General features: G+C 34.1%; 51 protein-coding genes (1 of these 51 running past the window's edge). 31 read left to right on the top strand and 20 right to left on the bottom strand.

Going from position 1 to position 49,997, the window contains the following annotated elements:
• The 5 genes from ACFFLS_RS22610 to ACFFLS_RS22590 all read left to right on the top strand — a co-directional run.
• Window positions 1–3,244 (top strand): Ig-like domain-containing protein (locus ACFFLS_RS22610; RefSeq protein WP_379689655.1); only part of this gene is annotated, 3,244 nt, incomplete at its 5' end.
• Window positions 3,245–3,291: 47 nt separating this feature from the next.
• Window positions 3,292–4,224 (top strand): PorP/SprF family type IX secretion system membrane protein, encoded by a 933-nt coding sequence (locus ACFFLS_RS22605; RefSeq protein WP_379687678.1) that lies wholly within the window; start codon window positions 3,292–3,294, stop codon window positions 4,222–4,224.
• An 11-nt stretch (window positions 4,225–4,235) separates the two neighbouring features.
• On the top strand, window positions 4,236–6,173 hold the full coding sequence (locus ACFFLS_RS22600; protein ID WP_379687676.1) for an OmpA family protein: 1,938 nt from the start codon (window positions 4,236–4,238) through the stop codon (window positions 6,171–6,173).
• Between the two features lie 237 nt (window positions 6,174–6,410).
• Window positions 6,411–8,417, top strand: a complete 2,007-nt coding sequence (ligA, locus tag ACFFLS_RS22595; protein WP_379687674.1) for an NAD-dependent DNA ligase LigA — start codon at window positions 6,411–6,413, stop codon at window positions 8,415–8,417.
• Window positions 8,404–9,105, top strand: coding sequence for a lysoplasmalogenase (locus ACFFLS_RS22590; protein WP_379687672.1), 702 nt, complete (start codon window positions 8,404–8,406; stop codon window positions 9,103–9,105). The genes ligA and ACFFLS_RS22590 overlap by 14 nt, the downstream gene beginning before the upstream one ends.
• On the opposite strand, the gene ACFFLS_RS22585 is transcribed toward ACFFLS_RS22590, so the two are convergent.
• Entirely contained in the window at window positions 9,092–10,003 is a 912-nt protein-coding gene (locus ACFFLS_RS22585; protein WP_379687671.1) for a bifunctional metallophosphatase/5'-nucleotidase, read from the bottom strand. The genes ACFFLS_RS22590 and ACFFLS_RS22585 overlap by 14 nt on opposite strands.
• A gap of 42 nt (window positions 10,004–10,045) precedes the next feature.
• Window positions 10,046–10,825: a 5'-nucleotidase C-terminal domain-containing protein gene (locus ACFFLS_RS22580; RefSeq protein ID WP_379687669.1), complete on the bottom strand. Its 780-nt coding sequence runs from the start codon at window positions 10,823–10,825 to the stop codon at window positions 10,046–10,048.
• A 47-nt stretch (window positions 10,826–10,872) separates the two neighbouring features.
• Between ACFFLS_RS22580 and ACFFLS_RS22575 the strand changes: the two genes are divergently transcribed.
• The 18 genes from ACFFLS_RS22575 to ACFFLS_RS22490 all read left to right on the top strand — a co-directional run bounded on the left by ACFFLS_RS22575 (window position 10,873) and on the right by ACFFLS_RS22490 (window position 27,963).
• On the top strand, window positions 10,873–11,385 hold the full coding sequence (locus ACFFLS_RS22575) for a DUF6913 domain-containing protein (RefSeq protein WP_379687667.1): 513 nt from the start codon (window positions 10,873–10,875) through the stop codon (window positions 11,383–11,385).
• 15 nt (window positions 11,386–11,400) lie between these two features.
• Entirely contained in the window at window positions 11,401–12,282 is an 882-nt protein-coding gene (dapA, locus tag ACFFLS_RS22570; protein WP_379687665.1) for a 4-hydroxy-tetrahydrodipicolinate synthase, read from the top strand.
• A 138-nt stretch (window positions 12,283–12,420) separates the two neighbouring features.
• Window positions 12,421–13,215: an outer membrane protein assembly factor BamD gene (locus ACFFLS_RS22565; protein WP_379687663.1), complete on the top strand. Its 795-nt coding sequence runs from the start codon at window positions 12,421–12,423 to the stop codon at window positions 13,213–13,215.
• Window positions 13,216–13,223: 8 nt separating this feature from the next.
• Complete coding sequence (locus tag ACFFLS_RS22560) at window positions 13,224–13,541, top strand: DNA-directed RNA polymerase subunit omega (protein ID WP_012025451.1); 318 nt, start codon at window positions 13,224–13,226, stop codon at window positions 13,539–13,541.
• 9 nt (window positions 13,542–13,550) lie between these two features.
• Window positions 13,551–14,768, top strand: coding sequence for a bifunctional phosphopantothenoylcysteine decarboxylase/phosphopantothenate--cysteine ligase CoaBC (gene coaBC / locus ACFFLS_RS22555; RefSeq protein WP_379687661.1), 1,218 nt, complete (start codon window positions 13,551–13,553; stop codon window positions 14,766–14,768).
• A gap of 57 nt (window positions 14,769–14,825) precedes the next feature.
• Window positions 14,826–15,710: a type IX secretion system protein PorD gene (gene porD, locus ACFFLS_RS22550; RefSeq protein WP_379687660.1), complete on the top strand. Its 885-nt coding sequence runs from the start codon at window positions 14,826–14,828 to the stop codon at window positions 15,708–15,710.
• 54 nt (window positions 15,711–15,764) lie between these two features.
• Complete coding sequence (gene recN, locus ACFFLS_RS22545) at window positions 15,765–17,417, top strand: DNA repair protein RecN (protein WP_379687658.1); 1,653 nt, start codon at window positions 15,765–15,767, stop codon at window positions 17,415–17,417.
• A 52-nt stretch (window positions 17,418–17,469) separates the two neighbouring features.
• Window positions 17,470–18,174 carry a hypothetical protein gene (locus tag ACFFLS_RS22540; protein ID WP_379687656.1) on the top strand — a complete coding sequence of 235 codons (705 nt, stop codon included), beginning with the start codon at window positions 17,470–17,472 and terminating at the stop codon, window positions 18,172–18,174.
• Window positions 18,175–18,232: 58 nt separating this feature from the next.
• Complete coding sequence (fabV, locus tag ACFFLS_RS22535) at window positions 18,233–19,423, top strand: enoyl-ACP reductase FabV (RefSeq protein ID WP_379687655.1); 1,191 nt, start codon at window positions 18,233–18,235, stop codon at window positions 19,421–19,423.
• Between the two features lie 124 nt (window positions 19,424–19,547).
• Window positions 19,548–20,546 (top strand): glycosyltransferase family 2 protein, encoded by a 999-nt coding sequence (locus ACFFLS_RS22530; protein WP_379687654.1) that lies wholly within the window; start codon window positions 19,548–19,550, stop codon window positions 20,544–20,546.
• 1 nt (window position 20,547) lies between these two features.
• Window positions 20,548–21,144, top strand: a complete 597-nt coding sequence (coaE, locus tag ACFFLS_RS22525; RefSeq protein WP_379687653.1) for a dephospho-CoA kinase — start codon at window positions 20,548–20,550, stop codon at window positions 21,142–21,144.
• Between the two features lie 59 nt (window positions 21,145–21,203).
• Entirely contained in the window at window positions 21,204–22,790 is a 1,587-nt protein-coding gene (locus ACFFLS_RS22520; protein WP_379687651.1) for a sensor histidine kinase, read from the top strand.
• A gap of 3 nt (window positions 22,791–22,793) precedes the next feature.
• Entirely contained in the window at window positions 22,794–23,507 is a 714-nt protein-coding gene (locus tag ACFFLS_RS22515; protein WP_135220387.1) for a response regulator transcription factor, read from the top strand.
• A 489-nt stretch (window positions 23,508–23,996) separates the two neighbouring features.
• Window positions 23,997–24,758 carry a hypothetical protein gene (locus ACFFLS_RS22510; protein ID WP_379687649.1) on the top strand — a complete coding sequence of 254 codons (762 nt, stop codon included), beginning with the start codon at window positions 23,997–23,999 and terminating at the stop codon, window positions 24,756–24,758.
• Window positions 24,748–26,139, top strand: coding sequence for an RtcB family protein (locus ACFFLS_RS22505; RefSeq protein WP_379687648.1), 1,392 nt, complete (start codon window positions 24,748–24,750; stop codon window positions 26,137–26,139). Before ACFFLS_RS22510 ends, ACFFLS_RS22505 begins: the two co-directional genes overlap by 11 nt.
• Before the next feature lie 12 nt (window positions 26,140–26,151).
• Window positions 26,152–26,757, top strand: a complete 606-nt coding sequence (locus ACFFLS_RS22500) for a hypothetical protein (protein WP_379687647.1) — start codon at window positions 26,152–26,154, stop codon at window positions 26,755–26,757.
• A complete protein-coding gene (prfH, locus tag ACFFLS_RS22495; protein WP_379687645.1) occupies window positions 26,745–27,434 on the top strand; it encodes a peptide chain release factor H in 690 nt (229 codons plus the stop codon). The genes ACFFLS_RS22500 and prfH overlap by 13 nt, the downstream gene beginning before the upstream one ends.
• Entirely contained in the window at window positions 27,421–27,963 is a 543-nt protein-coding gene (locus ACFFLS_RS22490) for a hypothetical protein (protein ID WP_379687644.1), read from the top strand. The genes prfH and ACFFLS_RS22490 overlap by 14 nt, the downstream gene beginning before the upstream one ends.
• Window positions 27,964–28,191: 228 nt before the next feature.
• Here ACFFLS_RS22490 and ACFFLS_RS22485 read toward each other — a convergent pair whose 3' ends face one another.
• From ACFFLS_RS22485 to ACFFLS_RS22435, 11 genes are all read right to left on the bottom strand, one after another.
• Window positions 28,192–28,938: an acyl-[acyl-carrier-protein] thioesterase gene (locus tag ACFFLS_RS22485; protein ID WP_379687643.1), complete on the bottom strand. Its 747-nt coding sequence runs from the start codon at window positions 28,936–28,938 to the stop codon at window positions 28,192–28,194.
• Between the two features lie 33 nt (window positions 28,939–28,971).
• Window positions 28,972–29,565, bottom strand: a complete 594-nt coding sequence (locus tag ACFFLS_RS22480; protein ID WP_379687641.1) for a hypothetical protein — start codon at window positions 29,563–29,565, stop codon at window positions 28,972–28,974.
• Between the two features lie 2 nt (window positions 29,566–29,567).
• Window positions 29,568–30,248, bottom strand: coding sequence for a hypothetical protein (locus ACFFLS_RS22475; protein WP_379687640.1), 681 nt, complete (start codon window positions 30,246–30,248; stop codon window positions 29,568–29,570).
• Between the two features lie 48 nt (window positions 30,249–30,296).
• Window positions 30,297–31,220, bottom strand: coding sequence for a tRNA (adenosine(37)-N6)-dimethylallyltransferase MiaA (miaA, locus tag ACFFLS_RS22470; protein WP_379687639.1), 924 nt, complete (start codon window positions 31,218–31,220; stop codon window positions 30,297–30,299).
• 152 nt (window positions 31,221–31,372) lie between these two features.
• Window positions 31,373–32,212 carry an ion transporter gene (locus tag ACFFLS_RS22465; RefSeq protein WP_379687637.1) on the bottom strand — a complete coding sequence of 280 codons (840 nt, stop codon included), beginning with the start codon at window positions 32,210–32,212 and terminating at the stop codon, window positions 31,373–31,375.
• A gap of 57 nt (window positions 32,213–32,269) precedes the next feature.
• Window positions 32,270–32,806 (bottom strand): hypothetical protein, encoded by a 537-nt coding sequence (locus ACFFLS_RS22460; RefSeq protein ID WP_379687635.1) that lies wholly within the window; start codon window positions 32,804–32,806, stop codon window positions 32,270–32,272.
• Window positions 32,807–32,860: 54 nt separating this feature from the next.
• Window positions 32,861–34,222 carry an exonuclease domain-containing protein gene (locus tag ACFFLS_RS22455; protein ID WP_379687633.1) on the bottom strand — a complete coding sequence of 454 codons (1,362 nt, stop codon included), beginning with the start codon at window positions 34,220–34,222 and terminating at the stop codon, window positions 32,861–32,863.
• Between the two features lie 73 nt (window positions 34,223–34,295).
• Window positions 34,296–34,958: a YggS family pyridoxal phosphate-dependent enzyme gene (locus ACFFLS_RS22450; RefSeq protein WP_379687632.1), complete on the bottom strand. Its 663-nt coding sequence runs from the start codon at window positions 34,956–34,958 to the stop codon at window positions 34,296–34,298.
• Entirely contained in the window at window positions 34,955–35,551 is a 597-nt protein-coding gene (locus tag ACFFLS_RS22445; RefSeq protein WP_379687630.1) for a hypothetical protein, read from the bottom strand. Before ACFFLS_RS22445 ends, ACFFLS_RS22450 begins: the two co-directional genes overlap by 4 nt.
• Before the next feature lie 54 nt (window positions 35,552–35,605).
• Window positions 35,606–36,493, bottom strand: a complete 888-nt coding sequence (locus ACFFLS_RS22440) for a 3-hydroxyacyl-CoA dehydrogenase family protein (protein ID WP_379687628.1) — start codon at window positions 36,491–36,493, stop codon at window positions 35,606–35,608.
• An 87-nt stretch (window positions 36,494–36,580) separates the two neighbouring features.
• Window positions 36,581–37,546, bottom strand: coding sequence for a Gfo/Idh/MocA family protein (locus ACFFLS_RS22435; RefSeq protein WP_379687626.1), 966 nt, complete (start codon window positions 37,544–37,546; stop codon window positions 36,581–36,583).
• Between the two features lie 218 nt (window positions 37,547–37,764).
• On the opposite strand from ACFFLS_RS22435, the gene ACFFLS_RS22430 reads away from it, so the two are divergent.
• A complete protein-coding gene (locus ACFFLS_RS22430) occupies window positions 37,765–38,406 on the top strand; it encodes a protein-L-isoaspartate(D-aspartate) O-methyltransferase (protein ID WP_379687625.1) in 642 nt (213 codons plus the stop codon).
• A gap of 27 nt (window positions 38,407–38,433) precedes the next feature.
• On the opposite strand, the gene ACFFLS_RS22425 is transcribed toward ACFFLS_RS22430, so the two are convergent.
• The 3 genes from ACFFLS_RS22425 to smpB all read right to left on the bottom strand — a co-directional run bounded on the left by ACFFLS_RS22425 (window position 38,434) and on the right by smpB (window position 40,738).
• A complete protein-coding gene (locus tag ACFFLS_RS22425) occupies window positions 38,434–39,483 on the bottom strand; it encodes a Fic family protein (RefSeq protein WP_379687624.1) in 1,050 nt (349 codons plus the stop codon).
• Between the two features lie 92 nt (window positions 39,484–39,575).
• Window positions 39,576–40,217 (bottom strand): DUF4136 domain-containing protein, encoded by a 642-nt coding sequence (locus ACFFLS_RS22420; protein WP_379687622.1) that lies wholly within the window; start codon window positions 40,215–40,217, stop codon window positions 39,576–39,578.
• A 65-nt stretch (window positions 40,218–40,282) separates the two neighbouring features.
• Entirely contained in the window at window positions 40,283–40,738 is a 456-nt protein-coding gene (smpB, locus tag ACFFLS_RS22415) for an SsrA-binding protein SmpB (protein WP_135220403.1), read from the bottom strand.
• A gap of 134 nt (window positions 40,739–40,872) precedes the next feature.
• Between smpB and ACFFLS_RS22410 the strand changes: the two genes are divergently transcribed.
• Together ACFFLS_RS22410 and ACFFLS_RS22405 are read left to right on the top strand one after the other, a co-directional pair.
• Window positions 40,873–41,511, top strand: coding sequence for an outer membrane beta-barrel protein (locus ACFFLS_RS22410; protein ID WP_379687620.1), 639 nt, complete (start codon window positions 40,873–40,875; stop codon window positions 41,509–41,511).
• Window positions 41,512–41,606: 95 nt separating this feature from the next.
• Entirely contained in the window at window positions 41,607–41,831 is a 225-nt protein-coding gene (locus tag ACFFLS_RS22405; RefSeq protein WP_379687618.1) for a VF530 family protein, read from the top strand.
• Here the strand turns inward: ACFFLS_RS22405 and ACFFLS_RS22400 are convergent, their stop codons facing one another.
• The 3 genes from ACFFLS_RS22400 to ACFFLS_RS22390 form a co-directional block, all read right to left on the bottom strand.
• Window positions 41,832–42,389: a DUF3575 domain-containing protein gene (locus tag ACFFLS_RS22400; protein ID WP_379687617.1), complete on the bottom strand. Its 558-nt coding sequence runs from the start codon at window positions 42,387–42,389 to the stop codon at window positions 41,832–41,834. It abuts the gene before it with no gap.
• 113 nt (window positions 42,390–42,502) lie between these two features.
• Window positions 42,503–43,051: a GNAT family N-acetyltransferase gene (locus tag ACFFLS_RS22395; RefSeq protein ID WP_379687615.1), complete on the bottom strand. Its 549-nt coding sequence runs from the start codon at window positions 43,049–43,051 to the stop codon at window positions 42,503–42,505.
• A 7-nt stretch (window positions 43,052–43,058) separates the two neighbouring features.
• Entirely contained in the window at window positions 43,059–43,910 is an 852-nt protein-coding gene (locus ACFFLS_RS22390; RefSeq protein ID WP_379687614.1) for an aldose 1-epimerase family protein, read from the bottom strand.
• Between the two features lie 186 nt (window positions 43,911–44,096).
• Between ACFFLS_RS22390 and ACFFLS_RS22385 the strand changes: the two genes are divergently transcribed.
• Complete coding sequence (locus ACFFLS_RS22385) at window positions 44,097–46,367, top strand: M1 family metallopeptidase (RefSeq protein WP_379687612.1); 2,271 nt, start codon at window positions 44,097–44,099, stop codon at window positions 46,365–46,367.
• Between the two features lie 189 nt (window positions 46,368–46,556).
• On the opposite strand, the gene ACFFLS_RS22380 is transcribed toward ACFFLS_RS22385, so the two are convergent.
• Window positions 46,557–46,724: a hypothetical protein gene (locus ACFFLS_RS22380; protein ID WP_379687611.1), complete on the bottom strand. Its 168-nt coding sequence runs from the start codon at window positions 46,722–46,724 to the stop codon at window positions 46,557–46,559.
• Window positions 46,725–46,926: 202 nt separating this feature from the next.
• Between ACFFLS_RS22380 and ACFFLS_RS22375 the strand changes: the two genes are divergently transcribed.
• From ACFFLS_RS22375 to ACFFLS_RS22360, 4 genes are all read left to right on the top strand, one after another.
• Entirely contained in the window at window positions 46,927–47,574 is a 648-nt protein-coding gene (locus ACFFLS_RS22375; protein WP_379687609.1) for a GNAT family N-acetyltransferase, read from the top strand.
• Between the two features lie 55 nt (window positions 47,575–47,629).
• Complete coding sequence (locus ACFFLS_RS22370) at window positions 47,630–48,823, top strand: argininosuccinate synthase (protein ID WP_379687607.1); 1,194 nt, start codon at window positions 47,630–47,632, stop codon at window positions 48,821–48,823.
• Window positions 48,816–49,793, top strand: a complete 978-nt coding sequence (argC, locus tag ACFFLS_RS22365) for an N-acetyl-gamma-glutamyl-phosphate reductase (RefSeq protein WP_177209978.1) — start codon at window positions 48,816–48,818, stop codon at window positions 49,791–49,793. Before ACFFLS_RS22370 ends, argC begins: the two co-directional genes overlap by 8 nt.
• An 85-nt stretch (window positions 49,794–49,878) precedes the next feature.
• Window positions 49,879–49,997, top strand: partial view of an aspartate aminotransferase family protein gene (locus ACFFLS_RS22360; protein ID WP_379687605.1) — the beginning only. Its footprint extends 1,021 nt past the window's final position; only the first 119 of its 1,140 coding nucleotides appear in the window; it begins with the start codon at window positions 49,879–49,881; its stop codon lies beyond the right edge, outside the window.

Raw genomic sequence — 49,997 nt, 5'->3', positions numbered from 1 at the left:
TACAACACAGGATTTCTGTCAGGAAGATGCACCGACATTTGCGAGCATCCAGACCAACGAGACTAATGTTGTCTGGTACAGCGCATCTACAGGCGGAACAGCAATTCCGGCAACGACTGCTTTGACAAGCGGTACATATTATGCATCATTATTGGATGCTGCAACAGGCTGTGAGAGTTCAGTAAGATTATTGGTAACCGTAACGGTAACTGATCCTGCAACACCAACAACAACAGATACGACACAGGATTTATGTCTGGTAAACGCGCCTACATTTGCGAGCATCCAGACCAACGAGCTTAATGTTGTCTGGTACAGCGTAGCTACAGGCGGAACAGCAATTCCGGCAACGACTGCTTTGACGAGCGGCACTTATTACGCATCATTATTGGATGCTGGAACAGGATGCGAAAGCTCAGTGCGATTACTGGTTACAGTAACGGTAACTGATCCTGCGACACCGACGACTACAGATACAACACAGGATTTCTGTTTAGTTAATGCTCCAACATTTGCGAGTATCCAAACAAACGAAACAAATGTAGTTTGGTACAGCGCAGCTACAGGCGGAACAGCAATTCCTGCAACGACTGCTTTGACAAGCGGCACTTATTATGCTTCATTGTTGGATGCTGGAACAGGATGCGAAAGCTCAGTAAGATTGGCGGTTGCAGTAACCGTAACTGACCCTGCGACTCCTACAACCACAGATACAACACAGGATTTCTGCCAGGAAGATGCACCGACATTTGCGAGCATCCAGACCAACGAGACTAATGTTGTCTGGTACAGCGCATCTACAGGCGGAACAGCAATTCCGGCAACGACTGCTTTGACAAGCGGTACATATTATGCATCATTATTGGATGCGGTAACAGGATGTGAAAGCTCAGTGAGACTAGCAGTTGCAGTCAGTGTTACAGACCCTGCTACTCCAACAACTACAGATACGACACAGGATTTCTGTCTGGTAAACGCGCCTACATTTGCGAGCATCCAGACCAACGAGACCAATGTTGTTTGGTACAATGTTGCGACAGGCGGAACAGCAATTCCTGCAACGACTGCCTTGACGAGCGGCACTTATTATGCATCATTGTTGAATGCAGGAACAGGATGCGAAAGCTCAGTACGATTACTGGTTACAGTTACCGTAACAAATCCTGCTACTCCGACTACAACAGATACGACACAGGATTTCTGTCTGGTAAACGCACCAACATTTGCGAGCATCCAGACCAACGAGACCAATGTTGTCTGGTACAGCGCAGCTACAGGCGGAACAGCAATTCCAGCAATGACTGCCTTGACAAGCGGCACTTATTATGCATCATTATTGGATGTGGCAACAGGATGTGAAAGTTCAGTACGATTAATGGTTACAATAACTGTTACTGACCCTGCAACGCCGACTACAACAGATGCAACACAGGTATTTTGTTCTGGTACTAATCCAACAATTGCAAATATTCAGGTAAATGAAAGCAATGTGGTTTGGTATAGTACAGCTACAGGCGGAACAGCGATTCCAACGGGAACTGCTTTAACTACAGGTAATTATTATGGAGCGATTCTTGATCCAACGACAGGTTGTACAAGCAGTGTAAGATTATTAGTAGCAGTTACAGTTGGTAATACTGTAAATCCAACAACTAATAATACTACTCAAACTTTCTGTTCTACAGCGGCGCCTACTTTCGCTAGTATTCAGGTGAATCAATCAAATGTTATTTGGTACACCAGTGCTACAGGCGGAACAGCAATTGTATCTACTACACCATTAACAACAGGTGTATATTATGGAAATATCATAGATCCTTTAACTAATTGTGAGAGTACAACACGTTTACAGGTTACTGTTACAGTGGTTAATCCGACTGCGACACCAACAACAAATAATGCGACACAGAATTTCTGTACTTTAAATTCTCCGACAGTGGCTAATATTCAAGTCAATGAGGCCAATGTGGTTTGGTACAGTACAGCGACAGGCGGAACTGCAATTTCTGCGACTACAGCATTAGTAACTGGCACATATTATGGAGCAATTTCCAGTGTGGCAGGTTGTGAAAATCCAGTAAGATTAGCGGTTGCGGTAAATGTTAATGCTCCGAGAGTAGTAACGACATCAAATACTTCACAAGTTTTCTGTCTATCCGCAGCTCCAACATTAGCTAATATTCAAGTTAATGAAGCCAATGTATTATTTTATGCTACAGCGACAGGAGGAACACCATTAGCAGCAAACACACCGCTTACTGCAACAACTTATTACGCAGGGGCATTAAGCAATACCACAAATGGTTGTGATAACGCACCAAGATTGGCAATTACAGTTTCATTTGAAAATGACGCTGCGGTTCAGATTGCTACTACAGATGATACACCTTGTGTTTTCAAAGGAGTTACTTACTCTATTGCAAACGGTAAATCTAGTTATGTTTGGACAATCACAGGTGGAACAATTATTTCCGGAGGTAGTTCAGCAGATGGTTCTGTAACGGTTTCATGGTCTGATATTGGTCCGGGTAGGGTTGAGGTTGCTTATATTAATAATTGTGACGAAAGAACAGTAAAATCTCTTAACGTTACTGTAGCTAGTTGTTCAGACTTAACGATTACTCATACAGTAGATAATCCGACTCCAAATTTTGGCGATAAAGTAACATTTACGATAACAGTTAATAATGTTGGAGAAGGTGATTTCATAAACACTCTTGTTAGTGATTTACTTCCTAGTGGTTTACAGTTTGTAAGTTCGTCTTCAACTTCAGGAACATACGATCCGAATACACAACTTTGGACAATTCCAAGATTAAATGCTGGCCAAAGTGTAGTGTTAACAATTGTTGCAGAAGTATTGCCTAGCGGAAATTACACCGTTGTTGCAACTGTCGAAACTTCAACTCCTTTAGATGTTGATCCATCAAATAATTCAGCTTCAGTTACTTTAGAACCAATTTGTTTGACTGTTTACAATGAGTTTACACCAAACAATGACGGAGCAAATGATCTGTTCAGAATTGACTGTATCGAATCTTATCCAAATAATGAGCTGAAAGTTTACAACAGATACGGAGCATTAGTGTACAGTAAAGCACACTATGAAAATGATTGGAACGGAACAGCAAATGTTTCCGGAGTTGTTAATAGAGGAGATATGTTGCCAACAGGTACTTATTTTTATGTGATAACCATTGGAGATGGAACGGTTAAAAAAGGATGGTTGTCTATTATGAGATAAGCCGGCTTCTATTAATCATCAATTAATTAAACTAAATAAGTATCGTTATGAAACTATATATAAAATCATTAGAAACGTATTTCATTTTAATATGTTCTTTTATCACGGTTTGTGCCACCGCACAACAGGATCCTCAATATACCCAGTATATGTATAATACTATGGCGGTAAATCCAGCTTATGCTGGATCTGCCGGAACCATAGAAGTTGCACTTTTGTATCGTTCTCAATGGATTGGAATTTCCGGTGCACCAGAAACACAGTCTTTCTCTATTCATTCTCCTCTTATAAATGAAAATGTAGGTTTAGGTTTGAGTGTGGTTAATGATAAAATTGGTCCTTCAGATGAATTGTACCTTGACGGAAACTTCGCTTATTCAATTCCGTTGGGATATGAAAAAAGATTGGCTTTTGGTCTTAAAGCGGGTATGAGAATGTTGAATATCGACTGGTCCAAAGGAAGATATTACGACAATAATGATGTTTTACTTAATCAAAATATTAATAATCAAATGAAACTTGCTGTAGGAGCAGGGATTTACTACTACACAGATAAATGGTATGTAGGGCTGTCCGTTCCGAGTTTTATGCGAAATAATTATTATGATGATGTGCAAGAATCTATAGATTACGATCGCATGCATTATTTTCTGATGGGAGGTTATGTATTTGATCTTAGTCCAAGTTTGAAATTTAAACCGGCATTTTTAGTAAAAGCAGTAAGCGGGGCGCCAATTACTGCTGATGTTTCGGCAAACTTTATGATTCAGGAAAAATTTGTTATTGGAGCCTCTTACAGAACCGACGATTCTGTGAGTATATTGGCTGGGTTTCAGATTTCAAGAAGTTTTTATCTCGGATATGCTTTTGATTATACTGTAAGCGATTTGAACAAATACAACGATGGTTCTCACGAAATCATCCTAAAATATCAATTCGTTAAAAATCAAAGTAAAATCAAATCTCCTCGATTCTTCTAAATATAAAACCTATGAGAAAACTATATATCCTGAGTTTATTTTTGAGCATTACCTTTGGTTTTGCTCAAAAAACCAATTTGAAGAAAGCCGATGCTTTGTTCAGAAATTATGCTTATACTGATGCTTCTAAAGCCTATGAAGAATGTCTGGCGAACATAAAAGATCCGTCGGCACAAACCTTAAAAAATGCTGCTGATTCCTATTATTTCATATCAGATTCGAGAAATGCCTTAAAATGGTACCGAAAACTTTATGAAGTGCAAGGAAATAACCTGACCGATATCTATTACCTGCGTTACATTCAATCTATGAAAGCCGTAATGGATTATGATGAAGCAGATAAGATTACGAAGGAATATCTGGAAAAAAAAGGAGATAAAAAGGAAATTAGCCGTTATGTTGCCCAAAAAAAATACATGGACAGCGTTGCGAAGGCAAAACCTCTTTACGAAATCAAAAATTTAGCAATTAATACCAGTAAATCTGATTTTGGGGCTACTTTTTTTCAAGAGAAAGTGGTATTTACCTCCGCAAGAGATACCACTAAGTTTAGTGAAAAACTATACACTTGGAACAACCAGCCTTTTCTTAATCTGTATGTATCAGAACGCAATCCAGCTGATGGAAGCTTGTTTAACGAAACTGTTTTTCTGCCAAATGTAATGACTAAATATCATGAGGCTACGGCCAGTTTTGACAGTCAGGGAAAAACAATCTATTATTCTACCAATATTGTAAAGAAGAACAAACTGGTTGTAGATGAAGAGAAAGTCAATAATTTCCAAATAGTAAAAGGATCAATTGTCAATAATAAACTCGAAAATGTTCAGAAGGTATTTTTTGACAGCGATGAATATTCTGTTGGGCATCCTTCTTTAAGTGAAGACGGAAAATGGCTGTTCTTTGCTTCTGATATGCCAGGCGGTTTTGGAGAAACAGATCTTTATTATGTTAAAATTGCTGCCGATGGTACTATGAGTTCACCACAAAATTTAGGTCCGACTATCAATACTATTGGTAATGATCTTTTCCCTTTCTTCAGTAATGGAGTGCTTTATTTTTCTTCTGATGGACATTACGGCTGGGGAGATTTAGATATTTACGAAAGTAAACTCCTAGCAGACGGTACTTTTTCTGTACCTAAAAATTTAGGAGAACCCATTAACAGTAACAAAGATGATTTTACATTTATAATTGACAAATCAAACACTTACGGTTATTTCTCTTCAAACAGGGCAGGAGGAAAAGGAGATGATGATATTTATTCGTTTACGAAGTCAAAACCGGTCTGCAGACAGAGCATTTCTGGAATTGCTTTTGACAGAAAATCAAAATTACCTCTTTCAGATGTGGTTGTAATGGCTTATAACTCTTTTAGTGAAGTTCTCGGCGAGACCAGAACAAATTACGAAGGAAAATACGCAATCGAAGTTCCGTGTAACAAAGTGGTCAAAATGATGGCCGCCAAACCAAATTACAGTAGTGACGACAAGACTGTTGAAACTACGGGTGAAAATGCAGGCGAAATTAAAGATGTAAATTTCGAACTAAGTAATTACGATGATTTGGTGGTAAAAAGAAAAGGGGTCGAAAAAGTTGACGTAAACCCGATTTATTTTGATTACGATAAATATGACATCACTCCTAAAGCAATTGAAGAGTTGTCTAAGGTGGTTTTTATCATGCAGAAGTTTCCAAATATCAAAATCAAAATCGAATCTCATACCGATTCGCGAGGAAAAGATGCCTACAATCTGAAACTTTCAGATAATAGAGCTAAAGCTACTCGAGATTATATCGTTTCACAAAACATCGATGCTTCTCGAATTGAAAGCGCAATTGGTTATGGCGAAAGCCGACTGATTAATAAATGTAAAAATGGAGTAAAATGTTCAGAAGAAGAGCATCTTTTAAACAGACGTTCCGATTTTATCATTATTCAAAAATAGTTTTATGTTTGTCTGTTAATCAATTGTTTTTCAGTTTGTAATGTAAAACGTCAGAAACCATTTGGAAGTTGGTTTTATTAATTCTTTTTTAAGAATAATGGACAAGGAGAAAATCAAGCTGTGGTATTCACAGCTTGATTTTTGATTTTATAAAACTTTCATTTTTTAATACTTTCAAATAAAAATAAATCCTAATTTTGAAGTTCAGTTTTCACATTATACATTCTTCAATATTTTATGAGCATTCAAGAGACTATTCAAACATTACGAGATGAACTTAATCAACACAACTACAGTTATTATGTGTTAGACAATGCCACAATTTCTGATTATGATTTTGATATTAAACTGAAAGAGCTTCAGGATTTAGAAAACAATAATCCTGAATTTTTTGATGAAAATTCTCCTACACAACGTGTTGGAGGTTCGGTTACCAAAAACTTCAAAACTATCGCACACCAATATAGAATGTATTCTTTGGATAATTCATATTCGAAAGAAGATCTTTTGGATTGGGAAAATCGTATCCAGAGAGTTTTAGGAAATGTTGATTTGCAATACACATGCGAATTAAAATACGATGGAGCTTCTATAAGCATCTCGTACGAAAATGGAAAATTATTGCAAGCGCTAACTCGTGGAGATGGTTTTCAAGGAGATGAGGTAACGAATAACATAAAAACAATCAAATCAATTCCGCTTCGTCTAAAAGGAAGTTATCCCGATAAATTTGATATCAGAGGCGAAATTATTCTTCCGTTGGCAGGTTTTGAAAAAATGAATCAGGAGCTAATAGAAATTGGAGAAACGCCTTATTCAAATCCTAGAAATACAGCTTCGGGAAGTTTAAAACTTCAAGATAGTGCTGAGGTTGCAAAACGCCCGCTCGAATGTCTTCTTTATTTTGTAACCGGAAATAATCTGCCATTTAAATCACAGTATGAAGGTCTTGAAGCTGCAAGAAACTGGGGATTTAAAGTTCCAAGCGAAGCAAAATTGGTCAATAATATGCAGGAGGTTTTTGATTTTATTGATTATTGGGATACGCAGCGCCACAAGCTTCCGTATGAAACAGACGGAGTTGTTATAAAAGTAAACAGCATTCATTCTCAGGAAGAATTAGGTTATACAGCAAAATCGCCTCGATGGGCTATCGCATATAAATTCAAATCAGAGCAAGTTTCTACAACGCTAAAATCAATCTCGTATCAGGTTGGTCGTACAGGTGCAATTACTCCTGTTGCCAATCTTGAGCCGGTACAGCTTGCAGGAACAATTGTAAAAAGAGCTTCTTTGCACAATGCAGATCAGATCGAAAAATTAGATATTCGAATCAACGATACTGTTTTTGTTGAAAAAGGAGGAGAGATCATTCCTAAAATCATTGCCGTAGATTTAGAAAAGCGTCCTGAAAATTCAGAAGTTACGCATTATATCACACATTGTCCGGAATGCCAGACAGAGTTGGTTAGAAATGCAGGCGAAGCAAATCATTACTGCCCGAATTTTTATGGTTGCCCTCCGCAGATTATTGGTAGAGTACAGCATTATATTTCAAGAAAAGCAATGGATATTGAAGGTCTTGGAGGTGAAACTGTAGCATTGCTTTTTAAGAATGGACTCGTTCATAATTATGCCGATTTATACGAATTAAAAGTTGAAGACATTCTGCATTTAGAAAGAATGGCGCAGAAATCTGCTGAAAATCTAGTAAATGGGGTTTTAAAATCTAAGGAAATTCCTTTTGAGAATGTATTATTTGCACTCGGAATTCGTTTTGTCGGTGAAACTGTAGCCAAAAAACTAGCAAAACATTACAAAAATATTGATGCGTTAAGTCAAGCTTCTTTAATGGATTTGATTTTAGTTGATGAAATCGGAGAAAGAATAGCAAAAAGCGTAATTGAGTTCTTTGAAAATGAAGAGAACAAAATCATAATCGACCGCTTAAAAAGCTACGGAATACAGTTTGAAATTGTTGAAAAAAACAATCCAAATGCTACTGATAAATTTATAGGTAAAACTTTTGTTGTATCAGGTGTTTTCAGTCAGTTTTCGAGAGATGAGCTCAAAAAAGCAATCGAAGATAATGGCGGAAAAGTAGGAAGTTCGATTTCAGCCAAAACAGATTTTGTTGTAGCAGGAGATAATATGGGGCCTGCAAAATTAGAAAAAGCCACCAAACTAAACATTCCGATATTATCGGAGGAAGATTTTGTAAAAAAACTCAATGAAAGCGAATAAACCGTCATTAATTCTGTTTTTCTTAGCATTGTTCTTTACCATTATCTTTGATTGGACTGAACAAGATTTTTTAGCAACTTATGCTAAATCAATTGTGCTGCCTTCTATATTCATTTATTTTTTTATAAGTAATGAATTGAAAATCGGAAAAACAGAAGGGCTTATATTCTTTTTTTGCTTTGTTGGACAGGTATATGATCTAATGGCAATTGAAACCTCAGAAATAGGTGCAGTCTTGAGTTTTCTGGTTGTTTATATTTTGATTGTTGTCTTATTTATTCGGGAACACGAAAGAATAAAACTCACAAAACGAGATGTATTGCCTATTTCGATTGTAGTAGTTTTTATTGTATATCTGCTGATTTCTGTTTTGAGCCTTCAGCTGGAAAACATGCAGAAGTTTAAATTTATTTATATCGCTTACGGAATTGTATTAAGCTTTTTGAGTTATTTCTGTTTTGTTAGTTATATAACAAAAGGAACATTTATAACTCTGCTGATGTCCTTAATGGCTGTTAGCTATATTTTCTCAGATATATTCTATATTTTTAATGAATATTTCTCATATTCTGTGGTTCTTGTTTTAATAAGGGATATAACTCAAATTCTAGCTTATTTCTTTATGGTTGAATATTTCCTCGAAAAAGCTAGAATTCAAAAAAGACAAAAAAAGATTATACAACAATAGTTGTCCCTTGGTTTGTGTGTGCTTTATCTTTATCAAAATAAAAGTCAATTCGGCCTAAATTGATTCCGTAGCAACCAACTTGATTTACCAAAACTTCTTTTCCAACTTTGTTTTTTACAATCGTCGGTTTGTCTAAGAAAGTGTGTGTATGACCACCAATAATCAAATCAATATCCTGAGTTTGTTCAGCAAATTTTAAATCACTGATTTTGCTAGGGTCATCCTTGTATTTGTAGCCTAAATGCGAAAGACAAATCACTAGATCACATTTTTGCTCTTTTTTCAAAAGCTGTGTCATGTCTTGCGCAATTTCAACAGGATTATTGTAAACTGTTTCCAGGTATAATTTTTTATCCACCAAACCTTGCAGTTCGATTCCAACACCAAAAACACCAATTTTGATTCCGTTTTTGTTGAAAATTTTATAAGGCTTCACATGTCCGTCCATGACGGTATTTTTGAAATCATAGTTAGAGTTGATAAAATCAAAAGTTGCGTGAGGAAGTTGTGCATACAATCCGTCAAGGCCATTGTCAAAATCATGATTTCCAATGGTCGAAGCATCATATTTCATCATGCTCATCAATTTAAATTCCAGTTCACCACCATAATAGTTAAAATAAGGAGTTCCCTGAAAAATATCACCCGCATCTAATAAAAGCACATTTGGATTTTCTTTTCGAATACTTTCTATCAATGCAGCACGACGAGAAACACCGCCCTTGTTAGGATTACGCGGGTCATCTGCAGGAAAAGGATCGATATGACTGTGCACGTCGTTGGTATGCAGAATGGTTAAATGTTTGATATCGTTAGTTTCAAAACTGCTTAAAGATAATCCTAAACTTAGTAGGGCAGTACTTGCAGCGGTTTTTTCGATAAATTCTCTTCTTTTCATTTTATATTGTTTTGCAGGAACGCTGGTATATTTTTGTAAATTTTATTCTTCAGTAATTCTGACATCTTTTGGAGCGACAACAGTGTCTACATCTTTAAAGTAATCAATCAGAACGTTTCTTAACTTATAATTCAGGTCGAATTTTTGAGTGCTTTTCGCGAAAAAAGTCATGCTGTCACCGCCATTTGCTAAATAATCATTGGTTGCAACATAATAAGTCTTATTTATATCAAGCGGTTTTCCTTGAATCAATATGTTTTTCGCCGTATTGTCTTTTGCAATCGTAAAAGTCATTCCTGATAAAGGTTGTGGTTTTTTCTCTCTAATGATATAAGCGGCGATTTCCAAAATTTGTTCACCTTTTAAAGCTAGCACGACAAGATTATTTTCAAAAGGCATAATTTCAAAAGCCGTTCGTGTCGTTACATTTCCTTTAGGAAGAATAGCGCGAATACCGCCATGATTAAGCAAGCATAAATCGATATTTTTATTTTCGCGCGATTTAAAAACTGTATTTCCTCGCTGTAAACAAACATCAGCCATTAAGCTTCCAATGCTGGTTTGCCATTTTCCTGTGTTTTTATCTAGTGTTTCAGGTGCGTAGGCTAAAACATTATCTAAATCCTGATTAATATGGTCGCGATAAGGTTTTATGTATTTTTCAATTTCTGGAGTTTCCGCAGTTTTTTCAGTGACAGGAAGTTGTTTTCCCTCTATTTTTGTCAAATTGTAGTTTTTTTGACTACAAGAAAGAATGAAAAAAAGTGTTAAGAATATAACAAAAAGTTTTAAAAATCCGTTATACTTTTTTAGTTTTACCATTTTAAATGCAACTTAAATAATTAATTTTGTAATCTGGTAAAAGTACTATGTTTTTAAATTATACGAAGGAATTTTTTGTAAAAAAATCATTAAAAAATAACCTCAATAATAAAAAAAATGAAGTCTTTTCAAAAGATGTGCAAACAATTGGTTTGTTGATAGATGAAAGTGATTTTGGCTATTCTGAAGAATTGATTACAGAGTTTACCTTGTACGGAATTAGTCCTGAAAACATTAAAACGGTCTCCTATGTTGGAAAATTCGATAAGAAAAAAACATATGAAAGGCCGACTTTTGGGAACACACACATTGATTGGAAAGGAGACATTAAAGAGGTATTTCTAAATGAATTTACAGATTCAGAATTTGATCTTTTAATTAGTTTTTATGATGTTGAAAAGCCATTTTTAATGTTGCTGACACAAAAATCAAAAGCTAAATTTAAAGTCGGTTTTGCCACTGTTGATTGCAGTCTGAATCGCTGGATGATTAACACGGAGAAAAAGAACTATAAACTTTTTGTTTCGGAGTTGTTTAAGTATTTAAAAAATATAAAATAAATTATAATAAAAAATATGCAATCATTAATAGGAACTGGTGTTGCGCTTGTAACTCCATTTAAAAAAGATTTTTCAGTAGATATTGAAGCTTTACACAGAATTGTAAATTTTTCTATCGACGGAGGAGTCGAATATCTTGTAGTAATGGGTACAACCGCTGAAAATGCTACCCTTAGTACAACAGAAAAAGAATTGGTTATAAACACAATTGTTGAAGTTAATAAAGGAAGGCTTCCTTTGGTTCTTGGAGTTGGAGGCAATAATACGATGCAGGTTGTAGAAGAATTAAAGACGAGAGATTTTAGCGCTTTCGATGCAATTTTATCAGTTTCTCCATATTATAATAAGCCAACTCAAGAAGGAATTTACCAGCATTTTAAAGCAATTGCCGAGGCTTCTCCTGTTCCAGTGATTTTGTATAATGTTCCAGGAAGAACTTCGAGCAACATGCTTCCGTCTACCGTGGTTCGATTAGCCAATGATTTTGAGAATGTTGTAGCTATTAAGGAAGCGGCGGGAGACATGGCACAAGCTATGCAGATAATCAAAAATGCTCCAAAAGATTTTCTAGTAATTTCGGGAGATGATATGTTGGCATTGCCAATCGTACTTGCAGGTGGAGCGGGAGTGATTTCTGTAATTGGACAAGGTTTTCCGAAAGAATTTTCAGAAATGATTCGTTTGGGACTCAATAAAAAAGTTTCAGACGCGTTTAAAACACATTATTTCTTGTCTGACAGTATTGACATGATTTTTGAACAAGGCAATCCAGCTGGAATCAAACAAATTTTTCAAGCACTCGGAATTGCTGACAATACTGTTCGTTTACCATTAGTGAGTGTTGATGATTCATTGGCAGCAAGATTGAATGAATTTGTAAAAAACAGTATAAAATAAGCTTATATTTGAAGGTATTTTACGATACCAAAAAAATATTTTGCAATAGCTAAATTAATAACTAAATTTGCCACCGAAACTTCGGTGTGATTTTGCTTTGGCATAATTGTCTGAGAGATCATAATATAAAGTATGAAAATGAAAAAACTAATTTCGCTGTTGCTTATAACAGCCCTTTTCTGTTCTTGTAGTGACTATCAAAAAGCACTGAAAAATGATGACGTTGCAGCAAAATTTGAAATTGCAACAAAGATGTACGAAGCTGGAAAATACAATAAAGCGATACGTCTTTTTGAACAGTTGGCTCCTTCTTACAGAGGAAAACCACAGGCAGAAAAGCTTTTTTACATGTTTTCTCAATCTTACTATAAAACCAAACAGTACTATTTGGCTGGCTACCAGTTCGAAAGTTTTGTTTCGGGTTATCCTCGAAGCGAAAAGGTTCAGGAAGCAGCATTTTTAGGAGCTTACAGTTATTCTAAATTAGCACCAGTTTACAGCCTTGATCAGTCTGATACAGTAAAAGCTCTTGAAAAACTGCAGACTTTTATAGATAATTATCCAAATTCAGAATACATCGCACAGGCAAACCAGACTGTACAGGTTCTGAATGGGAAATTGGAGAAAAAAGCTTTTGAAAATGCCAAAGGTTATAACACAATATCAGATTTTAAATCGGCATTGGTTGCTTTTGATAATTTTATAGCAGATTTTCCAGGAACACCTTTTAAAGAAGACGCATTGTTTTACAAATACGATTCGGCTTATAAATTGGCGATAAACAGTGTTCCTTCTAAAATGGAAGAGCGTTTACATGTTGCAAAAACAGCTTATAATAACTTGATGAAGTTTAAAAGCGATACTAAATATAGAAAGCAGGCAGACGAAATGGATGCCAGAGTTGAAACGGATTTACAAAAATTTACTAAATAAATAAAGTCATGGATTTAAAAAAGACGAATGCTCCTGTTAACACAATAACTTACAACAAAACAGTTATTGAAGAGCCAACAGGAAATGTGTATGAAGCAATTACCATTATGGCTAAAAGAGCAAATCAGATTAATTCTGAAATTAAAAAAGAATTAACTGAAAAGTTAGAAGAGTTTGCTACTTATAATGACAGTCTTGAAGAAGTTTTTGAAAATAAAGAGCAGATTGAAGTTTCTAAATTTTACGAAAAATTGCCAAAACCACACGCTTTAGCTGTTCAAGAATGGTTAGACGGTAAAACTTACCACAGAAATTCAAACAAATAATATAGTATAATGTCAGTTTTAAACGGGAAAAAGATTTTACTGGGAGTCTCCGGTGGAATTGCAGCGTATAAAACAGCCTCATTAGTACGACTTTTTATCAAAGCAGGTGCACATGTCCAAGTGATCATGACACCTGCTTCTAAGGATTTTGTAACACCACTTACATTATCTACCTTATCTAAAAATCCAGTACACTCGAGTTTTTTTAACGAAGAAGATACAGATGCAGTTTGGAATAATCATGTAGAATTGGCATTGTGGGCCGATATTATGCTGATTGCTCCGGCTACGGCAAATACTTTGTCTAAAATGACAACAGGTAACTGTGATAATCTTTTAATTGCTGCTTATTTGTCAGCAAAATGTCCCGTTTATTTTGCCCCTGCAATGGATTTGGACATGTACAAACATCCTTCAACGTTATCTAGTTTTAAGGCACTTAAGCAGTTCGGTAACATTTTGATTCCGGCAGAAAGCGGCGAATTGGCAAGTGGTTTGTCTGGTGAAGGTCGTATGGCTGAGCCTGAAAATATTGTTGCATTTCTTGAAGCAGACTTAAGCAGTAAACTCCCTCTTAAAGGAAAAAAAATCCTTATTACGGCTGGCCCGACATACGAAGCGATAGATCCTGTACGTTTTATAGGAAATCATTCTTCGGGAAAAATGGGATTTGATATTGCAAATGAAGCCGCAAAATTAGGCGCTGATGTTGTTTTGGTTTCAGGGCCAACGCATTTAAAAGTAAAAACATCTTCGATTAAAGTAATTCAGGTTATTTCTGCACAAGAAATGTTTGATGCTTGTCATATGTATTTTAAAGATATGGATGTGGCAATTGCAGCAGCAGCAGTAGCAGATTACAGGCCAAAAACTGTTGCGACACAAAAGATTAAGAAAACAGCTTCAGAATTTTCTATAGAACTGGAAAAAACAAAAGATATTTTGTTTTCTCTGGGAACAATCAAGGAAAAACAGTTTTTAATTGGATTTGCTTTAGAAACTGACAATGAAATTGAAAATGCTAAGTTGAAAATTCAGAAAAAAAACTTAGATTTGATTGTTTTAAATTCCTTACAAGATGAAGGGGCAGGTTTTAAAAAAGAAACCAATAAAGTGACTTTTATTGATGGAAATTTTAAGATTGAACCAATGGAATTAAAGTCAAAAGAGTCTGTTGCGGCTGATATTTTAGGAAAAGTAGTTTTGCATTTCTCAGAAAACAGCTGAAACTTAAATCGGTACACAATTAAATGGTTGTGTGGCAGAATTTAAATATAAACCAGTATGAATAAAATCGCGGCACTTTTAGTTTTTTTTATCTTTGGCTTTGCGCAAGCACAGCAGCTAAATTGTACGGTTACGATTAATACAGAACGACTTCCAAATCCAAATCAACAAGTTTTTAAGACACTTCAGACTGCTTTATCGGAGTTTGTAAATAAAACAGATTGGACTGGAGCTACTTTGAAGCAAAATGAGCGTATTAACTGTTCCATGTATATTACTTTGTCTTCCAATAGTTCAGACCAGTTTACAGGAACAATTCAGGTTCAATCTTCGAGATTGATTTTTAATTCTACGTATTCTTCTCCAATCCTGAATTATAACGATAAAGACTTTAGTTTTAAGTACACCGAATATGAGCCGTTGCTTTTTAATCCGAGCGTTTACGAGTCAAATTTGGTGTCGGTAGTTTCATTTTACAGTTATTTGATTTTGGGCATGGATGCTGATTCTTTTCAGATGGGTGCAGGAAATCAGTATCTAGAAACGGCCCAAAATATTGCCAATGTCGCTCAACAAGGCGGTTTTAAAGGCTGGAACCAATCTGATGGATTGCAGAATCGTTATTATTTGATAAATGATATGGTTGCGCCAACTTACAGCGACTTGCGTCAGACAATGTTTATGTATCATACAGGTTTAGATACAATGAGCGCTGATTTAAAAGCTTCCAAAGAAAAGATAAAATCCTCGTTATTATTGATTTCAAGATTAAATTCGGTTAAGCCAAATGCTTTTTTGACCAGGATTTTTTTTGATGCAAAATCAGATGAAATTGTCTCTATATTTTCTGGAGGGCCAAGCGTTCCCATCAACGATTTAACCGATGTTTTAAATAAAGTTTCGCCTTTAAATGCTGGGAAATGGTCTCAGATAAAATTTTAAGAAACGTTTTATTTTCAAAATTCTCAATAACTTTTATACTACAAATTTGTTTCTATGATTACGTCATTGTCCATTAAAAACTATGCTCTAATTGAAAAACTTGCTATTGATTTTTCAAAAGGTTTCTCTATAATCACTGGTGAAACAGGAGCGGGTAAATCTATTATTTTGGGGGCAATAGGACTTGTTTTAGGAAAAAGAGCAGATTTGACTTCATTAAAAAATAAAGAAGAAAAATGTGTAATCGAGGCACAGTTTGATATTTCAAAATACGATCTAAAAGAATTCTTTACGGCAAATGATTTAGATTATGAGGACGAAACAATTATTAGACGCGAAATACTTCCTTCGGGAAAATCTCGTGCTTTTATTAATGACAGTCCGGTAAATCTTCAGGAGCTTCAAGATTTAAGTCTTTTTTTGATTGATATCCATTCTCAACAACAAACTCAGGAGTTGTCTGACGAAAATGTGCAATTCAAGATAATTGATGCAATTGCAGTTAATTTTGAGACAATTGCTAATTATCAGCAAGTTTTGAAAACGTACAGAAGTGCTAAATCGAAATTAAATGAGCTTCAGAAAAAGCAGGCAGATGCTGGAAAAGAACAAGAATACAATACATTTTTATTGAATGAATTGGTTTCGGCAAAATTGAAATCTGGAGAACAGCCGGAGCTTGAAACCGAATACGAAAAATTAAATAACGTTGAAATCATTAAAGAATCTCTAGACAAGTCTTTAGCGATTGCAAACGAAGAACAATACGGCGTTTTTCATAATCTAAATGAAATTAAGAACGCTTTGCAAAAGATTGCAACTTTTTCGCCTGATTATGAGAATGTTTTTCAGCGAATTTCAAGTATTACTATTGAATTTGATGATGTTTCAAAAGAACTTCAAAATATTTCCGAGAAACTTTTGAATGATCCAGAACAGTTACAGCTAGTAAGTCAGAAACTGCAACTTATTTATAATCTACAGAAAAAACATCAGGTTAATTCTGTTGATGAATTGATTCAAATACAGGCCGATTTAGGAAATGTTTTATTAGAATTGGATGGAATGGATGAAGAAATCGGCATTCTAGAGAAAGAAATAGAACAAAAAACGGATGAACTTGATAAGTTGGCAGCTGTTATTCATGAAAAGAGAATAAAAGCGATTCCAGTTCTTTCAGATCAATTAATTGCTATTTTGTCTACTTTAGGAATGCCTAATGTTCGTTTTAATATGGAGTTGCTTCCTTCAGAAACGTATTTTCAAAATGGAAAAGAAGAACTTCAGTTTTTGTTTTCAGCTAATAAAGGAACAGATTTCGGACTTTTGAAAAAAGTGGCATCTGGTGGAGAAATGTCTCGAATTATGTTGGCAGTAAAAGCAATTTTAGCAAAATACTCAAAACTTCCGACTTTGATATTTGATGAAATTGATACCGGAGTTTCTGGAGAAATTGCCATTAGAATGGGGGAGATTATGAAGGAAATGAGCAGTTCGATGCAGATATTTGCTATAACCCATTTACCGCAGATTGCGGCAAAAGGAGACTCGCATTTTAGAGTTTCTAAATCAAGTGTGGGCAACGATACAGTTTCAGAATTAAAGCTTTTGTCTCAGGATGAAAGAGTTACGGAAATTGCGCAAATGCTGTCTGGAGCAAACATTTCAGATTCGGCATTAAATCATGCAAAAGAATTATTAAATTAAATATTTGATTTATATTTGTTGGTATTAATGATAAACAAACTATTTAAAATCTATGCTTAGAAAAATTACTATTTTCTGTTTTTTAAGCTTTTTAGTTGCAACAACTAATGCGCAAGAAACTGCCGAAAATAAGAGTGCTTCTTCCGAGACTTCAGAAGGAGGTATAGATTTGTTTTTAGCTAAAGATATTCCAGAGGGCGTATATAAAACCTATGAAGATCTTGTGGCAAAAAATGGTGTTTACATGGGGGATGCCATAGTAAGAAAAAGTGTTATGCGTTATAAACCATTAGATAAGTCCGAGGTTATAGATCAGGTTTATTTTGCTTGGGCGAGAAATGATGTAAAACTTGATTTTTTTGCTATTTCTTATAATGGTGTTCTCTATATTCAGCAGAAATACTTTCACAAATATTCAGTAAAAGGACACAGAAGTGAGGATGGCAGTAATGCATTATCTTATCATAGAGTAATCAACGACGGTAGGTTTTTATACTTAGAAGGTTCTTTTGCTAATGCTTGGGCAAAAGGAGCGGCTTATGGCGTAGGCGGAGCTGCAGGAGCCGTAATGGGCGCTAATATGAACAGACTAAAAGGAGTCGTATTTGATATAAAGAAACAGGAAGTTAGTTTTATACGGGATTGCGAAGATTTAAATGTTTTAATCGAAAAATACAACGGAACTAAGATTGAATGCAAAGAAAAAAACTTTGATATTCTGACTGTGCGTGAAAATATAGATAAGATTATTAAATAACATTTTAGGTTTTTAATAATAGAAAAGCATCAAATTAAAATAGAAATAAAAACAGAATATGATTATAGAACCAAGAATGAGGGGATTTATTTGCTTGACAGCCCACCCAAAGGGAAGCGAGCAAAATGTTAAAAATCAGATAGGATATATAAAATCAAAAGGAGCAATTGATGGAGCTAAAAAGGTATTGGTTATTGGAGCTTCTACAGGCTTCGGACTGGCTTCAAGAATAACAAGCGCTTTTGGTTCTGACGCAGCAACAATTGGAGTGTTTTTTGAAAAACCACCAGTTGAAGGAAAAACAGCTTCTCCAGGCTGGTATAATTCTGCAGCTTTTGAGGCTGAAGCTCATAAAGCAGGTCTGTATGCAAAAAGTATCAATGGAGATGCTTTTTCTAACGAAATTAAAAGAGAAACTTTAGATTTAATCAAAGCTGATTTAGGACAGGTTGATCTTGTTATCTATAGTTTAGCTTCGCCAGTTCGTACAAACCCTAATACAGGAGTAACACACCGTTCGGTTTTAAAACCAATCGGACAGACTTTTACAAACAAAACAGTTGATTTCCATACAGGAAATGTTTCAGAAGTTTCTATTGCTCCTGCCAACGAAGAAGATATCGAAAATACAGTTGCTGTAATGGGCGGAGAAGACTGGTCAATGTGGATTGAAGCTCTAAAAGCTGAAAATTTATTGGCAGAAGGAGCTGTTACGGTTGCTTATTCTTATATAGGGCCATCATTGACTGAGGCTGTTTACCGTAAAGGAACAATCGGACGTGCAAAAGATCATTTAGAGTCTACTGCATTTACGATTTCTGAGAGTTTGAAAGAAATTGGAGGAAAAGCATATGTTTCTGTAAACAAAGCTTTGGTTACTCAGGCAAGTTCAGCAATTCCCGTAATTCCGTTATACATTTCTCTTTTGTATAAAATAATGAAAGAAGAAGGAATTCATGAAGGATGTATTGAACAAATGCAACGTTTGTTTAAAGATAGATTGTATAATGGTTCTGAAGTTCCGGTAGACGAAAAAGGAAGAATCAGAATTGATGACTGGGAAATGCGCGATGACGTTCAGGAAAAAGTGGCAAAACTTTGGTTAGAAGCTACAACTGAATCGTTGCCAGAAATTGGCGATCTTGCAGGTTACAGAAATGATTTCTTAAATTTATTCGGATTTGAATTTGCAGGCGTTGATTACAATGCAGATACAAATGAAGTGGTAAATATCGAAAGTATTAAGTAGTAAAATATTTTACAAAACTTTGAAAAAACCATCAATTAATGTTGATGGTTTTTTTTATGAATTAGATTATCTTTGTTAAAATTTTGAAATTTTAGAAATACACTTTAATAACGCATATTCTGCTATGATTTTCTCTTTAATTATACCCGTGTATAATCGTCCTGATGAAGTTGATGAACTCTTGGAAAGTTTAACGAAATCAGATTATAATGAAGCATTTGAAATTGTTCTTGTCGAAGACGGCTCAACAATACCGTGTCGTGATGTGGTGATGACTTATCAAGGGAAATTAAATATTTCGTATTATTTTAAAGAAAATTCAGGTCCGGGCGATTCCAGAAATTACGGAATGCAGAAAGCCAGAGGCGATTACTTCATCATATTTGATTCAGATTGTATTATTCCATCTGACTATTTATCGGAGGTTAGAAAGGCTTTGAATGAAGAATATGTTGATTGTTTCGGTGGTCCTGACAAAGCCTTGGACAGTTTCTCGAACATTCAGAAAGCTATCAATTTTGCCATGACATCTTTTCTCACTACAGGTGGAATTCGAGGAGGTTCTGAAAAAATAAATAAATTTCAGCCCCGCAGTTTTAATATGGGGATTTCCAAAAGAGCTTTTGAGGTTTCAAAAGGGTTTGGTAATATTCATCCAGGAGAAGATCCAGACTTGTCAATACGTTTGTGGAATTTAGGTTTTAAGACTCGTCTGTTTCCTAAGGCTTATGTTTATCATAAAAGAAGAATTGACTGGGAGAAATTCTCAATTCAGGTCAATAAATTTGGTAAAGCACGCCCAATATTAAACAGCTGGTATCCGGAGCACAATAAGCTTACTTTTTTCTTCCCTACATTTTTCATGCTCGGATTATTATTAGCTTTTTTATTGTTAATTTTTAATATTGATATTTTATTACAATTATATTTTGTATATTTCGTTATAGTTTTTCTTACGGCGAGTATTCAGAATAAAAGCATCAAAATAGGATATCTCTCTGTAATTGCAGTAGGAAAACAATTTTATGGTTACGGAACGGGATTTTTAGTATCGTTTGTAAAAATCATCATTCTGAAAAGAAAACCACAGGAGGCTTTTCCTAATATGTTTTTTAAAGTTTAGCATGACAAAAGTTATTGGCCTTACCGGCGGAATAGGAAGCGGAAAAACAACTATTGCGCATTATTTTGAGGAATTAGGCGTTCCTGTATATATTGCAGATGATGGCGCGAAAAGAGTTATGAAATCTGTTTCTGTTATTGAAAAGATAAAAATAGAATTCGGAGAAAGTATTTTTGAAGACAATGTCTTAAACCGTTCAAAACTAGCCGAAATCGTTTTTAATGATAAGGAAAGGCTTGCTGTTCTTAATTCGTTGGTGCACCCTGCAGTCAAAGAAGATTTTGAAATCTGGAGAAAGCAACATGAGAATTATGAGTATGTGATTTATGAAGCCGCGATTTTGTTTGAAAGCGGGAGATATAAAGAATGTGATCTTGTAATTACAGTAACAGCGCCCGAAGAAGTAAGAATAGAAAGGGTCATAAAAAGAGACAATACCACAAAGGAACAAGTTTTAAGCAGGATGAAAATGCAATGGAATGACGAAAAACGAATTTCTATGAGCAATTTCGTGATTAATAACAATAATCTTAAAATTGCTAGAGGAGAAGTTGTTAAAATTCTTAAAATTTTAAATATAAAACAAAATCAGTCTTAAATGTTAATATTTGGTTAATGTATTATTTAGTATATTGTTAAAATATTAATTTTGTTTCGATGAATAAATTATTTTTTAGAATACTTGTTTTATTGATGAGTTTATCCTTAATAGGGATTATTCTGGTACAAGTTTATTGGTTCAATTCATCGTTTAAAAACAACGATGAGCAATTTAAATACCACGTTACACAAGTTATTGGAAATGTTGCTGATAAGCTTGAAAAGCAAGAATTATATAGCTATGCCAATAAAGTTAATAGGCTTAAAGACAGTATAGGAAAAACACCAGCAAAGGAAGACCTTCTTGAAGTTTTATTTGTTCAAAGAAATAAAAGAACCAATAAAACTATTGTTTATTCTAATACATTAACTTCTGAAGATTATGATATAACAGGGGAGCTGTTTAACAAAAAATTCAGCAGTGAACGTTTTAAAAGTTTCAGCTCAAAACGAGTAACAGAAGTTTACAATAACAACAACAGAATTGATAATAGTCCATTGGGTCAAAGTATAATACCAGACCTTAGAAATGAGAAATCCGGAAGCCTTGATATTTTAAATAAAGCACAACAGGAGATAACTTACAGGGATATTGCAGGCTCACTGCCTCTCGATGAAAGAATTTCACCAGAGAAGCTGAATTCGCTTCTGAAAAAAGAACTGGAGGATTATGGTGTTAAAACGAAGTTCGAGTTTGGTGTTCTGAATCATGATCAGGCCACGAAAATACGATCTCAGGGTTTTCATTATGATAAAGATGCAAGCTATCAGGTTCCGATTTTTACGGATAACGAAGGAAATAGTAACTATGAATTGTATGTTACGTTTCCTCATAAAAAGAAATTTTTACTGTCAGAATTGTTGAGCATTACCATATTATCAATAATTTTTACATTAATTATAATAGTTGCCTACACAAGTGCGTTAAATCAATTGTTACGTCAGAAACATATTTCTGAAATAAAGACTGATTTTATAAACAATATGACGCATGAGTTTAAGACCCCAATCGCAACAATAAATTTAGCACTCGATGCTATTAGAAACCCCAAGATAATTGAAGATAAAGAAAAAGTTTATCGCTATCTTCAAATGATTAGAGACGAAAACAAAAGAATGCATGCTCAGGTCGAGAATGTTCTTAGAATTTCTAAACTAGAAAAAAGAGAACTTGATATTACAAAAGAACCTACTGTAATTCACGACATTATTGATGATGCGATAGAACATGTAAATTTAATCCTGGAAGACAGACAAGGAACTGTTGTAAAACATTTTAATGCAGCGAGAACAACTTCGTTGATAAATGAAGTGCATTTTACAAACGTTTTGGTTAATATTTTAGAAAATGCGATAAAATATTCGCCAGACGCTCCTAAAATTGAAATTTTTACAGAAAATGTAAAAGACATGATTCTGATTAAAGTTAGAGATCATGGACTAGGAATGAGTAAGGTGGCTCAAAAACGTGTTTTTGAGAAATTTTACAGAGAGCATACAGGAGATTTGCACAACGTAAAAGGCCACGGATTAGGACTTGCTTATGTAAAAAGAATAGTTGAAGACCACAACGGTCAAGTATATGTTGAAAGCGAAAAAGGAAAAGGTAGCACCTTTATAATAAAAATACCATTAATAAATTAAAATATGGAAAATAACAAAAGAATACTTTTAGTAGAAGATGACCTAAATTTTGGCGCTGTTCTTAAAGATTATCTAATGTTAAATGACTTTGAAGTTACTTTAGCTAAAAACGGTATGGAAGGTTTCGAGAAGTTCAAGAAAGACGTATATGATTTATGTATTCTCGACGTAATGATGCCTTATAAAGATGGTTATACTTTAGCCAAAGAAATTAGAGAAAAAAATAGTGAAGTGCCAATTATCTTCTTGACGGCAAAGTCTATGAAAGAAGATGTATTAAAAGGATATAAAGCAGGTGCCGATGATTATCTTAATAAGCCTTTTGATTCAGAAGTTTTATTAATGAAAATCAAAGCGATTATTCAAAGAAAATCTGCTGATACAAAAGCTGAACAGGTGCAATTTGAATTTAATATTGGTAAATTCCATTTAAATTCAAAGTTAAGATTTCTTACTTTTCAGGATGAAGAGCCAATCAAATTGTCTCCAAAAGAAAATGAATTGCTTAAGATGTTGATTCTTCATGAAAATGATTTAATGCCGAGAGAATTGGCCTTGACTAAAATCTGGAGAGACGACAACTATTTTACTTCAAGAAGTATGGACGTTTACATCGCTAAATTGAGAAAATATCTAAAAGCTGATGAAGATGTTGAAATCTTAAATATCCATGGAGAGGGATTCAGATTAGTTGTAAAAAGCAAAGTTTCTGAATAATAATTTCACCAAAAAAATATGAGCTCTGAGAAATCAGGGCTTTTTTTATGCTTTTATTTGAAATTATTTTTTGTTTGTAAATGCATTTAATCAGTTGTTTTTTAACTTGTTGACTGTGTTTTGTGATTTTTGCGTTTTATTTCTGATGAATTTTCTTTAAAATTAATTTGGAATATTAAAAAAGAATTCACAATATTTGCAAACGAAAAAATAAATAATAACCCTTTAAAACGAAGAAATAGTGTTTGTACTTACATTGACATCTCAGAGCTTTACACCAAATGGATTTGGTGAAGCAATTCTTCGTGGCTTATTTCAATCTTAGAAATATATTTTTTAGCTATATAAAAAAGCCCGAAGACTATAAGTTTCGGGCTTTTTTTTATTCTAGACTCTTCAAATTTCCCGAAAATCGATTTTAGTATTTATCCTTTTGGATAAAATGTTTAGCCTTTTTTAGGCTGTAATTTAATACGCGATAATTTTTTTATGCAAAATTATACGGTAGAAGAGTATGCTTTATGCACTCGCTTCAAAACCGAAAGAAGAAAAAAACGATTAGTAAGAACGGATTTTGAGAAACAATTAATTCAGTTAAGAAAACTTGATACTGAACTTTGGACCAAGCGCAACAATTTGCCCTTAATTCCTTTAGAAGTTCCTTATCAGCGAGGTTGGAAGCGTAATTTCAAACTTAGAGATGATGTTGCAAGATCAAGTGAAGCTTCATTTTACAGAGAATTATTGGAAAAAATAAACACATGGCAGTTTTCTTCTGAAAAATCTTTTAAGAGAAAGAAAAAACGAAAGAGGAAAGGTGTTTATGTTGAAAAAATCCAAACTGTAAAAGAGTTTTCAGAATGGGAATGGAGAAGTTCAAAACTTGAATTGACCGAAAAAGAAAAAGCACATTTTTATAAAAGAGAACGTTGGTGTAGCAATTGCAAGCGATACAAAATTCATTATGTATTCAACGAACCTTGGCGATACGTGCTTCGTGTTAGTCCTTATATGATTACACATACCAAAATGGTCGATTCAGATTTAGAAAGTCAAATAAAACTTATTGAAAATTATATTGTCAATTATAATCTGAGAGGTAAAATAAACAAAATTAGAGGAGGTTTTTCTAATAGCTGGAAATCATATAGAGTTGAAAATCCAAAAGAGAAAAATCCAATTAAAAATAAAAGTCTGCATGCAGTATATCAACAATATGTAGACGAAATGATAGAAAATCATGGGAAATAAATTATCAGGAAAAGATCTTATTAAATTAGGTTTTCCAAAGAATAATTCAATAAATATTGCCTTAGGGCAGATAAACAGATATAGAAAAAGAGAAAAAAAAGAATCTATTCTGACAGAAGCAAAAGACGTTTTGTTGCATCCTGAAAAATATGAAGGAAACGGAACGTGGGGAAAAGTTGCTGAAGGCTTGATTAAACCTGTTCAGGTGAGAATGCATCAGCTTAAAAATACGCGAGCTCCTTTTAGAATTTTTGGAGAAAATGAAATCGATGAGCAGGCAAAATTTCAATTGTATGATTCGTTAAAACTGCCAGTTTCAGTTGCTGGAGCCCTAATGCCAGATGCACATTCTGGTTATGGATTGCCAATTGGCGGTGTTTTGGCAACAGATAATGCGGTGATTCCGTACGGAGTTGGAGTTGATATCGGTTGTAGAATGAGCCTTTCGATTTTTGACTTGCCAGCTTCGCATTTCAAAGGAAGAGAACATCAATTAGAAACAATTTTAAAAGACAATACAAAATTTGGAATGTACGAAGCGCATGCTTCTCGTGTAGATCATGAAGTGTTTTACAATAGTGCATTTCAAGATATTCCGTTGTTAAAGAATCTTTTGCCTAAAGCTTATAAACAATTAGGAAGTTCGGGGGGAGGAAATCATTTTGTGGAATTCGGAATTGCTAAAATTGATAATCCAGAGAACGAATGGAAACTGGAAAAAGGAGAATATTTTGCTGTTCTGTCACATAGTGGTTCACGCGGATTAGGCGCAAACATTGCGAAACATTACACGTATTTGGCAACAAAACAATGTCCGTTGCCAAAAAATGTACAGCATTTGGCTTGGTTGGACTTGAATACGCATGATGGCCAAGAATATTGGTTGGCGATGAATTTAGCTGGAGAATATGCAAAAGCCTGTCATGATGATATTCACCGACGAATTGCCAAAGCAATAGGGAAAAGAGTCGTGGTAACGATTGAAAATCATCACAATTTTGCTTGGAAAGAAATCGTAAACGGTCAGGAATGCATTGTACACAGAAAAGGAGCAACACCAGCAGGTGAAGGGCAATTGGGAATTATTCCGGGTTCGATGACGGCTCCAGGTTTTATTGTGAAAGGAAAAGGAAACGCAGAAAGTTTAAACTCGGCATCGCATGGTGCGGGACGTTTGTTTTCGAGAGCAAAATGTAAAAGTACATTTACACAAAGCGAAATTAAAAAGGTTTTGAAAGCTAATGATGTAACTCTGATTGGCGGTAATATTGATGAAGCTCCGATGGCGTATAAAGACATTACGAAAGTAATGGCAAATCAAACTGATTTGGTGGAAGTTTTAGGCACTTTTACGCCAAAGATTGTTAGAATGGATCGGTAGAAAATAAGGATTATGGAAAGATTTCAGGATGAAAATAAATGGTTAGGAAATTTTTACAACGAGATTTTTGTAAAATGCTCAAAATGTGAGTCTAAAGGAGTTTTGAAAGAAGTGTCTAGAAATTGTGAATGCGGAAACTGTACTACAATGACTTTTGAATGTAAATCCTGTTTTTATAAGATTGACGAGCCTGTTTATCAATATAAAACATTTGGGAAACACTATTGCGGTAATTGTTTTGAAAAATTTGATTTAGAATCTAAAATCTTCAAAAAAGTACCTGAAAAATATGAAGTTAAATGTCCGCATTGCAGTTTTCAGGAAGAAATAAAGCCTGATACTTACGCATTTAGAGAAGAGCCTAAGAAGGATGGTTTAATACGTGATTGCTGGTATAATTTACCGCTTTGGTTTCAGAAAGAAGTCCGAGGAAGTGTTTTTTGGGTTTATAATCAAGAACATTTATTGTACTTGGAAAAATACATTAAAGCTGATTTAAGAGAGAGAAATAATAATGGAAGTGGTAATGGAACAATGGTTTCACGACTTCCAAAATTTATTAAAGAAGCAAAAAACAGAGAAAAGCTTCTTAAAATATTAGAAAAATGGAAAGAATAATTCAGATAACAGCGGGTCGAGGACCTGCAGAATGCACTTGGGTTGTTGCCCAAGTGCTTAAAAAAATCTTGGAAGAAGCGCAGGAACATCGACTGGAAACGGTTTTACTGCAAAGAGAAGCGGGTACTGAAAATGGAACTGTAGAAACGGCATCGATTGCCGTAAAAGGAAAAAATGCAGATCAGTTTGTGGATTCTTGGATTGGAACGATTCAATGGATTGGTCAGAGTCAGTTTAGGAAAATGCATAAACGGAAAAACTGGTTTATAGGCATTTTTGAAATTGAAGCACAAAAGAATGCTTCAGTTTCAGAAAATGATATTCACTATCAAGCCATGAGAAGTTCCGGAGCAGGAGGGCAACACGTTAATAAAGTAAGTTCGGCAATTCGGGCAACTCATGTTCCGACCGGAATTGCAGTTGTTTCTATGGACAGTCGCTCTCAGCATCAAAACAAAAAACTGGCAACAGAAAGATTAATTAAAAAATTAGAAGATGAGAAATTGCTTCAGCTTAAAAATTACGTGGGAAAACAATGGGAAAATCAGTTGAATATTCAGCGTGGGAATCCTATTAGAGTTTTTACAGGAAGTGATTTTAAAAAGAATAAAGTGGAGAAAAGTTACAAAGGAACTCGTCAGAAATTAAAAAACGATTTACGAAATGAAAACAACTGATAAATACCTTTTTCAAGCTTTAGATAATTATCCGTATTGGCTTGAAGGAACAATTGAATCTTTGGATTATGCTTTTTCGTATGATGATAAAAACACGATGGTTTTGTGTTTGTACGGAAGGATTCAGGCAGAGCAATTAATGAATTATGAAGAAGCTAAATCATATTTTCAGCAAGCTTTAGCGATTAATATTCATGCTCTTGAAGTGTATCCGCATTATTTGCAGACTTTGATATTGAATGAAGATTATGATGAAGCTCAAAAATTGATTGACTTTGCTTTAACGATAAAAGGAATCAACAAATCGGAGATTTTTATCAAGAAAGCAATTCTATTGGAAGCGCAAAGTGAGTTTAAAAAAGCATTAAAAGACATTAAAAATGCGAAACTTCATTCTTTGCAATTCAATTATGAATCTGATATTTCCGATGTGGAAAAAAGAATTGAATGCAAAATGGATTTAATGAAAAAGAAGAAAGGGAAGAAAGACAAGAAATCTAAGAAAATTTCTAAAAAGAAATCGAAATGATTTTGATTGAAATGAAAACGATGTTATTCTGCGTGAATTGCATCGTTTTTTTTTTAGCCACAAATTACACAAATTCTCACTAATTGTTTTTGCCACGGATTTAAAGGATTTTTATGTATTTTTTTAAGTGGGAACTAAAAAATAATAGTATTTAAAAGTTTTAAAAATTGGTGGTAATTTGTGGTTAAAGAAATCATTTGGAATCCTTGTTAATCTGTGGCTAAAATTTTATTTCCAATGCAATTCCAATGCGAAACAATTTTTATCGCCTTTTGTAATGCTGAAAGTTGTAGTAGATTGATTTTCATTGTCACTTTCGTGAATGACTACTTGGTCATTTAGAGAAAGCTCTTTTAAGAAATTCATTTCAAAGCTTTTGACTTCTTGTTTTAAAATTCTTTTCGCATCCACATGATCTAGACACCACTCTAAATATTTTACATTATTTGCATGATTTACAATATCTAAATCCGATAAATAAACGGTTTTTTCAAACACAGATTCTTTTTCTGGATTGATGTTGATTCTCGAAAATCCTTCAAGAGTTGCTCTTTTATCGGGAAATAATTCAAAATGCTCAAAAGGTAGAGCCAAAGCTTCGGGACGACGTGCTTTTGTATTAAAAACAGCCCAATACGTTTCGCTGCCTACTATTTTTTCTCCATTTACATACATTTCAAGAGCACGTACAGAGCGTGAATTTTCAAGACTATTGATCCATGTTTTTACGGTGACAACATCTTGCCATTTCGGTAATGCGGTTATCTCTACACGCATGCGACTTAAAACCCACGCTTGATTAAATTCCTGCATATCGGTAAAACTGATGCCACCGACTTCTGAATGTGCCGCCGCAGTTAATTGCAGCAGATTGCATAAATCAGTATATTTCAAGTAACGGTTTGGTGTACATTGTGTAAAATTAATTTCCCACTCCTTGCTTAAAACGGAAGTGAAATTTGGAGAAATCGGCATGAGATTATCATTTTATTAAAAACTTCTGCAAAATTAATGAATTTTCAAACCAATATTGACTTGAATTAGTTTTGCATTGTCATAATATGAAACAAATTCAGGAGAAGTGTTGATATCCAGATTTGAATTTAAATAACAAAGACCTAAAAAAACAGATAATCTTTTGGCAAGTTGAAAATCGGTGTTAAATCCAACTCTAATGTTCTCTCCCGTCTGTTTTCCAAAACTTCTTCCATCAGATTTAAATTTAAGTTCTGCTCCTCCAACTCCAAAATAAGGTTCAATATTTAGTTTTTTTGCGATTTTTATTTCGTAAGAAATATCTCCATAAGCAGTATGAAATTGAGCTGAGCTGATATTTCCGGCACGCGTAATATCTGTGGTTGAATAGGGCATGTAATCGTAACCGACACCAAGTTTAAAATTATGAATTCTTAAAAAGCTGAAGTTGGTTCCAATTCCTATTTTGCTGTCGTTGGCTTCTGCCAAAAAATTTTCTCCAAAGTTGGACGGAATTATAGCATTTACACGAATATCGTGATTGAATTTAACTAAGTTGGTATTTTCGGTTTTCTGACTGTATGAAAACTGTAGGATAAATAAAAAGAATATAATTTTTAATTTCATGGCTAATAAGTTATAGTATGGATTACTTTTTCTGAATTGATTGTAACAACAGCTTCGTGATTGGTGCGTACCAATTTTGTTGGGTCAGAATAATCTTCAACTGTATAACTTAATTTTATATTTTGATTTTTAACAACATTGAAAAGAGTATTGATATAGTGATTTTGATCTTTTTGATTCAAGTCGATTGATTCATCTGATAAAAGACCATCGACACTAATTTTAGTAATTTGTCTGGTGTTTGTTGTTTTGTTTAAGACTACTTCTAGCTGCGTAATCTCATCTTTTTTGTACAAAGGGATTTTATTAAGATCTAGTTTATAATTGACAAAATTTCTTTTCTGTGCCTTAATTTGTTTAGGTTGGTATTCAGGAGAAGTGCCATTGTAAGAACCAGTATAGATGCTGCTAAGTGTTACGATTATATCTATATCGTCGCTTTTTGGTGCAGGAAAAACTAAGGTAAATTTTCCTTCTGAATCTGTATTAGCATAGCTGATTAAATCTGATCTGCTGTAAGTTCCATCAGAATAGGTATTGATTTCGATTCTTTTGTCAGAAATCGGATTGTTGTTTCGATCAATCAATTGGCCTTGAGCTACAATTCTGGTTTTTCCATCGTATTGAATTTCACAGGAATAGCAGAGTAAAATGGTAAGGAAAAGAAGTAGAAGTTTTTTCATTTAGAATATTTTTAAATAATTCTAAATATATATATTCCTACGAGAATATTAAACTTTTAATTTTAAATTTATGTAATCAAAAATTTTTTGTCTGTCTGTATTGTAGTCAAACCATTTTGTGTTTTCGTTTCTTTTGAACCATGTCAACTGCCTTTTAGAAAATCGTCTTGTATTTTTTTTGATTTCTTCGATGGCAAAAGGCAAATTAAATTCACCGTCAAAATAGCTGAATAATTCTCTATAACCAACTGTCTGCAAGGCGTTTAATTCTTTTTTTGGATAAAGCGTTTTGGCTTCTTCCAGCAGTCCCATATTCATCATGATATCGACACGCTGATTGATTCTGTCGTAGATTACTTCTCTATCGGCATCTAAACCAATGAGGATAGGAGTGAAGTTTCGGTTGTTTTTCTTCAGATTTAAAAATGATGAATACGGCTTTTGAGCGCCAATGCAGACTTCTACAAAACGCATCATTCTTTGTGGATTTAAAAGCGTCTGCGGATTTTCGACTGTTATTTTTTGATAATAATCTAAATCTAATTCTTTTAGTTTTTTCTGTAAATACTCGATTCCTAATTTTTCATAGTTTGAATTTACTTCTGAACGAACTTCTGGAGCGATTTCAGGAAATTCGTCAAAACCTTTTAAAATCGCATCTACATATAAACCTGAACCGCCAATCAAGATAGCAAAATCCTTGTTTTGATACAATTCTTCTAGTTTTGAAAGTGCTTCTTTTTCGTAATCGCCTACAGTATAATTCTCAAAAATTGATTTGTTTTGAATGAAATGATGTTTGGCTGCGTTAAGTTCTTCCTGACTTGGAACAGCTGTTCCGATAGTCATTTCTTTAAAAAACTGACGACTGTCACATGAAATTATTTCACAATTAAAATGCTTTGCCAATTCGATACTTAAGGCAGTTTTACCTATGGCTGTTGGTCCGACGATGGTTATTAGGTACTTCATATTTTTTAGCCCAGATGGAAATGGAAACCCCGGACTTATATTTGTTTGTTTTTTTGGCGTAAAAGAGCGACCAACGGAAGCTCCTTTTATGACTTTAAAAAACAACAAAGATAAGGAGGAGTTGCAATGTACAGCTGGATTAGCTTCTAAAATTAATTATTAGACAATTCTGTTCCGCATTCGTAGCAATACTTGGCACTGTCAAAATGAACTTGCGCTTGACAATTTCTACAGGTCTTTTTTGTGTTTACGGCATTGTTTTTCAAGCTTTTTTTGGCAAATTCGGCCGTTACGATTCCGGTAGGCACTGCTATGATTCCGTAACCTAAAATCATTACAAGTGCAGCAATGAATTGGCCTAAAGGTGTTTGCGGCGAAATGTCTCCGTAGCCTACTGTTGTCAGGGTTACAATTGTCCAATAAATTGCCATTGGAATACTGGTAAATCCAGATTCTTTGCCTTCTACTAAATACATTATTGATCCAATAATAATGGTACTGACTAAGACAAAATAGATAAAAACGAGAATTTTTTCTTTGCTGGCATCAATGGCTTCTTTTAGTTGCATAGATTGATGCGAAATCTGTGGAAGGTGCAGAATTTTAAATAATCGAAGAAATCGAAGCGCTCTTACGATAGATAAAATACTGGCTCCGGGAAAAAATATCGACAAATACATTGGTAAAACGGCCAATAAATCGATGATTCCGTAGAAACTGAAAATGTATTTTACCGGTTTTTGAATGGAAATAATCCTTAAAATATATTCTATAGTGAAGAATACAGTAATAATCCATTCGCAGATCCATAACTGGGAATGGTATTTTGAATTGATGCCTTCGACGGTATCGAGCATGATTAATAAAACGCTCAGTAAAATCAAACCCAAGAGCACTAAATCGAACATTCGTCCTAAAATGGTATTAGTGCCATAAAGAATGATTTTGACCTTTTCTCTAAAGAGTTCGTATTGTGATTTTTTATTTTTCATAGTAATTGCTCTCAGCAGCTTATGTTCGTAGAAAAATTCACTTAGTTTGATTAATCATTATTCACCAATCAATTTTGCCTTTAAGACAAACTTTTTATTTATGATATTTTCTACGTCATCTTCCAAAAAATCAGAATCAATAATATTGTTGTTTGTTGATTTACGGCCACTGAAAATCTCTATAGTCGCCCATATTTTATCGCTTTCTAATGATTTATATGTTTTTTCGGATATTTTTATATTCTTAAATACTGCTTTACGTTTATCGGTCAATTCAATTTTTGAATGTGCTAATGCCAGCGGACCTTCCTGATTACTATCAGATTTAGGTTCTCCAAATATATTTGTCAAAACAATTATTGTTTCATTTTCACTTCTTAATTTTTCTTCAGCTTTTTTGCTTAAATCTATTTCTATTTCAAAAGAAGGGATTTCGATAGAATCTCCAACTATTTTTAATTTTTCTGACTTGGCTATTTTATTTTGATTAATCTCGGAATTCGCTTTACTTATTTTTGTTTTGTCTGCATTAGAATTGTTATTGCAAGCTGAAATAACGATGAATATGATAATTAAATAAAAGATGTTTTTCATTTAAAGTATTCTTTTTTTGATATTAATTAACGAAGATAGACAACGTTTAAATTGTTAAAAATGAAGGATTTTGAGCGATTTGGTTTTTCGGATGTAATTCTGAATGATATTTTTTACATCACGGTTGTGCTGCATCGGAATTAAGATGTTTTTTAATATTTCGATGTTTGTAATCTGATAATTTAGATCATAATAAGCATAACCTTTATAAATTCCATTTTCGATTAAAATGGCGCTTCGTTCGTTTATGCTTCTCCCTTTATCCATCAAAATCATGCTTTTGTTCTCAAAGCTGTTTTCGCTGATAAACTGCTGTACGCGCTCATTATAAACCTCAGGAGTTACTTCGCCAATGCAGGCTCCATCGCATTCTTTTATTTTATATTGAAAACATTCTTTTTTTGTGTCGTACAATCCAGTTAGTTTTTGGCACAATCTATATTTTGCTGTAAACATAAAAAGCGCATTTTTTCCTTCCTGCAATGAAGCATACGAAAGGATTTCTTTTTTGCGTCCATCGGCTTTTTCAAGTTTTAGATTGATGTAGCCTTTGCTGTCTTTTTCTGCATAAATAGCAAACGGAAAAATAGTTTTTCGCTGTGAACGGTTATATCTGGGTCTGTTTAATTTAATTTCCTGGCTTTCTTTTAAAAGTCCGATTAGCTCGCTTCCGGTTTCGTCGTAAGTTATCGTAAAAACTTCTGCCTGTATTCTTTTGCTTTTTTTATTGGTAGAAGTAAAATGCTGATTGATCCTTTTTTTTATGTTTCGGCTTTTGCCAATATAAATTAAGGCACCACTTTCGTTGTGTATATAATAAATGCCGGTTTTAGAAGGCATTTGCCCTAAAAGATCAAGCAGTTTTGGAGCAATTCCTTTTTCGATTTCCAGCTTGATAAAATCTTTTACAATTGTTTTTTCAAGATCTTTTTCTAAAAGCATCTTAAAAAGCTTCACCGTTGCCATGGCATCTCCGCTAGCACGATGACGATCGGCCATTGGTATTCCGAGTGCGCGCACTAATTTTCCTAAGCTATAAGAAGTCTGTTCCGGAATGAGTTTTTTTGCCAATTCGACTGTACAAAGTGTCTTGGCTTCAAAATCATAACCCAAACGTCTAAATTCTGTTCGAAGGATTCGGTAATCAAAAGAGGCGTTGTGTGCTACAATAATGCAATCAGAAGTGATTTCGATGATGCGCTTTGCGACCTCAAAAAATTTGGGAGCCGAACGCAACATGGCATTGTTGATTCCGGTTAGTTTGACTACAAAGGGCTGAATCGGAATTTCGGGATTGACCAAACTAATAAACTGGTCAACTACTTCATGGCCATCAAATTTATAAATGGCAATTTCGGTAATTCCTTCTTCATTAAATTGTCCTCCAGTGGTTTCTATGTCTAGTATTGCGTACAAATTAGGTGCTCGGTGTTCGGTTTTTAATATTCAGTTTGTAGAGACGCACTTTGGTATGCCTTTACGACGGTTATTAACGACCGCCAAAAATGCTGCTTCCAATACGAACCATTGTGCTTCCGCATTCAATCGCAAGCTGGTAATCGCCAGACATTCCCATTGATATAATCTTCGGTTCGAGGTTTTCAGTTTTCAGCGTGCTAATGGAATCAAAAATAGATTTTAAATGTCTGAATTCTTTTTCTATTTGATTTTGTTCTTCGGTGAAAGTCGCCATTCCCATCAAACCTAAGATACGAATATTTTTTAACTCTGTAAACTCCACAGAAGTTAAAAGTTCGTTTAATTCTTTTTCATCCAAACCAAATTTAGATTCTTCTTCGGCAATATAAATTTGAAGAAGACAATCTATTATTCTGTTGTTCTTGAGAGCCTGTTTATTGATTTCCTGTAATAATTTCAAACTGTCAACACCGTGAATTAAAGTGACATAAGGCGCCATAAATTTGACCTTATTCGACTGAACATGACCAATCATATGCCATTGGATGTCTTTTGGCATTTGCTCCCATTTTTCGGTCATTTCCTGAATTTTGTTTTCTCCAAAAATACGCTGACCCGCTTCATAAGCCTGCATCAAGTCTGAAACAGGTTTTGTTTTTGAAACGGCAACTAGAGCTACCTGTTCAGGAATTGTTGATTTTATAGAGGCAAGATTTTCTTTTATGGTGTTCATCTTAAATCTTTGTACTTTTTAATTATTTTATCGCTTTGTTCAGTTATCCAGTTTTTTAAGTTCATCGACAAAATGTTCTCAATTGTGTTAGAATTGTTTAATTCGGCAATGCTCAAGTCGAATTCCTGAATAGTATCTTTTTTGTTTTTCTCTCTCCTAGCAAGTTTAATTTTTACATGAAATAGGGCATCCTTAAAATAATAAAACTCTCCTTTTGTTATCTCTCCAAATCCGTTTTCATAAAAAAGCCCCGAACTGTATTCGGCCTTTAAAAGCCTTGTTTTTTTGCTGAAATTGTATTTGTTTTGCTCTTTTCTAGTTAAACTGTTATAATAAGCTTCATCAAAATGAAAAAGATGAATGGTATATGAAAATGTGCCTTTTCCAAGTATAATTTCTGTTGCTTTGCCAGGACTTTCAATTTTCATTTCGGCTCCTGTCATGCCTTTCGATACAAGCTTATAGTCTTTAATTTCACAAATGCTATCAATTTGCTGAATAGAAAACTCACGATTTTTTGATGTTAAACTATCATTTTGTGAAAAACAAACTGTCACAGACAATAAAAGAATTAAAGCTAAATTTTTTTTCATCTTAGAAATTTGTGTTTCGCCGGCTTAATTAGGTTTTGCTAATAAAAAGAAAGACTATAAAAACTGTTTTGAAACTTTTTCAGCTTTTTTGTTTTCACTGTAATCATAAAAGCCTTCGCCAGATTTAACGCCCAGTTTTCCTGCTCTTACCATATTTACTAAAAGTGGGCAAGGAGCATATTTAGGGTTTTTAAATCCGTCGTACATTACGTTTAGAATTGCAAGGCAAACATCAAGACCAATAAAATCAGCCAATTGAAGTGGTCCCATTGGGTGTCCCATTCCTAATTTCATTACAGTGTCAATTTCATAAACACCTCCAATGCCATTGTATAACGTTTCAATTGCCTCGTTTAGCATAGGCATTAAAATTCTGTTGGCCACAAAACCTGGATAATCGTTTACTTCAACCGGAACTTTTCCTAATTTCTCAGATAATTTCATGATGATTTCGGTTACTTCATCACTGGTATTGTATCCGCGAATGATTTCTACCAGTTTCATAATTGGCACCGGATTCATAAAATGCATTCCGATAACACGTTCAGGATGTGCTACAACAGCTCCGATTTGTGTTATTGAAATAGACGAAGTATTGGTTGCTAAGATGGTATTGTGAGAACAAGCTTCATTTAATTGTTTGAAAATATTCAGTTTAAGCTCAAGATTTTCTGTAGCAGCTTCTACAACTAAATCGGCACCAACAACACCGTCTTTTATATCGGTATACGTAATAATATTGGTAATCGTTTTGGCAACATCTTCTTGAGTGATAGTTCCTTTAGCCAGCATTCGGTCTAAATTGGCAGCGATAGTGGCCATTCCTTTATCCAGCGATTTTTCTGAAATATCAATTAGTTTAACAACAAAACCACTTTGCGCAAAAGTATGTGCTATTCCGTTGCCCATTGTTCCTGCTCCAATTACTGCTATTGTTTTCATTTGAATTTGATGTTTTATTTATGATTTTAGCCGCGAAATCACAGATTTTGCAGTGATTCGCGGCTAATTATTTTATGAGTTATTTTACTATTTATCGAAACAATCAATAATTTGATAAGCTACACGCAAAGCATCAGTGGCTTGCTCAAGTGTAACAACCGGAGTGGTATCTGTATTGATTGCATTTGCAAAAGATTCTAGTTCATCCAAAATAGCGTTATTTTGTTCAACGTCTGGATTAGTGAAATAGATTTGTTTTTTAACGCCTTCTGCATTTTGAAGAATCATATCAAAATCTCCAGGAACTTCTGGCGCATCTTTCATACGAACCACTTCACATTTTTTTTCTAAAAAGTCAACAGAAATGTAAGCGTCTTTTTGAAAGAAACGGGATTTACGCATGTTTTTCAATGAAATTCTGCTAGCAGTTAAGTTTGCAACGCAACCGTTTTCAAATTCAATTCTAGCGTTGGCAATGTCTGGCGTTTCGCTAATAACTGAAACACCGCTTGCGTTGATATTTTTAACTTTAGATTTAACAACACTCAAAATAGCGTCAATATCATGAATCATTAAATCTAAAACCACCGGAACGTCTGTACCACGCGGATTAAACTCTGCCAAACGATGCGTTTCGATAAACATCGGATTCTCGATCATGTTTTTGGTAGCAATAAAAGCAGGATTAAACCGCTCTACGTGACCTACTTGACCTTTTACATTGTGCTCTTTGGCTAAAGCGATAATTTCTTCAGCTTCTTCTACAGTGTTGGCAATTGGTTTTTCAATAAAGATGTGTTTTCCAGATTTGATTGCGACTTTTGCACATTTATAGTGAGAAAGCGTTGGAGTAACAATGTCAATCACATCGACTGCGTGAATGAGTTTTGCAATTGTGCTGAAGTTTTTATAGCCAAACTCTTTTGAGATTCTTTCGGCATTTTCTTGATTTTCGTCGTAAAATCCAACTAATTCGTATTTGTCAGATTGTTGTAATAAGCGTAAATGTATTTTACCAAGATGACCAGCACCTAAAACTCCTACTTTTAACATGAGAATGTATTTTAAACAAAAATAGAATTTATTTGTTTAACGTGAAAATGAATTTAGCGAATTGTGAATTGTGAGTTAAAAGTTATGAGTTACGACTTTTGGCCCATAACTCATAATTCATAACTCATAACTTTTACCCTTTAACCTTTTTTAATTTAAAATCAATATTTGAAATCCTGTTTTGTTTCTTATTTTTGCGAAAATAAAACCTACCCATTTTGAAAGACACTGCCAAACATCAAGGACTTCGCAATCAATTAGTAACGACTTTAGAGCAAAAAGGGATTACTGATAGAGCTGTGCTGGAAGCGATAAAAAAAATCCCAAGACACCTTTTTTTAGATTCAAGTTTTGGAGATCATGCATATCAGGACAAAGCATTTCCTATTGGTGCTGGACAAACTATTTCACAGCCTTACACGGTGGCTTTTCAATCGCAACTGCTTGAAGTGAAGAAAGATCATAAGATTTTAGAAATCGGTACAGGTTCTGGTTATCAGACTGCTGTTTTATTTATGCTAGGCGCTAAAGTATATACAGTCGAAAGGCAAAGCGAATTGTTTAAGACAACATCAAACCTTTTTCCGAAATTAAACATTCGTCCAAAACATGTAACTTTTGGAGACGGTTACAAAGGATTGCCAAATTTTGCTCCATTTGACAGTATTATAGTTACAGCTGGTGCACCTTTTATTCCACAACCTTTAATGGCACAATTAAAAATAGGAGGAAGGTTGGTTATTCCGCTTGGAGAAGATGTTCAGATTATGACTTTATTAATCAGGAAAAATGAAACTCAATTTGAAAAGCATGAGTTTGGAGAGTTTCGATTTGTTCCTCTGTTAGAAGATAAAAATTAAAAGTAAAGCCCGTTAAGCGGGCTTTTTTTATTGAGTGAGAATTGATATATATCTTTCTAAGCTTTCTTTTTCTTTTTGAGCTATAAACAGAAAAAAATCTTCTTTGTTTTTTTTGGTTTGTGCTGTTTCCAAAGACTGGTAATATTGCATTCGAGTTTCGTAATCACCTTTAATATTAGCAATAGGATAACCTTTTTGCATCAAAATTAAATTCATAATTAGTCGTGAAGTTCTTCCGTTTCCATCTATAAATGGGTGAATTGTTACTAATCGCTCATGCATTTCAGAGGCTAGAATAATAGGATGTAATTTATTTTTATTGATTTCGTACCAAAGAAAATATTCTTCCATTTCCTGCGGAACCATTAAAGGTTGTGAGGGCATGTGACTGCTTCCCTGAATCATAACCTGAACTTTTCTATAACGTCCAGCATCTTCTGGAATAATTCCTCGTAGAATTAAATTATGAATGGATAAAAGATCTCGTTCGTTTAAAGAATTGTTCTTGTTCATTAAATCTTTAATAAATCCAATAGCTTCCTGATGATTTATAGCTTCTAGATGTTCGCGCATGCTTTTTCCTGAAATTGTTAAACCTTCATTTATAACCATATCAGTTTCACGAAGAGTCATAGTATTTCCTTCAATTCTATTGCTTTCAAAAGTATATTCTAGTTCTAATGCTTGTTTTATTTTAAAACTGTCGTATTGACGATAAGAATCTAATTTTTCTTTTAAGGTATCGATTTCTTTTAGGATTTTCTCTAAAGAAGTAGATAATTTAAGATTTGAGACTGTTTTGTTGTATTTGATTTCGTTTTCAGCAACTTTTAATGCTTTTAAGGCAAGCTCATCTTCTCCTATTTCATATAATATTTTTTCTTTTAGCCATGCAATCATCAAAGTTTCGTAATCAATGTCTAAAAGTTGTGCAAGTTTAGAAATCTGCTCTTTTGTCGGTTTTCTTGCCCCAGATTCAAACTTACTAATTAATGCTTGGTCGATACCAAGTATTTGCGCTACTTCACGGGTTTTTAGCCCTTTTTTCTCTCTTGCATTTCTGATGATTGTTTTCATTTTTGTTAAAAATGTTTTTTATTGTCTTGACAAATTTAGTCATTATTTTTTTTGAATTGTTCTGATTGAAAATCATCTATACAAAAAAAATATTATTTTGGAGGCAATGAACCGTCTTTTCTCATTTCTTTTACAACGGCTTGCATTATAGCATCAACAGTTTGCCCGACATCTGTTACATAATCAGATCTTGTGGTTCCTGTCCAAATTAATTTGTTTTGTTTTAAAGAAAAAATATTGGTTTCAACCATATAATATGTTGTTTCCTGATAATATCCTGGGTCGTAGAAAGCTGGCGAATACATTCCGTACCAATTTCCGAAGCCGTAACCGTACATACCTGTGTAAAGTCCGTCAAAACCTCCGTAATACATGCCGGTGTATGTTCCCGGAACGTAGGTAGTTTCTTTTTCTTTGCTTACCAGACGCATGGTAACAACTCCATCAAAATTTTCATCCTGAAGGATTTTTAGTTTTTGCTCCTTTGTTAGCTGTTTGGTTGTTTCGTTTAAATATTGATACGAAGTTTTAAAAATAGGATTGCTAGCTGCGATGCGGTTTTCGGCAATTCTTCTTGAAGCTTCGTCTTTGACCAGAACGACCACTAAAACCTTTTTAAAATGTTCTTCGGCTACTGTTGTATTGGAATCTCTCCAACTGTTGACAATAGAGGTATTACTGCCACAATTTGAAAGTGACAGAATTGCAATCAAAGAAATTAAGTACTTTTTCATATTTTACAGTTATTGTTTGTAGTAAAAATAACTATAAAATTTTGATAAACAGTGATTTGTGTTTTTTAATTGTACGCTTTTTTAATTCTGTCCAAGTCACGTTTAGTATCTTGTTCCTTTAACGATTCGCGTTTGTCGTAGTTCTTTTTTCCTTTGCAAAGGCCTATTTGCAGTTTTGCAAGTCCTTTTTCGTTGGTGAATAATTTTAAAGGTACAATTGTAAGGCCTTTAGTTTGCACTGCTTTAGAAAGCGTTTTTAATTCTTTTTTATTCAAAAGCAATTTTCTTTCACTTCGTGATTTATGGTTGAATTGATTCCCAAAAGAATATTCTTCGATATAAGTATTGATAGCAAAAAGTTCCAGATTGTTAAACTCACAGAAGCTTTCAGTAATATTTGCTTTTCCCAATCGAATCGATTTGATTTCTGTTCCGGCCAGAACGATGCCTGCCGTGTAAGTATCAATGATTTCGTAATCGAATCGGGCTCTCTTGTTTAGTATATTGACAGATTTTAACATAGAATGCAAATTTAGAATAAAAAACTCCTTGTTGTCAAAGATAATTAAAGATATTTTTTAATCTATGATTTAAGTCAGGATTTAAGAGAAACCTTGAGACTAAGTTTGTTCTATAATTTAAAATAAACTACAAAATGAAAAAAATTGTAACATTAGTAAGTATCGTATTAATGGGCTTGAGTGCCAATGCTCAGGAATCTTCTCAAAGTTTAAAAGGAACTTGGTTTGCAACCTCTCAGTTTGGCTACCAACAGACTAAAACTGCAGATGAAAAAAATACAACTTTGTCTGTACTGCCGATAGTAGGAACTTTTATTAGTCCATCTGTTGCAGTTGGAGCAGGTTTTGGTGTCATTAATATAAAAGCAGAATCTGATGCTGGAACGGCAGCAAAAACAAATCTACTTGTTGTGCAGCCTTTGGTTAGAAAATACTGGAACGTTGCAGGATCATTGTATTTCTTTGGTCAGGCTGCTATTCCGGTTATCTCAGGAAAAGAAAAAGAAAGTGATCTAAAAGTGAATCAGTTTGGTTTATCTGTATCAGGAGGTTTTGATTATTTCATTACAAAAAACTTCTCAGTTGAGTTTTCATATGATTTAGCGAACTTTACTTCTACAACTATTGAACCTAAAAACGGAGAAAAAACAACGGTTACTAATTTCGGATTGGCGCATGTTGCCAATGTTGATCCTTTTTACAATACTGCTTTGGCAGGCAGTAATCCGAATTTGACATCACCACTTTCTTTCGGATTTAAATTCTTATTCTAAAAATTTAGGGAATTGTTTGGGTCAATTCGTTAATTTTGCAAAAAAAGACCGTGCTTGTTAAGTACGGTCTTTTGATATATATTAAATTTTATAATATGGAAAATAAATCGAAAGATCCACTTCACGGAATTACGCTTCAAAAAATTGTTGAAACTCTCGCTGATTATTATGGATTTGACACTTTAGGAGAATTAATTCCTATCAAATGTTTTACTTCAAATCCAAGTGTAAAATCAAGTCTTACTTTTTTAAGAAAAACGGATTGGGCGAGAAAAAAAGTGGAAGAATTGTATATTAAGTCACTTCCTAAATTCGGCTGATTAGTTTAATTTGTAAGAAAGCATTATACCGCCACGATAAGGAAGCCATTCGCCACTTTTATTCCAGTTAACCGTTTTTTCATATCTTCCAGGAGTTCCATCATTATATTTACCATGATAAAATCCTTGATGCCATCCACCGCCAACAAAGAAATCAAGCAACCATTTGTCGCTTACTTTTAGATTGTATCCAATCGTTGCGCCAATTCTGTAACCAAAACCATCTTCATAATGGTTGCTGTTCCAGTAATTCCATTTTTGAAGCTCGTATTTATCTGCGCCAATATGCCCTCCCGCATAAAATCCGTTATATTTTTCTTTAAAATGGTAGCGAACTTCCGGAGTTACAGTGATGAATTTCATTGGATGATTGCCATTAAAAGACTCCCAAAAAGAAGCCATCACATCAAAACTAAAGGTTGTTTTTTCTCCGATGCTGGTCTCAATTCCGATATTCGGAACTGCAACTAAGGCAGTAATTCCGTTAAATTTTACATAAGTCTGACTTTGGGCATGCAGACAGAATAAAAGAGCGATTAGGGCGGGTATTTTTTTCATAAAAAGATTTTTACACTTCAATAAAAGTCAGTATTTAACTTGTTTCGGCGCAAATATAACGCATTAATAAGGTGACTATTGTAATAAAATTCTTTTTTATAGTTGATTAAAAGTTATGGCTCTAATAATGAGTAGATTACTTTGTCTAGGAATTTTCCCTCCCAAAAATCAGATTCTTTAAAATGAGCTTCTTTTACAAAACCACATTTTTGGAGAACCTTTTCAGAAGCACTATTTTCTGGATCAATTACAGCTTCGATTGAATGGAGTTTCAATTCTTCAAAACCAAATTTTATAAGTTTTTTTACTGCTTCCGTAATAATGCCTTTTCCATGAAAATCAGGATTTAGCATATAGCCAATCTCTGACCGATAATTTTCAGGTTGCATTCTGTAAAAACCAATAATTCCCAATAATTTTGGGTTGCCCTTAAGTCTGATTCCCCAGTTTATGCAAATGTTTTCTTCGATTTTATCATTAATCATTTTGATATGCTCCAAAGCGCCTTCGTGATTTTTCACTAAAGGCCTCGGAATATATTTCATGGTTTCTGGATTAGAGCGAAGTAGAAAAACTTCTTCTACATCAGAATCAGTAACCCTGTCTAAAATTAAACGTTCGGTTTCTATTACAGGAAATGGAGTGAAATTGAATTCTAGCATGTCTTTTTTATAATATCGTAATACTAAATTTTGCAGCAAAATCATTGTTGGCTTCAAGAGTCAAAATCCCTTCTTTTTCGTATAAATCACCTGAATTTTCGTCAGTGTCAGAATAACCCAGCCAAGGTTCGATACAAATAAAAGGAGCGTTTTCTTTTGTCCAAATTCCTAAACTTGGAAAATCGTTGTAAGCTGCTTTTACATAAGGAACTGCATTTTTTAGAATAGTTATTGATTTCGAATTTAATGTCTTAAAAATCAAAGCATCATTTTTAAACAGTTCGTAGTTTAACGGAATTATACCATTTGCCGTTTCTAAAATTTTAGTTTTAGAAGAAATCAAATCATTTTCAAGCAAGTAATATTTGAGTTCTTCTTCTTTTTCAAATTTAAATGCATAATCTTCAAAATTGTCAGGTAAGGCAATCGCCGGATGTGCGCCTATAGAAAAAGGCATTTTAGCGGTTCCGTTGTTAAATACTTTATATTCTAAATCCAATGAATTTTCGCTAAGCGTATAAATCAATTGCAACTCAAATTCGAAAGGGTATTTTTTTAAAGTTTCTTCAGAAGATTTTAATGAAAAAACAGCTTTGTTTTCGGTTTTTTCAATAAGTTCAAATTCCATATCGCGGGCAAAACCATGACGAGGAAGCTGGTATTCTGTACCGTTAATTGTGTAAGTGTTATTTTTTAAAGTTCCAACAATCGGAAAAAGAACCGGTGAATGTTTGCCCCAGAAATCAGGATTTCCCTCCCAGATATATTCATTGTTTTGTTTGTCTTTTATAGAAAATAATTCAGCTCCAGCATGTTTTATAGAAGCAGTTAATGTTGAATTTGAGATTGTTGTATTCAAAATAAGATATTTATAACGGAATTAGTTTTAGAGTGATGTAAATATATTTTATAAATTTTAGTTTTTTAAGAAAATCGCTTAATTTATTTTATTTGTAAAATTTTACTAAAATTGAATTTAAGTTTTGATGTTTCTCTTTAAATAGCTTTTTTTTTCATTAATTTGCTACATAAACAGCTAAAAAATATGAAAAATAATTCTCTAAAAGCCTTATTTACCGTGGCTTTATTTGCAGGGATTTCTGTTGCATCTGCACAACAGGTGCCATCTGGTACTGCTGGAAATCCGGTAAATAATTATGATTATCACGATGCATTTGCACCTCATTTCTATACAAAAAACGGAACTTCTACTAGGACGGCGAGCGGACAGCCAGGAGTAGATTATTGGCAGAACAAAGCCGATTACGCAATAACGGTAAAAGTTAATAACACAACAAACGAGATTGTTGGTACGGATGAAATTACATATACCAATAATAGTCCAGACAAATTGTCTTTTCTTTGGTTGTATTTGGATCAGAACTTATTTAAAGACGATTCTCGCGGAAATGCTGTAGTGCCTTTGACAGGAAGCAGAAACGGAGCTCAAGGTCAGGTTTTTGATGGCGGAAATAAGATCAAATCGGTTAAGGTAATTTCTATTGGAAAAAAGAAAACAGAAATAGAAGCAAAATATATAATTACAGATACCAGAATGCAGGTTTTTCTTCCAGAAGAATTGGCAGCAAAAGGAGGTTCTGTAAAAATCAAAATCGAATTTTCATTCATTGCTCCATTTGAGGGATCAGACAGAATGGGAGTTTTAGAAACAAAAAACGGAAAAATATTCACAATCGCACAATGGTATCCGCGTATGTGTGTGTACGATGATGTACGAGGTTGGAATACCGCACCCTATTTAGGAGCTTCAGAGTTTTATTTAGAATACGGAAATTTTGATGTAAAAATTATAGCTCCAGCAAACCATTATGTGGTTGGTTCGGGAGAATTGGTAAATGGTGCAGAAGTTTTTTCTGCAGAACAATTTAAGCGTTATAAAGATGCACAACAAAGCGATAAAACGGTCATGATACGTTCTGCTGAAGAAGTTGCGGCAACTGCAAATTCTAATGCAACGGCAGAAAAAACTTGGCATTACAGAATTACAAACGCAAGAGATTTTTCATGGGCATCTTCTCCAGCATTTATTTTAGATGGAGCAAAAATCAATCTTCCAAGTGGTAAAAAATCGTTAGCATTATCTGCTTATCCAGTAGAAAGTGCAGGAAATGATGCATGGGGACGTTCTACAGAATATGTGAAGGGCTCAATTGAGAATTATTCAAAAAGATGGTTAGAATATCCTTATCCTGCAGCAACAAACGTAGCAGGAAATGAGGGAGGAATGGAGTATCCTGGAATTGTTTTCTGCGGATGGAAATCTAAAGGAGATGACTTGTGGGGAGTTACAGATCACGAATTTGGGCATATTTGGTTTCCGATGATTGTTGGGTCAAACGAACGTTATTTTGCTTGGATGGATGAAGGTTTTAATACTTTTATAAATTCGGTAAGTTCTGTTGATTTCAACAATGGAGAATACAAACACCAACCGGAGGATCTTCATGAAAATGCAGAATATTATACAAGTCCGACATTAGAAACAGTAATGAGTTCTCCTGACAATATGAAAGAAGGCAATATTGGTGTTTTGTGTTATGCCAAACCAAGTGCTGGACTTGTTATTTTAAGAGAGCAGATTCTAGGACAAGAACGTTTTGATAAAGCACTTCGTACCTATGTGGAGCGCTGGGCATACAAACACCCAACTCCTGATGATTTCTTTAGAACGATAGAAAATGTCGCTGGAGAAGATTTGAGCTGGTTTTGGAGAAGCTGGTTTGTAAATAATTGGCGTTTTGATCAAGGAATTAATTCTATTAAATACGTTAAAAATGATCCTGCAAAAGGAATCGTTATTACAGTTGAGAATTTTGATAAAATTCCGATGCCGATTGTTTTAGATGTAAAAACTAAAAGCGGAAAAGTTACGCGTGTAAAGCTTCCTGTAGAAATCTGGCAACGTAATAAATCATGGTCTTTCAAACACAACTCAACGGAAGAAATAGAAAGTATTACTTTAGACCCAGAGCATGTTTTCCCGGATTATAACGAAAGCAATAATGTTTGGACAGCGGGAAAAGGTAAAATTGAAAAAGATATTATACTAGATCCGTATCTAGGCCATTTTGTTGCCTCGAAATCGGCTTTAACAATCGAAATGACCGAAAAAAATAGTGTTTTGAATGCAGAGCTTCCTAATTATCCGAAATTTGCTTTAGATCCTGTTGCTGGCGAAAAGGATACATTTGAATCTCCAAGAGCAGGATTGAAATTTAAATTTAATGAAGCTAAAACTGGTTTTGATATGACAATTTTAGGAAATGGACAAGTAATGCAGTTTTCTAAAAAATAAAAGCAAGATTTAAATCTTTAAGACCCGATAGTTGAAAAACTATCGGGTTTTGTTTTTGTTTCAGGTTTCAAGTTTCAAGTTTTTTAATTTATTCAGTAATAGTTGCTAATAGAAAAACTCAGAACCTTAGCGACTTAGTGTCTTAGCATCTCGAAAAAACCAACATTACATTAAAAAAATGTTAGAAAATTATTTTTTTGTTTGTTGAATTAAAAAATAATGTACTTTTGCACCGATGAATAAAATAAGTTTACATATAACTTCTTTGTCACGGACAATCTCACCAGGTACTTCTCCCGAAGTACGGATGCTATCTCTATAGTATTCATTGAGTTTTTCGCCCGTATATTTATTCATATCCATTTTTCATTTTGAAATCACATAATTTGTCCATTGGACAAACGTATCCTAGAAGCATATATTATTTCGTGAACTTTTTTAATCAACTTGTTGATTTTGAAAGTGTTAATGCTATTTTGCTTACTTTTATTGGATTCAATTCTGGATTTCAAGCCAAACAATATTCTTTAATTTTTAACGCTAAACTTCAATTATTGAAATGAAGATCTCTATTGTTGTTACTCAGGAAGAACACTTCAAATTCGCACAAGAAATCTGCGATACGATAGAATCATCTGCCTTGTTGAGAGGTACGGGGATTGCTAAAAGGACTCCTGAGTACATTCAGAAAAAAATGTCGAATGGTGATGCAATGATTGCTCTGGCAGACGGGAAATTTGCTGGTTTTTGTTATATCGAAAGCTGGGAACACGGAAAATTCGTAGCGCACTCAGGATTGATCGTACATCCTGATTACAGAAGTTTAGGTTTGGCAAAAAAAATCAAATCGAAAGTTTTTGACTATTCTTTGAAAAGATATCCGGATGCTAAAATATTCGGGATTACGACTGGTTTAGCGGTTATGAAAATTAACTCTGAACTAGGTTATAAACCTGTTCCATTTTCAGAATTAACAACCGATCCAAGTTTCTGGGCTGGATGTAAAACTTGCACCAACTTTCAGATTCTACAAAGCAAAGAAAACAAAATGTGTCTTTGTACTGGAATGTTATATGACCCCAAAGAAAAACAAAAAACACCGCCAAGACATCCTTTTAACGAGGCTGTTTTAAGCAGACTTAAAAAAATCAAACAGGCTCTGTTTTTAAACAAATTATTGTCATTTATTTTTTTATTCAAAATTTAATCAAAAAGAAATCTCAAACTGCTACATACGAAAGTATTAGCCTAAATTATAAAAAATGAAAAAAGTAGTATTAGCTTATAGCGGAGGATTAGATACCTCGTATTGTTTGAAATATTTAAAAAATGAAAAAGGATACGAAGTTCATACTGTACTTGTAGACACAGGAGGATTTTCTGATGAAGAATTAACAGCTATTGAAAAAAGAGCTTACGAGTTAGGAAGTGCACAACACGCAAATCTTACAATCATTGATAAATATTATGATAAAGCTATAAAATATTTGATTTTCGGAAACGTATTAAAAAACAATACTTATCCATTATCAGTAAGTGCTGAACGTGTTTTTCAGGCAATTGAAGCTATAAAATATGCAAAAAAAGTAGGAGCAACAGCTATCGCTCACGGAAGTACAGGTGCTGGAAACGACCAAATTCGTTTCGATTTGATTTTCCAAACTATCGCTCCAGAAATCGAAATCATTACGCCAATTAGAGATTTAAAATTGTCAAGACAAGAAGAAGTAGATTATTTAGCTCAAAACGGAGTTCATTATTCTTGGGAAAAAGCACAATATTCTATTAATAAAGGACTTTGGGGAACTAGTGTTGGAGGAAAAGAAACTTTGACTTCAAGCCAGCCATTGCCAAGCGAAGCATATCCTTCGCAATTACAAAAAGAAGGAGAAGAAAAAGTAACATTGCATTTTGAGCAAGGTGAATTAGTTGCATTAAATGGCAAAAAAGATGTTCCTGAAAAAAATATCGTAAAACTTGAAAAACTAGCAAATGCGTATGCAATTGGTAGAGATATTCACGTTGGAGATACTATTATTGGAATTAAAGGAAGAGTTGGTTTTGAAGCCGCAGCTCCGTTAATTATCATCAAAGCGCATCATTTACTAGAGAAACATACTCTTGGGAAATGGCAGCAATACTGGAAAGAACAATTAGGAAACTGGTACGGAATGTTATTCCATGAAGGTCAGTTCTTGGATCCAGTTATGAGAAACATTGAAACTTTCTTGCAAGACACACAAAAAACAGTAAACGGAACCGTTACAGTTTCTTTAAAACCATACCATTTCTCACTTGATGGAATCGAATCTAAAAATGATTTGATGAACACAGGTTTCGGTCAATATGGAGAAATGAACAATGCTTGGACATCTGACGATGCAAAAGGATTTATCAAGATTTTAGGAAATGCACAAAACATATTTTCATCTGTAAATCATTTAGATCATGATTAATGTCGGAATTATTGGTGGTTCAGGCTACACGGCTGGAGAACTCATCAGAATTTTAATGTATCACCCAAAAGTAAACATCGATTTTGTTTACAGCACCACAAACGCTGGGAAACCTCTTTCTGTAGCGCATCACGATTTGATGGGCGATATCGAAATGAATTTCACAGCCGAAATCAATCCGAATGTGAATGTTGTTTTCTTGTGTTTAGGTCACGGAAAATCAATTTCATTTTTGAAAGAAAATCAGTTCGCGAGTCATACTAAAATTATTGATTTAGGAAATGATTTCAGACTGAATAAAGACGCTCATTTCGAAGGAAAAGATTTTGTTTACGGATTGCCTGAAATCAATAAAGCCGAAATCAAAAAAACAAATTATATAGCAAATCCTGGTTGTTTTGCAACTGCGATTCAGTTGGCTTTATTGCCTTTAGCAAAACACAATTTGTTGAATAATGATGTGCATATTAACGCTACAACCGGAAGTACAGGAGCAGGAGTAAGTCTTTCAGAAACTTCTCATTTCAGTTGGAGAAACAATAATATGTCACATTACAAAGCTTTTGAACACCAACATTTAGGAGAAATTTCAGAAAGTCTGGTTCAATTGCAAGACGATTTTGACAGCGAATTGCTTTTTATTCCTAATAGAGGAGATTTTCCAAGAGGAATTTTTGCAACCTTATATACGTTATGTGATGATAGTTTGGAACAATTGGTTGCCAAATACGAGGATTTCTATAAAAACGAACCTTTCGTAACCGTAACCACAACAAACATCAACATGAAGCAAGTGGTGCAAACGAACAAATGTATCATTAGTTTATTGAAAAAAGGAAACCGGGTTTTGATAACATCAATTATAGATAACTTAACCAAAGGAGCTTCAGGACAAGCGATTCAAAACATGAATTTAATGTTCGGATTAGAAGAAACCACAGGTTTACATTTGAAACCAAGCGGATTTTAATAAAAGTAAAATGTTAGAAGTTAGATGTTAAACGTCTAGACTAAAACTTCTCACATTTTACAAATAACATTTAACTTTTTAAAAAATGAACTTATTCAACGTTTACCCATTATACGACATAACTCCAGTAAAAGCAGTAGATTGTACCATTATTGACGACAAAGGAGTAGAATATTTAGATTTATACAGCGGACATGGTGTGAT

Source organism: Flavobacterium procerum (genome assembly GCF_042431625.1).
In the GTDB taxonomy this organism is placed as follows: Bacteria; Bacteroidota; Bacteroidia; order Flavobacteriales; family Flavobacteriaceae; genus Flavobacterium; species Flavobacterium procerum.
This window is presented reverse-complemented; position numbering and strand designations above follow the sequence as displayed.

Excerpts from the sequence above, each read along its gene's own strand:
- ACFFLS_RS22425 (WP_379687624.1), bottom strand. The coding sequence starts at position 39,483 with ATGAAAACAATCATCAGAAATGCAAGAGAGAAAAAAGGGCTAAAAACC.
- ligA (WP_379687674.1), top strand. The coding sequence starts at position 6,411 with ATGAGCATTCAAGAGACTATTCAAACATTACGAGATGAACTTAATCAA.
- ACFFLS_RS22400 (WP_379687617.1), bottom strand. The coding sequence starts at position 42,389 with ATGAAAAAAATACCCGCCCTAATCGCTCTTTTATTCTGTCTGCATGCC.
- ACFFLS_RS22385 (WP_379687612.1), top strand. The coding sequence starts at position 44,097 with ATGAAAAATAATTCTCTAAAAGCCTTATTTACCGTGGCTTTATTTGCA.
- ACFFLS_RS22370 (WP_379687607.1), top strand. The coding sequence starts at position 47,630 with ATGAAAAAAGTAGTATTAGCTTATAGCGGAGGATTAGATACCTCGTAT.
- recN (WP_379687658.1), top strand. The coding sequence starts at position 15,765 with ATGATTACGTCATTGTCCATTAAAAACTATGCTCTAATTGAAAAACTT.
- prfH (WP_379687645.1), top strand. The coding sequence starts at position 26,745 with ATGGAAAGAATAATTCAGATAACAGCGGGTCGAGGACCTGCAGAATGC.
- ACFFLS_RS22540 (WP_379687656.1), top strand. The coding sequence starts at position 17,470 with ATGCTTAGAAAAATTACTATTTTCTGTTTTTTAAGCTTTTTAGTTGCA.
- miaA (WP_379687639.1), bottom strand. The coding sequence starts at position 31,220 with ATGAAGTACCTAATAACCATCGTCGGACCAACAGCCATAGGTAAAACT.
- porD (WP_379687660.1), top strand. The coding sequence starts at position 14,826 with ATGAATAAAATCGCGGCACTTTTAGTTTTTTTTATCTTTGGCTTTGCG.
- argC (WP_177209978.1), top strand. The coding sequence starts at position 48,816 with ATGATTAATGTCGGAATTATTGGTGGTTCAGGCTACACGGCTGGAGAA.
- ACFFLS_RS22590 (WP_379687672.1), top strand. The coding sequence starts at position 8,404 with ATGAAAGCGAATAAACCGTCATTAATTCTGTTTTTCTTAGCATTGTTC.
- ACFFLS_RS22450 (WP_379687632.1), bottom strand. The coding sequence starts at position 34,958 with ATGAACACCATAAAAGAAAATCTTGCCTCTATAAAATCAACAATTCCT.
- dapA (WP_379687665.1), top strand. The coding sequence starts at position 11,401 with ATGCAATCATTAATAGGAACTGGTGTTGCGCTTGTAACTCCATTTAAA.
- ACFFLS_RS22580 (WP_379687669.1), bottom strand. The coding sequence starts at position 10,825 with ATGGTAAAACTAAAAAAGTATAACGGATTTTTAAAACTTTTTGTTATA.
- ACFFLS_RS22490 (WP_379687644.1), top strand. The coding sequence starts at position 27,421 with ATGAAAACAACTGATAAATACCTTTTTCAAGCTTTAGATAATTATCCG.
- ACFFLS_RS22505 (WP_379687648.1), top strand. The coding sequence starts at position 24,748 with ATGGGAAATAAATTATCAGGAAAAGATCTTATTAAATTAGGTTTTCCA.
- ACFFLS_RS22500 (WP_379687647.1), top strand. The coding sequence starts at position 26,152 with ATGGAAAGATTTCAGGATGAAAATAAATGGTTAGGAAATTTTTACAAC.
- smpB (WP_135220403.1), bottom strand. The coding sequence starts at position 40,738 with ATGTTAAAATCTGTCAATATACTAAACAAGAGAGCCCGATTCGATTAC.
- ACFFLS_RS22520 (WP_379687651.1), top strand. The coding sequence starts at position 21,204 with ATGAATAAATTATTTTTTAGAATACTTGTTTTATTGATGAGTTTATCC.
- ACFFLS_RS22600 (WP_379687676.1), top strand. The coding sequence starts at position 4,236 with ATGAGAAAACTATATATCCTGAGTTTATTTTTGAGCATTACCTTTGGT.
- ACFFLS_RS22375 (WP_379687609.1), top strand. The coding sequence starts at position 46,927 with ATGAAGATCTCTATTGTTGTTACTCAGGAAGAACACTTCAAATTCGCA.
- coaBC (WP_379687661.1), top strand. The coding sequence starts at position 13,551 with ATGTCAGTTTTAAACGGGAAAAAGATTTTACTGGGAGTCTCCGGTGGA.
- ACFFLS_RS22395 (WP_379687615.1), bottom strand. The coding sequence starts at position 43,051 with ATGCTAGAATTCAATTTCACTCCATTTCCTGTAATAGAAACCGAACGT.
- ACFFLS_RS22475 (WP_379687640.1), bottom strand. The coding sequence starts at position 30,248 with ATGAAAAAACTTCTACTTCTTTTCCTTACCATTTTACTCTGCTATTCC.
- ACFFLS_RS22485 (WP_379687643.1), bottom strand. The coding sequence starts at position 28,938 with ATGCCGATTTCTCCAAATTTCACTTCCGTTTTAAGCAAGGAGTGGGAA.
- ACFFLS_RS22560 (WP_012025451.1), top strand. The coding sequence starts at position 13,224 with ATGGATTTAAAAAAGACGAATGCTCCTGTTAACACAATAACTTACAAC.
- ACFFLS_RS22585 (WP_379687671.1), bottom strand. The coding sequence starts at position 10,003 with ATGAAAAGAAGAGAATTTATCGAAAAAACCGCTGCAAGTACTGCCCTA.
- fabV (WP_379687655.1), top strand. The coding sequence starts at position 18,233 with ATGATTATAGAACCAAGAATGAGGGGATTTATTTGCTTGACAGCCCAC.
- ACFFLS_RS22480 (WP_379687641.1), bottom strand. The coding sequence starts at position 29,565 with ATGAAATTAAAAATTATATTCTTTTTATTTATCCTACAGTTTTCATAC.
- ACFFLS_RS22440 (WP_379687628.1), bottom strand. The coding sequence starts at position 36,493 with ATGAAAACAATAGCAGTAATTGGAGCAGGAACAATGGGCAACGGAATA.
- ACFFLS_RS22575 (WP_379687667.1), top strand. The coding sequence starts at position 10,873 with ATGTTTTTAAATTATACGAAGGAATTTTTTGTAAAAAAATCATTAAAA.
- ACFFLS_RS22460 (WP_379687635.1), bottom strand. The coding sequence starts at position 32,806 with ATGAAAAACATCTTTTATTTAATTATCATATTCATCGTTATTTCAGCT.
- ACFFLS_RS22435 (WP_379687626.1), bottom strand. The coding sequence starts at position 37,546 with ATGTTAAAAGTAGGAGTTTTAGGTGCTGGTCATCTTGGTAAAATACAT.
- ACFFLS_RS22530 (WP_379687654.1), top strand. The coding sequence starts at position 19,548 with ATGATTTTCTCTTTAATTATACCCGTGTATAATCGTCCTGATGAAGTT.
- ACFFLS_RS22420 (WP_379687622.1), bottom strand. The coding sequence starts at position 40,217 with ATGAAAAAGTACTTAATTTCTTTGATTGCAATTCTGTCACTTTCAAAT.
- ACFFLS_RS22405 (WP_379687618.1), top strand. The coding sequence starts at position 41,607 with ATGGAAAATAAATCGAAAGATCCACTTCACGGAATTACGCTTCAAAAA.
- ACFFLS_RS22515 (WP_135220387.1), top strand. The coding sequence starts at position 22,794 with ATGGAAAATAACAAAAGAATACTTTTAGTAGAAGATGACCTAAATTTT.
- ACFFLS_RS22445 (WP_379687630.1), bottom strand. The coding sequence starts at position 35,551 with ATGAAAAAAAATTTAGCTTTAATTCTTTTATTGTCTGTGACAGTTTGT.
- coaE (WP_379687653.1), top strand. The coding sequence starts at position 20,548 with ATGACAAAAGTTATTGGCCTTACCGGCGGAATAGGAAGCGGAAAAACA.
- ACFFLS_RS22465 (WP_379687637.1), bottom strand. The coding sequence starts at position 32,212 with ATGAAAAATAAAAAATCACAATACGAACTCTTTAGAGAAAAGGTCAAA.
- ACFFLS_RS22565 (WP_379687663.1), top strand. The coding sequence starts at position 12,421 with ATGAAAAAACTAATTTCGCTGTTGCTTATAACAGCCCTTTTCTGTTCT.
- ACFFLS_RS22380 (WP_379687611.1), bottom strand. The coding sequence starts at position 46,724 with ATGAATAAATATACGGGCGAAAAACTCAATGAATACTATAGAGATAGC.
- ACFFLS_RS22605 (WP_379687678.1), top strand. The coding sequence starts at position 3,292 with ATGAAACTATATATAAAATCATTAGAAACGTATTTCATTTTAATATGT.
- ACFFLS_RS22410 (WP_379687620.1), top strand. The coding sequence starts at position 40,873 with ATGAAAAAAATTGTAACATTAGTAAGTATCGTATTAATGGGCTTGAGT.
- ACFFLS_RS22510 (WP_379687649.1), top strand. The coding sequence starts at position 23,997 with ATGCAAAATTATACGGTAGAAGAGTATGCTTTATGCACTCGCTTCAAA.